This is a genomic window from Pseudoalteromonas sp. OANN1 (genome assembly GCF_024124685.1).
Lineage (GTDB): Bacteria > Pseudomonadota > Gammaproteobacteria > Enterobacterales > Alteromonadaceae > Pseudoalteromonas > Pseudoalteromonas piscicida.
The window spans coordinates 57,672-115,342 of record NZ_JAMXSE010000017.1 but is presented as its reverse complement, the minus strand read 5'-3'; the positions used below and the strand labels follow the sequence as shown (position 1 = coordinate 115,342).

Genomic DNA, 57,671 nt, shown 5'->3' with positions numbered 1-57,671 from the left:
CGCTACCGTTGCCTGCAGCGACGACCTTATTAACGTGATCTAATACCGTTACTCCCGATGTAGTAACCACTTTACCATAACCTTGATATGTAGCATCAAGATGCTGAGTGACAATACCAACATGATTAGTTAACGCCACTTTTATCTGATTAAGTAAATAAGTGACGGCTTGAGCGTCAACATATTCGCTATCATACGTTAGTTGTAAACGACTTTCACTCTCTTGCTGAATATAAGTAAACTGTAACTTACACGCTTCAGTTAAGTGCTTTACCTGCTCGATTTGCAGTGTCGGCAGATCTAAATTAACTACGCTATCAAAGATAAAGCTAAAACCTGCGGACTCATGATCATGACTTTTAGCAAAACACTCAGCGTAATCAACACCGTGCTCACTACATTCAAGTTCGTTCTGTATAGCGTCATTAAAATTGTCAGCAACTTCTGGGAATAAAGGCACAGCCCGACTCAATGGTCCGATAGCATCCGCTAAATCACTGTCAGAACGGCTATCGAACATTCTAGCAAGTTCGGCCTTTGGTGCAAACTTCTTCAACGCCAAACGCAAACTCGCACATACTACTTCAGCGCTCGTCGCTTGGTGTTGTTCAGCAAAACGTGAGATTTCACCTTGAATATCACCAAGGTTGATATAGTCAAATTTGTACTCTGATTTTCCATCATGCTTATATCGTTGCAACGTACATTTATTAACCAACGCGGCAACACTTTTATCCCTCGCCCAAAATTGACGAGCTTCTGTTAATTCCTCATCTAACAAGAAATCTGCTAACCAAGGTGCTAGCTCTTCATACTGGATGACTTCATTTTGCAGCCAAGTCTGTGCATCATTGGAACACTCGCTACCAGCGGCAAGAATCAACTGCATTAGATGAGCCAATGTAAAACTATCTGTGTTTAGAGCGCTCATTTCAAGGCAGCACCAGTAGCTACTGCTTTGCTGCGCAATGACTAATCGTAACCAAGGAGTGGTAAAGTCGCTTGATTGTTTTTCCCCGATTATAGTGTTTTCTAACTTACGCTGTGCTATTTGTGCGTCTGTATAACCACGCCAATCCTCTGTCACCAATTCAATCGGATCAAGATCTCTGATATTTTGCCAGAGCCCACCAAATTCATCGACCTCATAGGCCGTGCGGATAATATCCAAACGCTCTACTAAAGTGGTCAAATATGCACTGATAGCTTCAATATCTAAGCTACCCGTATGTAAAACACTAATTGAGCCAAGCTGAATTGACTTATCCATATTGTTGTTCAGCTGGATCCAATGCGCGTTTTGAATTGGAGACGCCAATACTTTTTTATTCATTGGGTTATTCCTTGTTTTTTCTGCATGAATACATGCAAAAACGGTTTACCATTATTCACTTTTAGTTATTTAAAATGCAGCGAACGACTAATAATGCCCACTTTTATTTGCTTGTTCTTTAAGTTGTAAAGCAAAATAGCCAGAAACTACTTTCATCAATACGATTTCTAAAACGGTATGTACTAATTATTAATACCTACCAAAAAATATTTGTTCTCGTCCCTACAGAAACCCGACCTCCATTTCTTGCTCTGCTTGATGAGCGAGAGAAGGAAAGCTGCCATGCTCTATATAGTGTGCCAACTCTTGTTCTATTTCACTTAATACTACACAGATGTTATTCAATTTATCTTGATTGTTGCGAAGCTCTAGCTGTTCCCCGACGATGCTAAAGTCAATATATTTTTTGAATGAGGTAAAATCTTTAAATTGCGCATAACAGCCGGTAAACAAACCTTCCCATCCCGCAAATGGTGGTGGAAATCTAAATTCATCATGCTCTTTGAAGCCGTATTTCGGGTTGGTAATAATGAACTTCATAGCAACACCAATACGCTCAAACTCCGAGGGGCCTGATGAATGGAACTGATTTGCTCTGAAAATGTAAGCATCACCTAACTGCGGTTTCACAACTGTAGTGCTCTGCATATCACTTTTTGGCAAAATATTAATTTTCCCTTTTGCGTCATGGTACAGGTAGCTATCGCGTAATTTTTCGATTTCTATGCCTGTAAACTCTTGAGCCAAACCGAGATAGTCAGGTGCCTGAGTCGCTCCATCAATGAGAAAGTTAGTCTTTGGTATATTGTTATTCCCATAGAGGCTTGGCACCTGCTCTGACGTCATCACTTCAAATAGTGGTTGTTCACTTAACTTCTCAAGCGCAGATTGACGATATAACGGGATCCATAGGTTATAGCAAGGCCCTAACCATTGGTCAATTGAGTCTACGTGCCACTGATATTTATTAGCTTTGTTTAATTCAGTGACCGGCCTCACTGCTGAGTTCTTCAGATTAACGGGTGCAACAAAATCATTGACGTAAGCAATGTCATCTCGACAAATACCGGGATGAATATCCTGTAACGCTGCAACGACAATATCGAGTAGCGCGTTAGCATGAACTTCAACAAACTTCCGATTAACGTAATGAAGTTGGTTGTAAAAACAATCCTTAGCTTCAATTCCTCGAATGGTAGAGCGCACAAGCCCAAGTAAAAGCTCATCAGAGATAGCTTTATCTAGTTTTAGCATAAACATAGATCCTTTTTATATCGTAAAATTCTTTATTTTTGACTCAATGTCGATCTGTTCCATGGTATGTGTAGCAATAACACGTAATCTCTACGCCCATCCACTTCAACTTTCAAAGAAGTAGTGCCAACCAAGCATGTCCTTGGTCGTTGGATATAGTCGTGGGCAAGCCCACCAAGCAAAACAAATAGCTCTATGAGTTTAGATTTTCACAAACTAACAAAAACAAGGTATTAGTATAAACCAACGCCATTTAGGAATGCGCATCACGCTTCTACCATTCAGGCTATTGCTAGCTCAATATTAAAGTGTTTCGATTATTAAATATATTTAAATTTTTACACCGAGTCAATTAACAAAGGTATAAAAATGACTAATTTACAAACAAAGCTCCTTTGGTCGATATATTATCATCTCATGCGTGAGACGATAATATATCTCGACAAGGCTCACTTAGCCCATGGCCACAAGCACTCTACGAGCACCAGTAAATGGTTTTCGGCCATGTGCAACCAACCAATTATCTATCAGTAATACATCCCCTTCACGCCAGTCAAACTTCACTTCCTCTTTCGTATACGCCAGCCTCAGTGCTTCGACTGTCTTGTCATCAATGTCGCTACCATCACCATAGCGCGTTGAATAGGGAAAATCCTCAAGAGCTAAGTCTTCTTGCATTTTTGCTCTCACATCTGGGCATAGGTTATTTGTATGCCAAAAAGAGATATGGTTAAACCAGACTCTTTCTCCACTAATTGGATGTTGATGCACAGCCTTTCGAACCTGTTCAGTGACTACTTTTTCATCCGAAATTGGTGTCACTTTTAAATCAACCTTTTCTCCATAAGCTTTTATGTCTGCAATATCTGTCATACCGAACGCTTTCGCCACTGTTGGTCCATATCCATTGCCATAATTCCTACGTAATAACCAGCCTTCTCGCTTTTCGAATTCGGATACGATATCACTGTCAATTCGATTCAGCACTTTACGTACATCGACCAGTTGAGTTTGACCACCACTTTCAGGGGCAGTCAAACAGCAAAATGCTAACTTACTTGGTGGCTCTGTGACATACGATAACTCGTTATGCAAAGCAATTTCTTGATCAGAAGGAAACTCTGTGGCCGTATAAACCCCTTTTGATAGCTTTGTCCTCGGCGTTGCCCCTTCCACATACTTAGCGGTCTGTTTGATGCTAGTGGCAACAAACTGCTGGAAATCCTCTTCGCTATGTATGTTAAAACCGCGGAATAACACAGCGCCATATTTAGCAAGCTCTTGCGCTATTTCCGACTCATTCTGATTATACCAAGTCGGTAAATCAACGTTTGCCGTATTGCACTTATACACTACAGGCAATGTAGGTGATTCTTCTAAAAAAACCTTTGAAACTAATGAACTTATCGGCGTTGTAGTTTCACTTTTTTTATTACGCCATTTATTAAAACTCATGCTACGTTTCCTTCAACTGAGAATTGACTCTTATTTCTCACTGATTTAAATTTTCGCTTCGCTGAACGCAACTTGCTGCGGGCATCTTCGTTCAATATTGTTTTCACTTCCGCAAGCGTTTTGCTCTGCAACTCATGGGATGCCAACATCGCTATTATTTTTTCCAATCGACGCAACGTTGATTGATCAAAACAACTATTTTGCAAGCGCCATTGACCCTCTATTTTTTCTGCGCTCAGTCTGTCTGAAACCAATAAGCTCACTGAGCTGTCTGTCACAAGCTCTTGCTGCATCATAGTATCCGACACAAACTTTAACTGATAGGCAAAAATAGTCTTCCAATCGGTGCCGCATTTTTGATTGTATTGTTGCGTTATCCAATTTTTATCAACAAATTCGTATTCTACACCTTGTGATAAATTATCTAGAATGATTTTCAGGTTGTCTTGAACTCGTGCATCTTTACAAAATGAACTAGACAAAACGCCACTACCGACTGTAGATGAAGATACTCCAGACACCGTACTTAAGATACAATCACTTTCAGAGTTAATCACTAGGGCCAAATTAAAAATTGCAGAAAAGGCCTTTGCAATTGTCACATTATACTGACACGCTAAATTTCGCAATGCAAATGATACTTCTTTATCGAGGAAAAAATCAACTGTTTCTGTTGTGGAACCTTGCAGTTGTAAGTCAGCCTCCAATAATTCCGGTTGAGGTAACGCAGCTAAGTTGTCTTGCCAACTTTGTGTATGGTGCCACAGCGCTTCACGATTGACCGTACCTCCATTTCGAATCGGCATATTTGATACTATTACGTATAACTTTGGTAATAGATATGTAGGTACCAATTGTTTTAAATTATGCTGAACTGCTTTCAGTTGCTCTTGCTGTGCAGCACTGCTACCCGACAATCTTAGGTAAACCACTTTTTCTATCACCGCAACTTGAATCGTTTGCGGCTGAGCTGAGATAATATTTTCTAGAAATACATCATCACGGCTCATTTTCAAAGCTCCATAGTGAATAGCTTCGATAGTTCCAGCATTAGTTTCTCGCACCAACATATTAGTATTTTCAAAGTTATTATTTGCATCAACGGTATAGAGATAACCAATAGCACCTGTGGGAGCAAGATTCTTATCGTCAAACATCACTTTCGCTTGATGCTTGTCAAAAGCTCTCCCCAACGAGATAGCCTTACCAGCAATCACTTTCTCTGCACAAATATAACCTTGTAGGCCAAGACTCAAGACAGATGTTACCGAGTATAGCTCACTCCATCGCCACAGTAATGAATCAGCACCAGACTCTGCATGAATGATAAGCTGCTGAATAGCATAATCCTTACATAAAGTCACATCAGCAAGCAGTGCAGCTGTTAGCGTCAAGTGTGTCACTTCTTTAGTGATTAAAGTATCTTCAAGGTCTCGAGCAGCCTCTAACAACACCAGTTTAGCTCCTGACGCGAGTCCTGTAATCCAATCTATACGATTGGTTTTCTCTGTTTCCGGATGAATTAACAAGTTTGCATTCTTATTTAGCTGCATCGTTTGCTGCTGCCTGAGCACCTGTTGTAACAAAAGTGCATGGCTTACTCTACCATTATTCAGTCGACTATCCATTATCGCTCGGTCAAAAGACCTGATAGAGACCTCATCCTGTCGCATATTTGCTGAAGAAAATGCCTTAAGCTCATCATCTGAAGGCACTCGTAATGCGTTACCAGATAGGCGGCTTACCGTGCACTCTGAAAATAGCAAGACGCTACCTTGAGCTACGATGTTGTTGAACCAGTCTGTACTTTCAAAGATGTCATGACATTCATATATCGCCCCAGCTTTTAATACAGCCAACTTGGCAACATAACGGGACACCCCTTGGATTGCACACAGATGTATTTGCTGTCCCTGCATAACCCCATTTTGAATTAAATATCTCGCCAGTTGATTTGCCTTTTCATTTAACTCCTTATAAGTGAGTGAACAATCGCCACTGTCGATAGCCGTCGCATCCCCTTTCGTCTCAACCATATTCTCAATCAACGAGTGGACCGACGTAAATGACTCCAATGGAAGCAACTTCGGAGTTAGTGCTTCAGTCGTGTTTGCCAATGCTAACTTATCTACCGCTATATCCACATTCACAGATAATTGACGCAATATCATATCAAAACTATTGGACATTGATTGAACCGTTTCAAAGTCAAACAGATCTGTTGAGTAGGTCAGATTTAACCAAAGCCCACCCTCACCTTCTTCAGCAACCATTTGCAAATCGTACTTAGTTAGTGAGTTTTCGCCCATCACAGGATAAGTCTCCAACCCGTTCAACTCAAAATCAGACTTTTCTGTGTTTTGTAGCGTAAACATCACCTGAAATAGCGGGCTATGACTCAGCTCTCTCGGTATTTTCAAACGATCAACCAACGAATCAAAAGGTATATCCTGATGATCAAATGCAGATAACGTATTCTCTCTATTGCGACCAAGTAGGGAGCGGAAACTTTCTCCTTCAGTCCATTCGCTACGATATGTCATGCTGTTAATGAAGTAACCGATCATAGGGGACACCTGAGGGTGAGTGCGACCCGCAATAGGACTTCCAATAACTACATCTCTTGTCTGGCTCCAACGCCCAATCAATACTGAAAATGCGGTATATAGCATCATAAAAAATGTTGCTTGATTTTCTTTTGCTCTTGCTTTTAATCCCTGGACCTGTTCATTATCAACAAACCAAGAATGTGTCTTTCCAGCGAACTTTTGCTGTGCACCTCGAGGCCTATCGAACGGTAGTGCATGGGAATAAGGCGCACCTTTGAGCATTTTTTCCCAATACACTAACTGCTCAGATATGCGAGTTTCGGTATAGTAGTTGCGTTGCCAGTGAGCATAGTCGCAATACTGAATATCTAACATAGGCAGTGGATCTGGCTGCTGTTTGCAATAACTTTCGTAAAGTGTCGCAAATTCTTGGATCATGATGGCCTGTGACCAAGCATCAGAGGCTATATGATGCAATGTAAAAAACAATACATGATCGTGTTCTGTTCGTACGACTACTTTTGCTTTCAACATTAAATCAGATTGCAAGTTAAAGACTTGGTTCATCTCTTGGTTCGAGATCTGAAGTATTCTTTCCTGTTGTTCTTGCGGCGAAAAGCCTTTTAAATCAACAATCGGCAGCTCCATGTACTGAAGAGGCTGAACTTCTTGGCAGACTTCTCCTTCTTTCTCAATATATACAGTACGCAATACTTGATGGCGCTCAATTAATTTATTAACAGCCCACTGTACTGCCGCCAAATTTAGCTCTCCTTTGAGGCCAAACGCTGCATGTATATTATATTGATTACTTCCCCCTTCTAGCTGGTCAATAAACCATAGACCTTGCTGCGCAAAGGTAAGTGGCAATATTTTACTCTTATCTACTGGCGTGATCAGTGTTTCATTCTCCGCTTTCTGCTTTAGCAGTTCCTGTTCTCGTAGATAGGCACTTATTTGATCTTTGTTCTCACGGATCAATGTTTTCAGTTCATCAGGAAAGCCGCCTTCCTCGCTGATATAGGCTAGCTGCTCACCTTTTAAATAAAGCACAATATTACAAGCTTCTGCGTGGGCGATAATTTGTTGTGGTGAATTCATTAAAATACTCCTTCTTCTACAGCTTTACCTGCTTCTAATATTTGCGCTTTCTTACTTTCGACTTCAGCATTTTCTAGTTCAGCCGCTATTTTTTCTGATAACTGGCTAATAATTGGCTTCTCAAAGAACTCTTTAATAGATAATGCAGATTCATTTACTGAGAATATTTTTCTTATTTCACTAATGACACGGGTTACTACTAAAGAATCCCCGCCTAAATCAAAGAAATTATCCTCAATCCCGATTTGCTCAATACCTAGCACCTGCTGCCAAATAGCAACGAGCTTCTCTTCAACCTCATTACGAGGTGCGATATAGTCACTCTCCAAGTCAGGGCGCTCATATAAAGCTTGCTGCGACTCAGCAACCTTTTTGTCTATCCACTGGCTTAGTCGCTTCTCCAATGCACCAGTTGAATTCACTAATTGTGGGTAATAAGCGATTGACATCATGGCTGCAAACGCTTCTATTCCCTCTTCAGGTGTCATCGAGAAATCATCTTGGGTGGCCTCTGTAAAACTCCACCCATCCCAGTTAACACTTACCCAGCGCTCGTCACCTTGCTCATGCTTACTTTGCACAAATGCGTCCATAAATTGGTTACCAGCGGCATATGCCGAGAATCCAAGGCCGCCAAGTACTGAAGATAATGAAGACATCAATATACAAAAATCAACTTGTCGCTTTTGTAGCAAGGTTTCTAACACTATGACGCCATTCGCTTTGGCACGATATTGTTTTTCGAAGTCATCTTCAGTGGTCTCAATGAGTGCTGTCATTGAACCGTGTAGCTGGCCCGCTGCGTGGATCACCCCAGAAATCGCGCCAAACTGACTTTCTACAAAATTCATAGCATCTTGCATTTGTTGTAAATTTGCTGAGTCGGCACTTAGAATTATTACTTCTGCACCACTTTTTTCCACTTGAGTAATTTGCTCAATTTGCTTACAAAGGTCTGGGTCAACTTTACCTTCCAGTAAGCTTGGCCATGTCGCGCGCTCGGGAAATTCAGAGCGTCCCACAAGTACCAGCTTAGGAGCTGCCACGGCTTGACTAATATATTTAGCAAGCAAAAGACCAATGTTACCCAAGCCACCAGTAATAAAGTAAACACCTCCATCTACTAAACGATGGGCAGCTGGCGTCTCTGTATCGATTAGCTCAGTTTCATAATCAGGTTCCCAACGTTGATTACCACGCAGTGCAACAAGTGGTGCTCGCTGTTGTGAATGTAACTCCAATGATAAACGCTGGCACAATTTAGCAATTGCATGATCACACGTAGCTTGATTCAAATGTACGTCAATATGATGGCAACTCAGCTCAGGATATTCCTGTGGTGCGACCTTACATACCCCTTTAATCGTTGACTTACCTATGTTAAGAGTTTCATCACCAGTGACTCGCTCAACATCATTGGTTATGAAATCAATACTCAATTTATCATCTAGACCCGCTTTAACAATTGCTTGAACAGTATATAGAGCACTATACGCGCCATACCGTTGTGCTTGATTAAATTGTGTCATACTTAGCATATTCTCAGTTGGTGTAAGCGCAACACCTAACAGGTGTACAACGCGATCCAACTGTACCTCTTTATTGATGACTTCTAGAAGCGTTTCATAATCTTGACTATTGCCAATATCAATATTGAAACTCTGATCATCTAGACGGTTGAAGCCCTCTCCTGAATATGCTCGATATACAGTGTGACCGTTCAACATAAGCTGAGAGGCTAACTCTTCCGCGACACCATGACCGTCCATAATTAACAACCAATGTTGCTTATCTGTGTTAAGTTGCGCCTTGGCTTTTTTCATTGCGGTACTTTGCTTCCATATAGGCACCGACCACCATTTATCAGCAGCTAACTTAGCACCATGAGAGGATACGCTCGTCAACGAGTCTGTTTTGGCATCCACCCAGTAACGAACTCGTTCAAATGGATAGGTCGGCAATGGCACACGACGACCAACCTGCGCTAAGTTGAGCGCGAGCCAATCTATATCCACACCATGACTCCAAAGAGAACCTACCGCACTTAACAATTTTTGTTGATCACAGATAGCTTCGTTCGCATGGCGCGTAACCGATAGCACCACTTGTTGCTGCGCATCACGGTTTTTCTTCACGAGTGTTGTTAAACTTCTACCAGGCCCCACTTCTACAAATATCTTTTGATCAGCAAGAGAATTTGTATCAGATAGGACTGTCTCAATACCATCAGCAAATAACACTGTGCCTCTTAGGTGTGCGAGCCAATACTCTGGGTTTTGTGCTTGCTCATTAGTAATGAACTTCCCTGAAACATTCGATACATAGCGAATTTTCGGCGCATTCAACTCCACTCGTTCAAATACCTTCGAGAATTCATCTAAAATCCCATCCATCATTTTTGAATGGAAAGCATGGGATGTATGCAGCGGACGATAATCGATGCCACGTTCTATTAATAGCGCTTGTAACTGCATAAGCGCTTGTTCAGAGCCAGCTGCAACACAGTTGTTAGCAGAGTTCACCGCTGCTAGGCAAGTATCACTTAGCTGCAACAACGGGCGAAGATGCTCAACTGGCATCGCAATAGATAACATACCGCCGGGTTGAGCCTGCTGCATTAAGGAACCTCTAGCACATACCAGCTTTAAAGCATCTTCTACCGTGAATACCTCAGCCAAGCAGGCAGCAACATACTCACCGATACTGTGTCCAATCATGACGTCAGGCTTGATACCCCAAGACTGCATCAATGTTGCTAAGCTATATTCAATGGCAAATAACGCAGGCTGTGTTACACGAGTTTGCGCCAATAAAGACTGTGCGGCTTCAGGCGTTAACTGCCCGGTAAGTTGAGGATAAAGAACCGCTCTTAAATCTACATTGATCTGCTCACTTATCGTATCGGCACATTGATCAAATACCGATTTAAACTGCGGCTCATTAAGATAGAGCTGCTGCGCCATTTCAATATATTGCGCACCTTGGCCCGGGAACATAAATACCACCGAGCGATCATCTGCTTCATTACGAACCACTTTTGGATGGCTGTCCAGCTGCGTAATTGCATCTTCCAGCGATGAACAAGAAATATGAGTACTGTATTCGTACTGTGTACGACCCACTTGCAGAGTATAAGCAATATCATGCAAGTTCACCTGGTCGTCTGCTTTCGTCGCCAAGTAGGAACGTAAGTTCTCACATGCCGCTTTGACCGCGCTACTGGATTTTGCTGAAATCGGCAACAGCCAAGTCTTACGTGGTGATGAACTGGGTTCGACCTCAGGAGCTTGCTCTAATATCACATGAGCATTAGTTCCTCCGATCCCAAATGAGCTCACACCGGCACGCCTGCTTTGATCAGTGTCACAATCCCAATATTTACTTTCGGTATTTACATAGAATGGAGATTGTTCGAAGTTAATCTGGGTATTACTCTGTGTGTAATTAATTGTCGGTGGTAGCTGTCGATGCTTCATCGCCTCAATGACTTTGATCATACCAGCAGCACCAGCCGCAACATCTAAATGGCCGATATTCGCTTTGACGGAACCCAATGCACAATAACCCTTTTGTTCGGTCGCAAAGGCATTTTTGAGTGCTTTAACTTCTATTGGATCACCAATTTTAGTACCTGTGCCATGTGCCTCGAGGTACTGAATAGAATTCGCTTCGACATTAGCGTTTTTCAACGCTTGTTTAATTACTGCAGCTTGGCCCGAAATACTCGGCGCCATATAACCCACTTTTTCTGCCGCATCATTATTCACTGCAGTGCCTTTAATTACAGCATGGATGGTATCTTTATCTGCAAGCGCTTTATCTAAGCGTTTCAGTAAAAGAACACAGCCACCACTGCCACCACGTGTTCCTGTTGCCTCAATGTCAAAAGGTCGACAATGACCATCTGCAGAGTTCACCCCCCCTTCTTGGTAAAGGTAACCATCAGCCTTCAATGAAGCGATACGAGCACCACCAGCAAGTGCCATCTCACACTCATTTAACAATAAGCTATTACATGCTTGGTGCACATTCACCAATGAAGATGAACAAGCTGTCAGTACGTTTACACTTGGCCCTGTTAGATTTAATTTATAAGACAGTTTGGTCGCCAAAAATGATGCACTGGTGCTTGCCACCAAACTCTGAGATGCACTACTGACAACATCTGGATTGCGCAACAAGTTTTCAATCAAATAAGCACTATCCGTTACACCAACGAAGACACCCACATTTTGTGGTTTTGAGTGATCTCCATACCCTGAGTGTTCTAATGCATCGGAGGACACTTCTAGCATAAGACGGTGTTGTGGGTCTAACAACTCAGCTTCTCTAGGAGTGTAATCAAAGCGCTTTGCATCGAAGTCAGCCACGCCACTTAGGACATCCATTGATTTGATATAACGAGGATCTTTCAGCATTGCAGGCGCGACACCAGCAGCCACCAACTCCTCATCGGTAAAGAAGGTGATAGATTCTTTTCCAGCACTAATATTTTGCCAGAATTGGTCAACATTAGTGGCATCAGGGAACCGACCAGCCATACCGATAACCGCTATATCTGTACACTCTTGTGTGAGGCTTCTAGTCATTAACGTTGCACCATGCTCAACCCCATCATCGTGTTCACCAGATAGAAACTTGGCAAGTGCCCCTATGGTCGGATATTCAAATAGATCTGTTAGCTCAACGTCTACTTCCATGTGTTGTTGAATTGCCTTCTGTAGCTTAATACTAAGCAGTGAATTCCCTCCGATCTCGAAGAAGTTACTATTCACCGATACCTTGTCGAGCTGCAATACATCACACCACACTTTCACTAGCGCTTGTTCAGTATCATTGACAGCTGCAATAAAGTTATCTTTCGACGCCATTTCAGATGGGTTTGGTAGTGCTTTGCGATCCATTTTACCATTGGCAGTTAAAGGCCATTCCGTCATCGGGATGATCATACTTGGGATCATATGCTCTGGTACACGCTTCCCAAGCAGAACTCTGACCTTATTAGTAAAGTGCTCAGGCAGCTCATCTGTCATACCATCGCTCGCTTTCACGTAGCCAACGAGCTGGTTAGCACCGCCAATCTCATAGGTAGTCACCAGTGCTGAGTTAACACAGTCCAACTTCTCCAGTTGCGCTTCAATTTCACCTAGTTCGATCCTAAATCCACGAACTTTTACTTGATCGTCCGCACGGCCAATAAACTCCAAATTCCCGTCTGGCAAATATCGCACGAGATCACCTGTTTTGTACAAGCGCTTAGAACTATTCTGATTGCCAGCTTGATAGAATGGATTAGCAACGAATCGCTGCGCTGTTAAGTCTGAGCGATTTAAATACCCACGCGCAAGCCCTTGGCCTCCAATGTAAAGCTCTCCTACACTGCCATAAGGAACAAGCATATCGTTATGCATGATAAACAGTGACTTTCCCGGTAACGCTTTACCAATGCTAACCGTTTCATCGCATTTCAATAGCGCCACACTGCTCCATACCGAAGCTTCCGTTGGTCCATACTCGTTGAATAACTTGACTCCGGTTAGTGCAAACTTCTGATAGTGCTTTTCAACGACATTTTTCGAACAACTTTCTCCTGCGACAATCGCACCGCGCAAGGCTGGCAGTGCGGTACTGTCGACCTCATTTAGGATCAAGTCATAAAAACTTGGGACCATAAGCAAGTGACTAATTTCATGGCGTTTAAGCTGACTCACAATATAATTAGTGTCAGCTTTCTTATGAGCACTAAGCAAACATAGTTTTGCGCCACTAGTTAGAGAAGAGAATATTCCCGCAATGGAACTATCAAACGACATTGAAGAAATCAGTAAAAAGCTAGAGAACTCTTCATAAATATCAAATCGACATACCGTTGAATACACCAATGATTGATGCTCAATCATCACACCTTTCGGTTGCCCAGTGGATCCTGACGTATAAATTACATAAGCAAGATTATTTGAGGTTAAGCCAGTTTCCGCGGAGGAAAGGTTGTGGCTGTCATACTGTGAGAATAAATGTGTAGTACCCTGGTTGGTTTCCGCCACGTGATCAAGGGACACTATAGTACCTTTAAAATCACTTAATACCGAATCAAGATGCGATTGGCTAAGTACTACCTCTAATGAAGCATCATCAAACATGTAGCTCAAACGTGATTGAGGGTAATCAGGATCTAGAGGGACATACGCAGCTCCCGCCTTTAGGATTCCCACAATACCAATCACCATTTCTAGTGAACGCTCTACACACAAACCGACAAAAGTATCAGGGCGAATATCATGGTTTGCACGCAGGTAACGCGCCACCTGATTCGCTTTTTCATTAAGCTGCTGATATGTCAGAGCTTGCTCATCAATGACCACAGCAATATTATTTGGGTGCAACTCCGCCTGTTGTTCAAATAGCTCATGAATACAATGATCTGTTGAGCGAGTAAGTTCAGAGTCATTGATACTATGTACCAATTGGTGTGTCTCTGAGTCACTTAACATCGCAATTTCCGACAAAGCAACGCCACGGTCACTTTGCAATGTAGAGATCTCGGTTAACAAGCGGCATAAATGTGCATTTAGTTGCTCAATATGATGCGCTGAGAACAGGTTCAGATCGTAAGTCCAGCGAAGTCCAACACCTTGCTCACTTATATTTAGGTCAATATCCAAATCAAATTTCACTTGGATTAAATCAGAGGCATTCGCCTGTAACTCAACACTTGGTAGAGAAAAAGCATCCATTCCACCATCATCAATGCCATAACTCGTACTCGTCGTCATCATAATTTGAAATAAAGGGTTGTAGGCTTTGCTACGCGGCACCTTCAGATTATCAATGAGTTGTTCGAACGGAACATCTTGATTAGTTTGTGCACCTAGATGCACTGTTTTAATATGGCTAAGATAGTCTGCCAATGTTTTATGTGCTGTATTTGTACGCAATACCAATGTATTTACGAAAAAGCCTATAAGTGATTCAAGCTCACTTTGCTTACGGTTCGCAACAGGTGTACCAATAACGATGTCATTACTATTACTATGGCGAGATAGCAACAATGCTAAGGCTCCGTGAAGAAGCATAAATGGAGTCAATTCATAAGCCTTGGCAACCGCTAACAATTTCTGTGCGATATCCTCAGGTAGCGAGCCCCGCACAACATCCGCCTGTTGCTGCTTAGTAACTGGCCGTGTTTTGTCTAGCGGTAACGAGTGTACCGCAGGCGCTTCATCTAACTGGGTTTGCCAATAACTCAGCTGCTTTTCAAGTACGTCACCTTCCAGATAGTCTTTTTGCCACTGAGCATAGTCTGCATACTGCACATCAAGTGGCGGCAACGGATTAGGTAGCTGCGCATGGTATGCATGGTAGAGCGTAACAAATTCTTTAGTCAGCACTTCCACGGACCAGCCATCAGATGCTATATGATGCATGTTAAATAGCAGCACACCGGTATCCACCGTTTTCTTCAAGAAACTAACTCGCAACATTAAGTCAGACTCAAGATTGAAAGACGTGGTTATATCCGCATCCATTCTTTGTGTCACAGCATCAGTTAACGCATTACCACTCAGATGACTCAAATCTTCGACTTGAATTGTAAAGTTAACTTCGTCCATAGTTCGGATCTGCTGAACGATACGACCTTCATGTTCAACATATACTGAGCGGAGTACTTCATGGCGCTCTAGGATTGTAGCAAATACTTGATGGAGCACTTGTAGATTCAGCTCACCTTTAGTATCAAATGCCATGGGCATATTGTATTCTGGCGAACCACTCTGGAGATTATCAATAAACCACAAGCGTTGCTGGGCAAAAGAAATATCAGCTTTCCCATCTACCCGCTTTGCAGCCTCAATTTTCTTATTATTATCACGCTTAGTATAAATCGCATCTAATTGTTCAAGATAAGCAACCAAACTCGCTTTGTGCTCTTTGATTAGCGTTCGAAATTCTTCTGTGATCGCACCTTTTGGCGCTTTTGCTTTAAGCTGATTGCTTTCGTCTAGATAAAGATCGATATCTGATTTAGCTAATGTATTTAGTATTGTTTTCGCATTCATATTAAAACTCGACCTCTTCAATTTCACAGTCAACACGTTGAGTTAATCGTTGTTGTAATTCTTTTTTCGTTATAATTACGTCGCAAAGTTGCGCCAGTTCACGGATATAAGGGCTCTCATATAGTGCTTGCAGCTCCAAAGTAATATCAAACTCCCTTTGGATATGGCTAAATAAACGCACCATCAGCAATGAATGGCCACCAATTTCAAAGAAGTTGGCAGTCGTACTGATCGAGCCCACTTCCTGATTCAATAGTTCAGCCCAAATAGCAACAAGGGCATGCTCAGTTTCAGACTCAGGCGCGGTGTACTCGCCAATGACAGCATTATTTTCTAGTTCTGGTAATGCGCGCTTATCTATTTTTCCATTAGGTGTCAGTGGCCAACTAGGTACCACAACCAAAGCACTTGGTACCATGTAGTCAGGTAAATATGCTCCCAACAGAGATCTAAGCTGAATAATAAAGTCGCTGTGGTTATCGGAATCAATAGCCTCACTTGGCTTCACATATCCAATAAGCACTTGTTGAGAATCAACTTCTCTCACCAGCACTGCAGCCGAGTCGACACCGTTCTGTTTCGTCAAATGCGCTTCAACTTCACCTGTTTCAATCCTAAATCCGCGGATTTTCACTTGGTCATCAACGCGACCGATATACTCTAAGTTGCCATCGTTTAAATAGCGCACTAAGTCACCGCTGCGATAAATACGTTCAACTTTGCCGAACGGCGAGGTAAATGTAGTGAATTTTTGCTCATTAAGTTCCGGTCTGTTCAGATAACCTCGGGTGACACCAACCCCAGCAATACATAGCTCCCCAACAGCCCCCATCGGCGCAGGCATATCGCCGTTCAGCACAAAGTGTTTAGTATTACTAATTGGTCGTCCAATAAGCACACTGCTACCACAAGTCTGTAGCGAAGCCTCATTACTAATAGTGAAGGTCGTACATCCCACCACCGTTTCTGTTGGTCCATACTCATTAATATATGACGCGTTGGGCAGGCAATGCCGCTGCCACTTTGCCACAACATTTGTCGTTAATTGTTCACCACCAATCACTAGGCTATGAGCTTGCTGACAAGGTGAGCTATCTTCAAATAAAGGGAATAAACCATCTAGATGAGTCGGTGTTAGCTTAAATAACCAGCTATCTCCTTGTTCAAACAAATACCACGCTAATTGCTCGAACATGCTAAGCAAATCTTCAGCGAGTACGACTAATTGTTTACCTGATATAAGCGGAACAAATAAGCTGGTGACTGTTGCATCAAAGTTCAGCGGCGTACTCATTACAGCACCTTTATGATGAGGCTGTAAGTAATGCAGTCCATATGTGAGATAATTCACTACTCCATGGTGTTCTACTAATACGCCTTTAGGCTTGCCTGTAGAGCCCGATGTATAGATGACGTAGGCCAGATGCTGAGGAGTTAGCTCAATCATTTTCTTATCTAGATTATGATCCGATAGGTGTCTAATCAGACTATAGCTCTCATGCTTTTCATCTAATAATGTATCAAGCGTAAGTAGCGTACATGCGTCATTTTCGAATACAGATTGGAATCGACTTTGCGTCAAGATCAAAGTTAACTCCGCGTCATTAACCATAAACTCTAAGCGATCCCTAGGGTAACTTGGATCAAGTGGTACATAAGCGCCACCCGCTTTCAAAATCGCTAAGATAGCAATTATCATCTCTGGCGATCTTTCAACACTGAGTCCGACCAAGGTATCTGGTACCACTTTACAGCTTTCGACTAAATAGCGAGCAAGTTTGTTGGCTTTGTCATTTAGCTGCTTGTATGTCAACTGTGACTGTTGATACTGAATTGCTATCCGCTCTGGATATTGCTCTGCCTGTATTTCGAATAACTCGTGAATACAGCAGGTGTCATCGTACTCGACTTTCGTATGATTAAAATCATCTAATAAAGTGTTAAGCTCAGCCTTTGGAATAACCGATACTTGCTTTAACTCTACACTCTTTTCAATACTGGTGAGAATGTTAGTCAACGCCTCGATAAAGTAGCTGTGCAATCTCTTTGCGCAAACGCCATTGGCTGTTTGCACCGTCACATTAAAAGCGCCCGAAAGGTCGTAATCATCAACATTTACAAAGATTGAGTAGTTGTTTCTTTCGTGAGCGCCTAATACCTCCCAACCGTCAATAAATTCACCTTCGCCTTCCATTTCCAATGAATGGCGATAGTTCAGAACCGAGTTAAATAGGTCACCACCAAATGGCGTTAAATTAAGTACTGAAGAGAGTGGTGTTTGCTCAACATCAATTAGCGCTTGTAACCCACTGGCGACATCTCCAATCATAGAACGTACATTGGTCTTTGCGATCTGTACTTTGAGTGGTAGGGTGTTTATTGCCATGCCCATTGTTCTTTGCGTACTCGCAAAATTATTCAATCGACCCGATAACACTGTACCGAATACCACTTCCGGCTCTCCCGTACATTGTGCTGCAACTTGTGCCCAAACCGTATGGAAAATAGCAGAGATACTATGACCAAGATGTTTTGAGGTTTTACGAAGTTGCTCCCCGAGTGCCATATCAATACGGCCGCTGTAGGTATCCTCAGGTGCCGCTGTGGAGCCTGAAAATAATGTAGTTTTATTTTCCAAGTCACCTAGTAGTTCCTGGAAATACCCGATTCCTTGATCATCACTATTTTTCATCTTCGCATAGGCAACCATATTTCTATATGGTGTCGGTGTCAGTAAATGCTCATCATTGCCCGACATTACTGCGCTGAGCTCTTCAACAAGAATATCTAAACCAATATGATCAATGATGAGATGATGATGCTCTACCAGCACAAGGTATTCATCTGACCCGTTGCTCTTGCCTACTTTCAACTGTAGCAGCGGCCCTTGGTGTAACGAAATTCGAGTAGATTTATGCTGCTCTAGTAGCGCACGACCTTCCGCTGTCGTGTCGTAGTTTTCTAACACGACATGTTCGACACAAAGCTCGCCCTGATTCAGTACAACCTGTACAGGCTCAGGTAACCCCTCCCAGAAAAATACGGTTCTTAACGTGTCATGACGCGCAACTAAACTCTGTAGCGCCGTAATTAATTGCTCTACCAACTCTGCATTAGCAAGCTTTAAAGTAAAGGAGGTTAAGTATAAGTCTTCCGTTTTGTCCATTATATGGTGAAAAAGCATCCCCTCTTGTAACGGGCTTAAAGGGTATATATCCGCGATGTTTTCCTTGCCACCAGGGACTTTGCCAATAAGGCTAGACAGCTCGACATTATTTAAAGACACCATGTTTAGTTTTTCAACCGTGACATCTTTCGGAGCTATTATCGGGTTTATTGGTGCCACAAACTCGCTATTCTCGCTATCAAGCTGTGTTACCTTTTTCGCTAACTGCTGGATTGAAATTGGCTGCAGAATATCCGTGATAGTTACAAACAACCCTTGTAACTTAAGCTGTGCTTGCACATTAAGAGCCAATAGCGAATGGCCACCTAATTCATAAAAGCTACTCGTAGTACTAATAACGTCATATTCTTGTTGAAGCACCTCAGCGTAAACATCAACTATCGCCTTTTCATACATAGTACATGGCGCGACATAGTTACCATAGCTAGATGCAATGTCAGGTTTTGGCAATGCTTTCTTATCAATTTTACCGTTTACGGTAAGTGGCCACTCGTTGACCACTGTAATTACACTGGGCACCATGTAATCTGGAAGCATTGCAGCTAACTGATTTCTTATCTCAGAGCCTGTAGCCACTAAGTCTCTATTATCTAAAGATCTCGAAGACTTAACATAGCCCACCAATTGTTGGCTACCAGCTATGTCTAAAGCCATTACTAGCGCGGAATCGACAGCTTTGAGGTCACTGAGTCTAGACTCGATTTCCCCTAATTCAATTCTAAAACCACGGATTTTAACTTGATCATCAGCTCGTCCAACAAATTCGATGTTGCCATCTGCCAAGTAACGAACAAGGTCTCCTGTACGATATAGGTGTACTGAACTGTTTGAACTAGATTGATCATAAAAAGGGTTCTTTATGAAGCGCTCAGCCGTTAGTTCCTCCCGCTTGAAATAACCTCTAGCTAAACTAGCACCACCAACATACAACTCCCCGATGCAACCAAAAGGAACTAAGTTTTGCTCCTCATCAAGAATATATGCAGTATTGTTATTGATAGGACGACCTATTGGCGCACCATGCTCAACCGCCGATAGTTCGCAAGCAGTTGCGTATACAACAGCTTCTGTTGGCCCATATACATGCATCAGGCTAACATTTGGATAGGCTTCTTTGAAACGCTCTACGTTTTTAACATCACAACGCTCCCCGCCAAATAATACTTGCTCTATCTTTGTATTAGCAAAAGCATTATTTTCCACTAATACATTAAACAATGCCGTGGTTGTAAATAGGTTGGTGATCCCATCACGCGAGATTTGAGTATGAAATTGCTGTGCATCAAGCGCAATATCTTGCGGATAGATATACAAAGAAGAACCATTAGTCAGACTAAAAAACAAGTCATACACAAACGCATCAAAAGCATGTGAGGATAAACTCGCCACTTTTGTTGATAAACCTACTTCGGCATACGTAGGTGAGGAAACAAATGCGACTACCCCGTGATGTTCAACCATCACTCCTTTTGGCTGACCTGTAGAGCCAGAGGTATATATCAAGTACGCTAAGCTATCTGTAGCAATATCTACATTCGGATTCTTTCGGCTGTATTTGTTACTAAGCACAGCTTCCGTATTTGCCACAATTTCATCAAGGGCAAGTATCGCTCCATTAAAGTGTGTCAAAGCAGAGCAAAGATGCGCCTGGCTTAAAATCAGACTAATGCCAGTATCCTCGCACATATACGTTAGACGCTCTTTTGGATAGCTTGGATCTAATGGTACATAGGCGCCACCAGCTTTCAGAATAGCCAAAATGCCTACAACCATTTCTAAAGAACGACCAACACATAGTCCAACAGGCATCTCGGCACAAACACCGTGTTCCTCAATCAAATAGTGAGCCAGCTCATTCGCTTTTTCATTTAATGCTTGGTAGGTCAGCTGCTCACGACCAAATACCACCGCTACCTTCTCTGGATGTAACTCAGCTTGATGCTCAATTAGTTCGTGAATACAAGCAGATTTTGAAAATTCAGTCGCAGTTTTATTCAACTCCTCAACCAAAAAGTGGGTTTCATTGTCACTCAGCAGATCAATTTGTGAAAGCGCACAATCATCATGATCAGCTGCAACAAGTTGCTCTAACACGGCAATAAAATGAGTTGCCATTGAGCTAATAAACGATTGTTCAAATAACTTAGTTGCAAAATGCCACTGACAAGAAATCTCACCTTTGCTTTCAACACAATTTAAATGTAGCTGAAGGTCTGTAAGCTTTTGCTCAGGATCTAGTATTTCAATATCCATACCGCCAAGTTGCTGCACGCTGGACTCAAATGCTGAGTAAGTAAACATCACTTGAGTTAGCAATTCATTATCCAGAGAAGATACTTTAAGGATCTCATTCAAAGGCAAAGCTTTGTGAGTCATGACCTGATTTAACATGTCCTGATATCTAGGTAATGCAAGCGCTAGCGTTTCTGATTGCGCACATTCAAAGCGGATTGGAAGCGTGTTAACAAAATACCCAACTAATGGTTGCAGTTCCGCTTCGTCTCTATTAGCAACAGGTGTACCTATAACTACATCTTTTTGCTGGCTGTATTTGGTTAGTAGCAACGTAAATGCAAACTGGAATAGGGTATACATAGTTGTGTTGTATTTGTTACACAGCTGTTTGAGTGTCTTACCCAGGTGAGAAGCAACAGGTACTGTCACAGTCTCGGCTACCAACGGTGAATTATTGGTGTGACTAAACTGCGCAAGATTTAGTGACTCACACTCCCCACTGAGATAAGTTGACCAAAACTCTCTGTCAATTTCCGCATTTTCGTGGCTGAGATAAAAATCCTGCCATAGGCTAAAATGTCCATATTCATGGGTAAGTGTTGGTAACTCGAATTCTTTACCATTCACCAGTGCAGTGTAAACAGAATTCAACTCTCTGTTGATAAGTTCAAGAGACCACCCATCCGTCGCTATGTGATGGCATTTAATAAGAAGATAATGTACCTCTTCAGACTGGCTCACTACAGAAGCTTTTAGCAAAACATCTTTATCCAACGCGAATTCATGTTGTTGGAACTCACTGATAATCGTATCAAGCAATTGCCCTTGATCTCCTTCACCTGCCGAATACACAGGCAGCGAAAATGCCGGCTGAGATTGGCAAGTTGTGGTTGGTACACCATTGTTATCGTGATACGTCATACGTAACTGTTTATGCCTCATAACCAGTACACGCAACGCTTGCTCCAGTACATCGGTATTTAATGTTCCGTGTAAGCGCAGGATACGAAAGAAATTATAAGGCTGTCCGGAAGTCAGTTGCTCCAGTAACCACATCTGGCGCTGTCCTGTCGAGATAACACCCGTATCATCAAGCGCTTTATCAAAAATTGCTGATTTTTCTTTTTTCAGATCTAGCGTCTTAATGATGTCTATAAGCTGCTGTTTATTCTCTTTAATAAAGCTAATCTGCGCTTGTTGTAGCACGCCTTGCGGGGCATTAACTTTCAGTTGCTCATTGTCCACACTCAAAGCAACATGATTGGTGACACAATAGTCTAAAAAGGTACTAATATTCATAACGCGATTCTTCTTATTTTATGCTTGAGCCATACTTGGCATCGCAGGTTTTGCCAAACTAATTGCTGCGGTGTTCATCATGCTTTTTACCGCGCCAGATTCCATTTTGATAACTGAGTCTGCACAGTTGAAATATCTATCATCGTGTGTGATCGCGACCACTAACTTACCCTGAGCTTTTAGCTCTGGCAGCACCTGGGTATAAAAGAAGTCTTTAAACTCTGGATCTTGATCTGCAGCCCACTCATCAAAGATGTAGATATCTTTATCTTCCATTAAAGCAACTAGTAATGCTAAGCGTCTTCGTTGACCATCAGAAAGTTTAGTTGTAGTGAAAATATTGCCGACAAGCTCAGTCTTCCCCGTCAATTTGAACGTTTCCATATATTGCTGAACTTTTTCCCTGTCGATTTTTTCCGTTGGAATATAGAGCTTCTTAAACAAATGATAGTTTGAGAAAATAACACCTACTTTTTCTCGCATTTGCATTAAATTGTTTTCTGTAACAACCGTATCATCAAACTGAACGCAGCCTTTGGTTGGACGGTAGTGGAAGGAAATCAGCTTACTTAATGTTGACTTACCAGAACCATTACCACCCACGATGAAGTATATTTTTCCCTTTTCGAAATTGAGGCTCACCGGCTTGAGCGCAAACGCTTCATCTACTTCATCAGATGTGTATTGATATTGAACCTCTGACAACGACAGTTTAGTCCACTCGGTGTTTTCAACCGTATTTTTGCTAGTACTGTAAACCTCAGGCTCTAGCAATTGTAGTTGGTGCACTCGCTCTAATGACACCTGAGCAATCTTAAGAGTTTGCATCATTGATAAAATACTCGCGATTGGTCCTGTGATGTAGAGCAATGCCATCACCACACCAAAAGCACTTGTACCTGAGCTTAAATACCCAGTTGGTAACAAAAAGACCACTGCGCCAATTACGAAGAAGCAAATCATCTCACTGGCGTTACCCGCCAAGTGAATGATCGCATCACCACGCTTTTCTTGCGATGTTGAGCTCGCTAGCGGCATGGCAATTTCTTCAGCTAAAAATTGCTTTCCTTTCTCATGACTCAGCTTCATTTCATAAGCACCGAAGATCAGCCCTCGGATCCCTTCTTGTAATGCATCTTTATCGTTTCGAGAGCGGGTATACAGCCCTTTAGCAAACAATACGGGAAGTTGAAAAAGTAAAACTCCGATGACAATTGCAACACAAATAAAGGCAAACACTTGTAAGTCTAAATAAGCCAGGTAAGTCAACATTCCCAATACGGTCACTAAAGATACGATCATCATTGGTATAGCAACGGCAGCATTCGTTATTTTATTCACATCATCAACGACGATATTCAGAATCTTAGAAAAGCCTATGCGTTCAACCGTATCAACACCTAAAGCTTGGATGCGTTTTGCAACACTTAACTTTAAATCAGCAGAGGCTGATTTCGCGATATTGTTGACAAAAATTACAGAAGCAACTTTAGTCAATAAAATAGCAGTGACAAAGATGAAAAAACCAGCACCACCGTCTTCTAACAATACATAATCCGATACAGTAAGAGAATCATCCTCCAGCCCACTCAAAATAAATGGAATAATTAAGCTATATAGGGCACCTGACAGCATCCCAAGCACGACAGCAAAAACAAGTTGTTTCGGCGAGTAATTAAAAAGGAGCCTACTCAGTGAGGTTAGCTTTCTATTTTTATTCATTGTTTTAAGCCTTTTAAAATACTAATTCTTCATTATTTGTTTGATCAACCACAGCGGCGTTGAGTTGCTGCATCTTTTGCTTATCCAGCTCAAGGTCGATTTGCTTCGCACACAAACGTATCGTCGGTGACGTCATAAACGATGCTATTGAGAGGTCGATAGAAAATAGAGCATTTGACTTTGCGACTAACTTACTAGCTAGTAGAGAGTGACCTCCGAGCTCAAAAAAGTTACCTTCCACAGAAATCTCTGGCATCTCAAATAGTTCACTCCATAAACCTTGAAGCGCGACTTCCGTTGCAGTTTCAGGTTCCACATAATCACTTTGTAATTGTGGTATGGGTAGTGACTTACGATCTACTTTTCCGTTGGCGTTTAACGGTAAAGCATCCAAACAACTAAATAGTGTTGGTCTCATTGAAGCTGGAAGTTGCTCATCCATCAGCTCTTTAATTTGCGCTAGTACTTGCTTTTCATCCGCTTCATCTCGGAGACAGAAATAGAGCACAAGAACCGTTTCTGTATCATTTATTGTTTGCGGGTGAACCACACAGCTTTTTACTGCGTGGACTAAATTAACACAGCTTTCAATGTCCCCTAACTCAATACGCACACCTCGTAAACTGATTTGATTGTCTAAGCGGCCATAAAACTCGTAATAACCATCCGAATTTCGCTTGGCTCTATCACCGGTCTTGTAGATACGTTGTGCTAATTTCTGCTCAAAAACAAAATGCTTATTGCTCTGTTCTACATTGTTAACATAGCCAGCAGCAAGCGATAGACCGGCAACACATAACTCACCACTGACGCCATCAGGCTGTCGAGCTCCGTATGGGTTCATCACATAGTAATTGACGTTTGGATGTGGTTGGCCGATACAATAGCCCAATGACTCTACTCTTCTGGCATCATAGCTACTGCTGACCACTGACGATTCGGTCATTCCATACAGCACTCGAATCTCGACGTCGGGTCTCCAATCTCTCAGCTTCTTAAGCAATGCTTCTGGCACCGGCTCTCCACCAACCAACAGCAATCTTAGTGCTGGATAACAACTGTCACCTCGATGCAGTACTTCATCAATCCAAGGAGACATCAAACTTGGTACAGCATGGAGTACAGAGACATTTTGAGTGCGATCTACGAGATTTGGTATTAGCGACACATCTTCTCTGGAAACAATTTCTACTCCTCCTCCGCTAAGCAGCGGCACAAGGATTTCTAGCAGTGATACACCAAAAGCCTGAGAACCTATCGTAGGCATGCTGTCGCTTGCCGAAAAGCCGAAAACATTGCGATTTGCTTCGATAGAGTAAAAGATACTTCCATGCGGAACAGCCACTCCTTTCGGCACCCCAGTTGAACCAGATGTATATAACACGTAGGCAATATCATCCGCTGCTAGTACCGGTAGCTTTGTAGGCTTGCTCCCTTGTAATAGCTGAGAAATGGCTACGATCTCTGGTTGCCAATCCTCCAATACAACATCAAATTCTCCATGTGCAGTAACAATACAACTCAGTTCAGCGTTACTACAAATCTGAGCAATACGCGCTTGCGGATAACTCGGATCGATAGGTACATAAGTCAACCCTGCACGCATAATTGCGAGCATAGAAATCACCATCTCAATCGACTTGTCCATACATACACCTACACGACAACCTGGTGCATAGCCTCGTTGCAATAACGCGCCTGCAGAACGGCTAACACAGTCTTCGAGACTCTCGTAGGTTAATACGTCATCATGGTGACGAACAGCTATACATTCTCTGCTTGTTTGCGCTTGTTCAGCAATCAATTCAGGAAGACTCTTAAAACAAGGAAAATCTTGCACTGTCGCGAGTGTCATATCGTCAGTCGCGACAAAGTCAACTTTTGCAAAAGCCCGTTCCGGTGCTGAAATTAACGTCGCAATAAACTGCTCAAAATACTTTCCTAGTTGGACGATCCACTTTCGACTAAACAGCTCGGTGTTATACTCCCAAACAAAAGCTAATTGCTTGCCTTTCGTAAATACATGGATAGAAAAGTCAAACTTTGAGACCTCCTGTTCATTCTTAATAAACTCAACCTGACAATCCTCTAGCTCGAACTGTTCAAGCGCATTGTCTTGTGCAACCAGCATAATTTGCACCAGAGGCAAATGATTTGATTGATATTCAACCTCTGCGCACTTAACTATTTCATCAAACGGAATGTATTGATGTTGCTTTGCTTGCTGAACTAGTCCTTTACATTGCTGTAACGCATCCGCTAGGCCGTCTTCTGCTGAAAATTGAAAACGAAACGGCAAGGTATTTGCGAACATACCGACAGTGTGCCCTACATTATCACAACCGCGATTAGCGTAGACGGAGCCAAACACAACATCTTGACTATCACTCATTCGTGATAGAAAACAAGCAAATAACGATTGCAACATAGAAAATCTAGACACTCCATGTTGTTTAGCAGCCACTTTTATAGCGCTAGATAATTCAGGACTAAGCAGTTGTTCGGTTCGCTTACCTTTTACCGTCATCCCTGCTGGTCTTTGATTTTGCAGTGGGAAATTATGGCAACTTGGCGCTCCTTGTAATAGTGTCCGCCAATACGCAACACCTTCCTTACCGGCTTCTGAGTTCAGATATTGCTGCTGCCACTCACTAAAATCAGCATATTGGGCTTGGACAGGGTAATGCTGCACATCTCCTTTTGCATAAGCATCGGAAAGTGTTTGAAGTATTATTTTGGCCGAAAAACCATCCGCAGCAATATGGTGGACATTGATACTCAGCACACTGTAGTCCGACAACTCAAAAACATGCGCTCTAATAGGCCACTCGGCCGTTAAATCGAAACGATAATTCGCTTCAACCTGCAGAGCATGCTGCAGCTCAGATTCACAGTCTAATTTAGTATGTGATAATACAAAATCACTCATATGCTGAACTTGCTGTGTGTTATTCGCTTCAACGTATACGGTTCTCAATACATGATGCTGTTCAACTAGTGTCGAAAATGCATGCTGTAATTGATGAATATTCAACTTGCCCACAATTTTGTATGCCACAGGCAAGTTGTAATAAGACTGCTGAGCTAATGACTCCAACAAGTACATGCTTTTTTGGTGACTCGACATCGAAGCCGTATAAGTCTCTCCTCGCGCAATGGTGTTAATATCAAAAACACTATTTTTCGCACCACTTAAGGCAATGATTTCTTGTTTTCGCGCTCTCAACAATGCGATTTCAGATTCTGATAACGCGCTTACGTTACCTTCTAATAACAGCTGACCATTTTGACAGCTCAGTACGACACCTTTACTTGCAAGTAAATCAAATAGCTCAGCTAACCTCATAGCACAAGCACTCCTTCATCCGTAGTTTTAGCTGTTGGCGCAACAAAGTTACGCATTAATGTTACGTAATCAGCCATCGCTCTCACGCTATCTTTTTCAAGTAAATCCCGTTCTTCTAGCTCTAGTTCAACAAATGCTTTTTTCACCTCTGCGGCAATTTCAATTGCAGAGATAGAATCACCACCTACTTGATAAAACTTGGCTTCAACTGAAACCTGTTCAGCTTCTAGGTGATTGCACCAAATTGCGTGGATTTGTTCTTCGATTTCATTTTCAGGCGCGATGTGGAGATCTTCGAAAGCATTTAGCTGAGCACTGAAAAGCGGTGACAATACACCCTGTTGCCAATTTGCCTTTGCTTGCTTTCTTTGGATCTTACCGCTAGAGGTCATTGGGATAGAATATGGTTTTAGCAATACAACCTCTGTTACCTTCGCTTCGCATTCACGATAAACATGCGCACGAATACTATCACTCACTTCTTGATAATCCGCTTTGCGAAAAGCCTCTCGAGTGAGCTCTGTTACTAATACCAGCGCCTCTTCACCATTCTCTTCCACAGAAAAGGCTGCATTGTACCCGCTACGAACGGCAGGATGTGCTTGACTTGCTGCTAGCTCAATATCTTGTGGATAATGATTTTTCCCTTGGAAGATCACTAAATCTTTATGACGGCCAGTAATGTAAATTTGGTCGTCTTTTAGTAAGCCTAAATCGCCCGTCCTTAGATAAAGAGGCTCACTTTGCTCTCCATTTAATTTTTGATAACTTTGTGCAAAAACCTCTGAAGAAATCTCATCTAATCCCCAGTAGCCACTGGCAACACTGGGCCCTGCAAACCAAACTTCCCCAACAAAGCCATCTTCAAGTTCTCGCTTTGTGTTTGGATCAACGATACATACATGGTGATCTCGTTCAGCAAAACCACAACTGACTAATTTGCTGGTTAGGCCGTCTTTTTCAGCATCAGTTTGCTGTAGTTTAAACTCCCCTAGTGCAACTTTGTCACAGATAATAATATTCGGCGCTTCATCCCGGGTAACGCCAGTAATAAATACGGTTGCTTCCGCCATACCATAGCCGGGATAAAAGCTATTATGCTCAAAGCCACACGCTGCAAACCTCTTAGAGAAAGCATAAAGCGTATCAGCATTTACTGGCTCAGCAGCATTATATGCAACCTTCCATGAAGACAGATCTAACTTACTAATTGCCTCATCAGACACTTTTTTCGTGCAAAGGTTATAAGCGAAGTTAGGAGCACCACACATCGTACCTTTATAATCATGTATCGCTTGCAGCCAATTAATAGGCTCCCTAACGAATGTTGCAGGCGACATCAAAGTCGAGCTCGTGCCAAGATAAACAGGCCATAAGATGGCTGTAATAAGCCCTAAGTCATGAAACAGAGGTAACCAATTTACAAATACATCGTTATCCGTTGCAACGGATGTCTCCGTTAAGTGAGTCACATTACCGATAATATTTTTATGTGAAATCATCACACCTTTTGGTGCACCCGTTGAACCGGATGTGTATTGCAAAAAAGCAACCTGTTCAAACTCTAGTTCACGATTTACGTATAACCCAGTCTCAGGCAGAGCATCCACAGCGACAGCCTTAACCTGCGCTTGCAATGTGACATCATGAGCAAAGCATTCATTGATCTTATCAATTTCAGAGGCAATAGTAAGCGCAACTTTTGCGTTGCAACTCTGAGCAACTTTTGTAATTCGATCTACTTTGCTGCTTTTGCTTGGCTGGTATAGCGGTACCGCAATCACCCCAGCTGCCAAACAAGCGTAAAATGTCACAACATAGTCTAAACCTGATGGGAAAAGTAGCAGTACACACTCACCAGGTGTTGCCTGTTGACGCACTTGTTCCGCTCTCACCTGCACAGCATGCCAAAGCTGAGAGTGTGTCAAACTAACCGGAGATAGATCTTTATCATTCAAAAAACGAAATGCAACTTCGTTTGGTTTGGTTTGGCTATTTTTTTCTAAAAAATCAATAATCGTATACTTCATGACAACCTCTTAATACGCCCCGGCGCGCTCTAACTGTTCAAATAAGTTCTGAATACTGGTTTTTTCAAATTGTGACGTTTGCTGTTTCTTCTCGATAAATTCAAACATAGTTCCAGAGTTCTTATCTCTTAGTGTAAAGATCTGTTTTAGTTGGTCGCCAAAGATAACATCGGTAGAAAATGCCAGCCCGGCATCAAGCAGGCGATATCGAGTTTCTTCCAGATTTTCCACTTCGATAGCAACATGTTGCACACCTGGGCCGTATTCATTCACAAAGCGTGATACCTGTGAGGCCTCACTAGTTCCTTGCACTAAGACTATATTGAAACCGTTGCCACACAGCTCAGCAGCTAACATGCCAGAAAACTTACCTTCTACTTCGCGACGTTTTAGCAATTCGAAACCGAGTATCCCACAATAGAAGTCAACGGCTTGATCTAGGTCTCGGACTGCGATAGCAAGATGATCAATACGAGTCGTATGGTCTAATATGTATTTCATTGTTATTTTCCTTTTTCACACATACCGGCGTATAACTAGCTGCCAGTTAAACTAACGTGAGTTTTGATTTTCTTTGTTGAGTATCTTGCTGAAGTGGTAGATCACTTTAACAAGGGTTAATGTTATTTGTTGCCTAGTGGTGGTTATCCCCTAAGCGCTTCCAGCGGTATACCCAGTTAAAATGCACTGGTTCCTCACCCGTTGTGAAAGGTTCTCCCCAAGCAGTTGCGTTATAGGTTGAAACAAGCTCACTGTTGTCGCTGTGTAAGAAGGTAAACTTTCGGATATGGCCAAATTTTAGTTCGTTCTCGCTCGTGCCAATTCGTGACATATGATCCAAACAGCTATCTAGCTCAGTCACTACAGCGCCATCTTTCTTATCACATTCAAAGCTAACCACATCACCTTCATTGGTAATAACCCAGAATCCACTAAAGCTAATTGGTCCGGCTTTAATATCAATTTCACCGTTATCTTTAAAATCAACATCAACGAGTGACAAGCCGTCTGTATTTTCTAGCTTAAAGCGTCCCGGCACCAATGAACTCGGCTCGACATAGCTGCTTGTCAAAAAATCATGACCATATGCTTCATTTTTCTCATTGTAAAAAATTACACTCGACCCACCGAGTACAGAACCAGTAAAGCCCATACTCCACACTGCTCCAGAGTCTAACTTAACCTCCATTTCTTCATCATTCTTATGATTCCAAGTAAAAGGTTGCTCATTATTCAGCGTCATACCACTTGGATCCGTAAAAGCAATTACTCCTGTGTTATCGCTATTAAAGATCACCTCACTTCCCGCACCATCCGCTGAGTGCGCAAAACCAGCAGGTAGCTTCGAGTAATAAGTTTGACCAAAGTTAATGTCAATATCATCTCGAAGTGAAACCGCTTCTGTAAACAACATAGTGTGGCGTTGCCCTGTAATAAATTCGGATAAATCGACCTGAGCTTCTGTTAAATCAGTAGGTAGGTTCAACTCGCGCTGCACAAGGTAATCAATAATATAACCAGCGTTAACCCCTTTTCTCAATTTCACATCACTAATGGTGGTTTTCACATCTAACAATCTGTCCGACTCTCCGGGAATTTTGAACCACTGAGCTTGAGTGATAGTATCTTGATCCATTACTTGTAAAGAAAGTACGTGCCCTTCGGTTGAGAGGTCGCCAATAAACTTACCGTAGCGATGGCTCGATTGCGCACTAATTGGTAAGGTCACGATAATTTGATTTTCACTCAATGTTGTAATTAAAGGGTTATCAAAATTTCCTGATTGTTTAAAAAAGAGTTTGTTCCCTAATGCAGCCAAATCACCGAAGACTGTTCTAATCAGGGAAGTTTTAACCACTTCATCAACAACACCATCCAAATCATTATCTGACTTTATTTCCCATTGCGCAGCGCCAAGCAGCTCTCCCGTTAGCGCAATTGATTTGCGCGCCGTTGTAGTACAGTACTCCAAAGGTACAATGGTACAACTACCATCTATAATGTTAATAGTAATGATACCACTGTCGTCTAAGCTCCAATGAAACTTTTGACTATAGCCTTCAGACACATACATACCAGTTTTTAGCTGTGATTGTTGAACCAGTTGATTTGGAAATACACGGTTATAGTGACTCCCATGAAACTCTATTTTGAGATTCTCACTCTCCCATGCCCCAACAAGATCTAGTTCATTTTGCAAGCTGATTTCTTTTTTCTGTTGCGCGACTTGCTGCTCATCATAGTGCTCATCTGAGCAACCTAATAATGTTGCCAGCGCACACGTTAGCCAGATGTATTTCATTGTAGCGATTCTCCTAGTTATTTACTGCAAAGTTGCAGCTTATTTATTCCGTGATTACTTGATATTGCTTTTATGTGCGATCTCACCGCCGAATAAATTGCTAAAGTAACTAACTTCCTCAATAGTTAATTCACCAACAAGCTCCTTCAAAGCGACAAATCGTGCCATATAGTCATATTTATCTTGAATTAAACTTAAGTTTTCTGATAACAGCTTTGCTCGGTTATCTAACACTCGCGAGAACGGCCCAACTCCAGTAAAGTACTCATCTTCAGCACTTTTCAAAGCAAGTTCAGCAGCTTTAACAGCTTCACCATTTGCCATAATTGAACTATGCATAGCATTTAACGTACTAAAGCTTGCAATTATTTGCTGCTTCACTTCATGACCCTTAAGCTGCTTTAAGTAACGTCTTTGCTCAACTGACAATTTCGCAGCCTCACTCGCAGAACTTGTTGCACCTCCACTATAAAGTGGCATTTCTAGATAAACACCTGCGTTCCAGCCACGTCTCTCAAGTGAATCTGTAGCTTTATAGTTATACGTATTGTCATCATCATTGTCAGTGTAGCTCAGACGCCCCGTTACCGTCGGTAAATGCTTTGACTGTTGCGCTTTCAACTTTCGAGCTGCGACACTTTGATCCAACACAGCTAACTTATAATCAAGGTTTTTCTCGTACTTATTTTGTAAAGAAGCTAATTTTTGTTGAGGCTGATGTAAAACGGGCACTTCAGCTGTTAGCACTTGTATGGCACTTACTTCAGTTTGGGTTAATAGTGACAATTTCTCAAAGGCAATACTTAAGTCATTCTGTGCCAGTGCTTCCTGCGCTTTAACTTTTAACTGTTGAGATTCAGACTCTTTCACTTCGCTGATCTTAACCAGTCCAAAAGCATATCGACTGTTTATAATGTTATTCTGATCCGCGTAAGCACCTAACGTTTCCTGAATAAACAATAGCTTTTCTCGTGCTTTTACAACTTCAAAATAAGCAACCAAATAATCATTTGTGTAGTTAGATACGGCTTTTTGGAACCGAACTTTTGCTTGTATCGTATTGAGCTTACTTGCTTCGAAGTTATGATACGTAGATAGATCGAATAATAACTGGTCGACACTTAGCTCTACTTGTCGACTATCCGTTGTCGATTTTTGCTCTGCTTGATAACGTAGCAAATTATCACTTGAAGACCAACTCTCTTGATCTGTGTATCTTACATTAGCTGTTAGTTTTAAATTAGGTAGAAACTGCGCAAAAGATTGCTTTTCCCCCTCGATCCCCGCAAGGTAAGCTGATTGTTCAGCATTCACAGCTAAATTTTTTTCAGCTCCTTTTTGATAGAGATCGAGCAACAAATCTGCATGTGCCTCACTACACAAAGAAAAAGCAGTACATAGACATATTATTTTAAGTTTCAACGAAACCTCCAAAAACACCTTACATCTCACGAGTGAGACATTATTTTGAATTCAAAATGATGGTTAACTACTCAGTAATAGCCTGATTGGCTACATTGGAATTAACACACAGCCTCAACTTTTCGAGAGATAAAGGTTTCCTCGAAAAATGTATTTAGCTTATCGATAACTTGCGTTGAGTGAGTATCGATAAAAAAGTGCCCCCCTTCAAAAGCATGACAATCAAACTCAAGGAATAAATCGGCCCACATTTCAATTTCTTTCGTTGATACCGCATCCTTTTTCCCATAAAACACTGTAACCGCAGAGGGAACCGTGGTTTTGCCTTGATATGAGTACTGCCCAGCTACTTTAAAATCGGCACGAAGCATGGGTAAATATAGTTCCATAAGTTCACGATGCTCCAATATTTCCTTGGGTGTACCATTCATTTTCTCTAGCTCCAACATAAACTCTGGATCTGCATATTCATAAACTCTATCTTTGAAACACTGTCGCTGAGGACCTGCACTACCTGATGCAAAAAAATGTTGTGGCGCTCTCAACCCAAGCGCTAATGCTCTTCGTGCAACTTCGAAACCGATACGACTCCCCAAACTATGACCAAAAATCACATAATCATTAGATAACAGATGGCTAATGTTTGGAACAAGCCCATCAATCAACTCATCCATATTGTCTATTGGAGCCTTATCAAAGTGCGCTCCTCTTCCTGGTAGTTGAATAATATGCACTTCAACATGATCCGGCAATAATTTGGGCCAGGAACTAAACGAACCAGCGCTTCCTCCTGCGTAAGGAAAACATATTAGTTTAACAGTAGCCTTGGGTCTTGGACTTGGTGTTACATACCACTTATTCATCTATATACTCCCTAGAAACACCTTAAGCATTTAATTAAGTTGCTGACTCAATTGCTCTAAATCCATCTCCAGTTGAAGGCTCACAGCTTGAGATTGTAAAAAGACGCCATCTAAACCATCAACTTTGCCGCGAGAATAACCTTGCTCATATGCCCATTTAATAAGTTGTAATTCTTTGCTTGATAACGATTTCGCAATTGGCATGCTGCGCCCCTTAGTTTTGTTGTAGAGTTTTACGTATTGTTTTTCTTCTGCTTTATCGAACATTTCAGCTACACCTCTGCTTCATTACACAAATATAGTGAAGCTGTTAATTGAAATGCCTCACCGTTTCGACAACACAAACATTACAGCTAATTCAGCACTTTTGGTAATTATGAAATGTTATTAAATCTCGTCGAAGAAAAAACATAAGATTTTGAATATTATAGATATTTTTTGTTTTCTAAGAATCTAATGAAATAATAATTGCTGTAAAAGTGCTAGCTTTTGTACTAAAAACCTGTCCAAAGCCACGAATAGCGCGACTTTACGCTGAACTATGATAATTTATTCAATATTAGGCGTATTTATAAGCACCAAAAAATAGTGAGTAGTCATAGTTCAAAAAACCAAAAGAAATAAAAACATATCAATAAAATTCAAACACTTAGACTTAATACTTATTGGGAAAGCAATTCTTATCACAAGCACCCAAGCAAAATATCTAGCCAATTTTTGCTTTCAATTTTCAAAAAAAAATAATAATGGAAACTAAAAAAAGATGCTTTACACCAGTGAATAAATTTAGGTAGTAGCCTAACTAAATCGGCTTTGCTACAATGAATCAAAATATTGGAGTCCTCATTCTTAGGTCCAAAGCAGATACGTAATACGCAATGCATACCAAGCTTGGTCTTGCAGTTGTCTTTTATGCGCTCAGTCTATCGCTACCAGGCCTGTTGTATTCCACTTTTAATTACTTAATTGAGCATAATTTCAATGTCTGAAAAACTAGAACAACTTATTTTATCCAACGTGAACAATAAAGAGCTGTTTCACTCAGAGACATACGAATATCAATCGTTATTTCTCAGTTCAATCACCCCTGATGCGTCAAATGCTAGATTTCTGCCATGTATTTTTTTGGAGGATGAACACGCCAAACAGTTTGTGACACGTAATATATCTAAAAATCAACTAAGTAAGATATATCAAGCTGAAGATCATGTCTTGATAGGAAAATCCTGCATCATTAACTGCCTAAAATATGGTAGTCCAGAATGGAAGAAAGCGAACTCAACTATAGAATCAATTGTAGAGTTAGGTGAAAACATCGCAGTATCAGAAATGATCCAGGCGCCCACTGTATATCCAGTAGCAGACGGCAGATACCAAATTCTAACAGGCCACCGGCGATTCTTTGCTCTTGTTTTCGCATATGGTTTTGGCCATGTTGCACAATTTAAAGTCTACGAGAGGAAACCCCTACTAGCCAAGGTAAAACAGTTTCAAGAAAATGCCAGCCGAGAAGATCTGCCTCAATATGGGAAGCTTCAGGCATTTCTATCTGCGATGATGGAAATAGATACACTTGATCAAGCACGGCTGAAAGTAGGTGAAAAGAAGCTAACAGTAAGAGACAAAGCTAAAAACTTGGGTATCTCGATGGGTGCTTTTGATAATTACAATGTTCTTACAAGATACCCTGAAGTTATCAATGCTTACGAAAAAGGCTTATCTCACTCTTTCGTCAGTACAAAGAAAACCGTACTAAGCATCGAAAATGATTACAAAGAAAAACACCAAAAAACCCAATTAAATCTCACAGATAGAAAGAATATCGGTGAAGTAATAAAACAAAAGCTCACGGGGCAGAAACCGAGTTCAACCAAACCAAAAGCGTTCAACATTAAAGGAATTTCTTCTCCAGATGTGCTTAAAGCCCTATTGTTCACTGATGTTTCGACACTAGATACCCAGATAGATTGGGAACAATTGAACTGGCAAGACAGCCAAAGTGTCAATGATGCCATCACGCAATTAATTAAGTGTATAAATTCACGAGAGATAAAAGAGTAAGTAATACGCCCAGTGAAGTAAGGCTTGATAAGGATTGTACGAGCCTTCAAAACTCTCGCTTTTGGTAGTAACCATAGCAACAAAAGGCAACAATACAGAGCCAAGCTAATGCAATGAAGCTTAGTATTGCAAAAATACTAAAGAGTAACCAGCGACCATAATGTAGATCCAGCCCGAATAGTAATGTTATCAGTAACCAGCATATAATTAGGAAGTATATTCCCCAACGGGGATGGCAAGTTTTAAAAAAGTTTCTTACTGTCAAGTTTACAATTTTTTGGCACGAAGCCCCAGCCAACTTATGTGCAGCTACCTCAACCTTTTTATGAGCGATTAAGCTTAGTAACATATTCAAAATAGAAGCATAAGCTATCACCATTAACAATAATATACTCTGCTTTATTAAGTGCTCAAAAGTCTTTAGTTGGACATCTTTAGCTATATATTCCCAACCGTAGACCATTATTACCGCTATGCAACTCACGGTCACACTTTGTATTAGAAATACAATGTTAGCTATGCGGTTTTGCAGCACGGGATATGAATACTTGGTAGCAAGTACACGAGAGTAATCAACAGACGCAGCAAGGATAGCTGGATAAGTGTTAGATATAAAAACAACTGAAAACATGATAAATAGTAAACAACATATCGTTGAAACGGAGTAAGTTTGAATGGTCAGACCTAATGTAAAGACGCTAAAGTACAAAGCAAAGCATTCAATGAACACCAAAGAAACTAAACCAGCAAGAAATGTGAAAGGCACGCTCTCAAGTAAAAGCAAGCTAATGAAATCTACTTGACTCGCTCCCAAGATTTTTCGGATGGTCATTTCTCTAGCTCTTGACTTAACGTACACCAAATTTGTACAGAGAGAGTTTAACAATATAACTATCAATACTACACCACTGAAGCCTACGCCTAATAGTTGAAATATAAAAACTTCTGTAGACTGAGTAATCAAAATTGAAAGTGTAATTACTGTAAAGCCCATAACGAGACATACGAAGTTAAATATAAAATAGCCAATCGTAAACGGCTTGAAGATACGTGAGGTGATCGATGCACTTTCCAACTTACTGCTTCCTATTGCCATGCTTAAGTTAAGGCATAATTCTTTGCTTTCCTGAGCATTGACAACGGTTCCTTGTGCCATGAAAAATGTGTTTATCGAAGAACGAAACACAAACTACGTGTTATGCGACTCCTGGTAATGTATTTACATTATTGATATCTAACATAACTTGGCCATCGAGCAATCGTATTTTCCGACTAGCAAAATCACTTTCACTTTCAGAATGAGTGACCATGATAATAGTTGCACCTGCACGATTGCATGCTTGCAACATCTGCAAAATTTCTGTGCTATTGTTAGAATCTAAATTCCCTGTGGGCTCATCGGCTAAGATCACTTTAGGTTCAGTAACTAGTGCCCTTGCAATCGCAACCCTTTGTTGTTGTCCACCGGATAACTGGGTAGGTAAATGCCCAGCTCGATGGTTCATACCAACACGCTTTAGTACTGCTTCAACTTTTTCTTTTCTTAGTGCAACAGGAGTGTTTTGATAAAGTAGCGGCAGTTCTACATTTTCATATACGCTTAACTCGTCAATCAAATTGAAACTCTGGAAAATAAAACCAACAGAACCTCTTCTTAATTCAGCTAACTGCCTTTCATTGTATTCAATGATATTATGGCCAAAGAAGCGTATCTTCCCAGAAGTTGGTTTATCAAGCATCCCCAAAATAGACAATAGGGTTGATTTGCCGCATCCAGATGGCCCCATTATGGCTAGAAACTCTCCTTGATTGATGTGTAAGCTCACCTCGTGTAGCGCCGTTGTTTCAAGCAATCCAGATTGAAACTTCCGACCTAAATTCTCAAGTTCAATCGTCACTTTTTTGCCTCCATTTTGTCGTTTCAAATTGTAAGCGATGTGCTCATAACAATGTAAAAACATGGTTGACACCTACTGCACCTAACAAGTAACTTTATAGATTACTGTAAATTCACTTACGTTCCGCAATATTGATTCCACGAGATTTTATGCAATCCGCTTTATCAAAATAAAAATTAACTTCTTGCTGAGGATCGAGCCCAAGCAACTGGCTATTATAAGAGGGCAGTTCAAATGTCGTGAGCAAATGCTCTCCTGTAAACTTAGTCACAGTGAGTTCAACTTCTTCATTATTCAAGCAAAGCCAAAATGATCCATCAATCTGTGTTTGATCATACTGTGCCATATGAAGATCGACGACTGCCAATACTTTAGAACTAGAGATAATTGAAACCAAAGATCCTACTTTTACCTCTTTATTCAATTCATCATTCCCCATGATAAATTTTACAAACCCATCTTCTTGCGCTCTCACATCCTTAGTTTGCGCTCCATGACCTGATTGATATTTTAATAATGTTTGCCCCTCTTCCACACGCTCTCCTGGCTTCACAGGAAACTCAACAACTAAAGCGTCTTCTTGAAAGTAATAAAATACCTCCGCTGGTTTTGTGACTTGAATATTCCCTATCAAATGTGATGCTGTAAGCATCAATAGCGGTGCCAAACTAATGGAACTCAATACGTTCTCCTTGATGTTAAGATAAAATAGTGACTTACTTTTCCTACCTGTTCAGGTTCCAGTTCCTTTGTGTTGCTGAATAACTGATGGTTAACCTGTTGTGTAGCTTGTAAAATCATGTGTAATTGCTTCATTCGTGCCTTCTTCAGCACCGTTATTTTCCTGAGGTGGATAAAGTTCAGCCCCACCTGCAATCTTACGGGTGTGAAGAAGTTCAATACCTTTGGCATTTGAAAGCTTTTTTAGTTGTTTCTTTTTTAGTGTTAGCAACATGATGTTATTCCTGCGTTTTATTTCGTTATTATGTTTTTATACTTTTTATTCTGTTGCTCGATTATCAGCCTGTTGTGTAGCTTGTATAATCATGGGTAATTGCTTCATTCGTGCCTTCTTCAGCACCGTTATTTTCCTGAGGTGGATAAAGTTCAGCCCCACCTGCAATCTTACGGGTGTGAAGAAGTTCAATACCTTTGGCATTTGAAAGCTTTTTTAGTTGTTTCTTTTTTAGTGTTAGCAACATGATGTTATTCCTGCGTTTTATTTCGTTATTATGTTTTTATACTTTTTATTCTGTTGCTCGATTATCAGCCTGTTGTGTAGCTTGTATAATCATGGGTAATTGCTTCATTCGTGCCTTCTTCAGCACCGTTATTTTCCTGGGGTGGATAAAGTTCAGCCCCGCCTGCAATCTTACGAGTGTGAAGAAGTTCAATACCTTTGGTATTTGAAAGCTTTTTTAGTTGTTTCTTTTTTAGTGTTAGCAACATGATGTTATTCCTGCGTTTTATTTTGTTATTATGTTTTTATACTTTTTATTCTGTTGCTCGATTATCAGCCTGTTGTGTAGCTTGTATAATCATGGGTAATAGCTTCATTCGTGCCTTCTTCAGCACCGTTATTTTCCTGGGGTGGATAAAGTTCAGCCCCGCCTGCAATCTTACGAGTGTGAAGAAGTTCAATACCTTTGGTATTTGAAAGCTTTTTAAGTTGTTTCTTTTTTAGTGTTAACAGCATCGTCATTTTCCTTAGCTTCTTGTTGTATTTATTTTTTAGTTTTTATGTTTACACCTGTAATGACTGAATCATCTGGGTGCCTAATTACAATAGCTAAGAGGCATGAAAATTAGTAATTATCAAAGCTTATTTTTGACATAAGATTCCTCTGTAATACTTTGAATTTAAAGGTTTTAAAAAACATTCGGAACAGATATCATACTGGTAATGTTTAAAACCGCGGTTAATTGATAAAATGACCTAAAAGTGGAGCCAAAACCTATAAAAATTGCTGCCTATTTAGCTATTTGATCTGAAGTCCAGCAGATTAGTTAGCTCCGCTCATTGTAAATGTGGAAGTAGACTGAGCTTTGGTGACGGATTCCTCACATGCTAACGATGTTAAAGCCGTTTCTAATCGCTCGTCATTAAGTACAAAAATTCGCCATTCCGACAAGAAGTAAATACTTCCTTTCAGAGAAAGTAGAAGAGAGCGTGAAGTTATTTACAACTGATGGGCTTAACGGAGAAAAGTATAGGTTTAACTGAAGCTATATATATTATGCTTATGGTATTAGGTAACCTGAGCTTCAGATATTAATACCTTTCAAGCGACCAGTTTCAGTGCTAATTGCGTTGAATTCACTCCCAATAATAGCCAGAGATTGGTGCGTAGATTCGCCTTATCTATGAGAGAGTAGGTAGTAGAATGGTGACAGAGCTCGAGCGTGGATATATCCCCAACACTCTCTGGCTATCCAAAGAAGTTTTTAAAACAATGGGTTAGTTAACCCCTTATCCAAACTTCAGCTTTATTAGGCTACAACCGATAAAAGTTCTAGAGGGCTAAATTTTATTAATGGCAACATCCCGCATACTATGCACATAAAGGTATTTTACTGAATTGCCAATACCCGCTTAATTAATCAAGATTATTGCCACTAGTGCTCTGCAGGCTCTTCATATTTAAGTTGAAATAAGTGGTTATTGATCGGTTTAATTACGTCAACGAGCAGCTTCCCTTCATGAAACTCTATTCCTTTAATCGTGCCTTGGCTTGGCAAGGTAAATATCAATTTGGTACTTTGTTTGGACTGGTAATCGATTTGGTAAATATTGTATCCATCTGTGTGATATATCATATTCCCCGCAACGGTTAATTTGTGTTTACTAAATGCCTTTGATAGCGGGATTTTAGCAATTGACTCACCAAGATTACGATCAAAAACTTCCACTTTGTCTTTAGTTGATAAAGAAACATATAGATCTTTGCTAATAGATGATAACCATAAAGCATCTTGAACGGGCAATGTCGAAACGAGGTCGCTTGCCTTTGAGTAAATAAACGCTTTATTTTTTGACTTATTCTCCGTTACATACGCAATATCACCATTATGTAAAAATTCCGCCGATATAACTCTCCCTGAAGTTTGAATACTTTCTTCTAACTTCCAACTTTGAGTATTATAGACTTCTAGGCGATCTTGAAACTTCAACAATATTTCATCAAAGCCTTTTCGAGTTTCCACATCAAATGGCTCTTCGACAGAAAGGCGGCTCGCAACAACTGCGCCTTCAAGATCCAACTCAAACAATGTTGACTTACCATTCTCCACAGCAACAGCGAAATATCCATTTTCTTTCGGTGAAGAAGATCTGTGGTAGGCTATTTCTTTTTTCAGCTCCGTAAAAGTTAAGCTTTCAATATCAAGTTCGTTTAATTGGTGTAAATATGGATAACCCACCACAAGCATATTTTTCCAGTCAATAGATTGATAGCTGGAGTAGCGACTTTCCCCTAAAACTTGGATCGTATTAACCAGCTGTTTCGAGGTCAAAGAGTATTCATAAATCTTCTTTTCAAAAGGCTGCATCCAAATTAATGTATTTCTGGAACTATCATAATTTGCAGACCAAATTCGGCTCTTTGATTCATACAGCTTTACAAGGTTTCCACCTTCGGCGCCTGTCATATACAATTCAGAGTACCCTAATTGACGACGTTCAAAAAATACGCTATCGAGTGCCTCAGAGTAATGTAAAAAATGGTCACCATGTGAATTGATATTTGGAGAAGTTATTTGAAATTCTTCGCCGGTGAGTAAATTTCGGTTTACCAATGCCGATAGCTCGTCCCTATTTCGATAGTTGCTTTTTGTGTAAATAAATGAGTTTTCTCCAACACCTGTACCGAATGTAATACGCAATTCGCAATCAAATAACGGACTATTACTTGAACTAAAATCTCGACTTATTCTCCATACTTTACAACTTTTATTGGCAACATCGATTACTCGATAAAACAAGGAAGAGCTATCTGATGCCCATCCCATTGGAAAGTAATGAAACTTCGCTTCTCCAACGCGCTGCTCTTTACCATCTCTTAAATCTTTAACAACCAAGTAACTTTTATCTTGTCCTTCAGGAATAAAAGAAAACGCTGCATAATTTTTATCTGGAGATAAAAGTAAAATATTGTACTGACCATCCATCCAGGATAAAGCCTGTTCTTCATAGTGCTTATTGTTAAACTCAGGTATGGCCTGTTGCTTATTCTCTTCTGATGCTGAATAAAAATATCCGAACCCCACAAGGCAGATCAAGACAAAACTAAAAATCGATGCGAAAGCAAACTTTGAGTTTTTAGGCTTAAGCGGATCAGTTTCTATAACTAATGGAACTTCGGTCTTAGTAGCTGATGCCTCATAAACATCACTTTCTTCATGATAAATAACAATGGGCTCAACAAAGAAGCTGTAACCCTTACGATAGTGAGTTTTAACTATAGTTCCTTTTTGCCTATCTGACTTGAGTACTTTACGAAGCTCAGACATTGCTCTGTTAATAGCATTATCGTCAACGTAATTCTGTCTCCAAACATCATCAATTAAATCCTGCCGAGTGATGATCTGATCGCAGTTAATTGCCAAGTAACAAAGGATGTTGAATAAAAGAGGTTCTAATTCACGCTCGACTTCCCCATCGGATATGCATTGACGTCGCGGATCTAGTGTCCACTCGCCAAACTTCACTTCTTTTACCTTTCTGGGAAAATTTACTTCATTCATGATGAGCGCAATGTAATTATTATTAATTCCTTAATTTTATATAATGACACATTGAAAACAACTACTTATTACAAACAGATAAAAAAAGAACAAAAAAAACATCAACTTTACAAATTGGACAAATAACAACCAAGTACTTTAATACCAAAATACAAAATAAAACCAATAAAAAAGAACTAGAAATAGAACCATTAGTAAACAAAACAAACGATAATTTAAATTTAAGTTAATTTCATAGGTTTACAGTGAAGTATAAAAAAACCCACGCGATGCGTGGGTTTTTGATAACCAGATAGGTGGTTGCTTATTTGCGCAGCTGGCGAATAACGCGTAGTTGAGCAAGGGCTTCTTCTAGTTGTACTGCAGCTTGTTGGTAATCCAACTCACCAGTAGTACCAGAAGCCATTTGCGCTTGCGCTTCACGTTTAGCTTCTTCAGCAGCTTGCTCATCAAGCTCTTCCGCACGAATAGCAACGTCCGCTAGAACAGTTACTGTTTGTGGTTGAACTTCAAGCGTACCGCCTGCAACGTAGATAACTTCTTCTGAGCTATCTGCTTTAACCAAACGTACCATACCAGGTTTTAGGCCAGTCAGTAGTGGCGCGTGACCTGGATGAATACCAAGCTCACCTTCACTACCTGTCACTTGGATAGTAGTCACAGCGCCAGAGAACAAGCTCTGCTCTGCACTTACTACATCAAGGTGTACTGTCATTGCCATAACAACCTCCTAATTACATGTTTTTAGCTTTATCGATCGCTTCGTCGATTGAGCCAACCATGTAGAATGCCTGCTCAGGCATATCATCGTAATCACCGTTTAGGATGCCCTTAAAGCCAGAGATTGTGTCTTTAAGAGATACGTATTTACCAGGTGCACCTGTAAATACCTCAGCAACGAAGAATGGCTGAGATAGGAAACGCTGGATCTTACGTGCACGAGATACAACTTGCTTATCTTCGTCAGATAGCTCGTCCATACCTAGAATTGCGATGATGTCTTTCAGCTCTTTATAACGCTGAAGAACTGTCTGAACGCCACGTGCTGTGTCGTAGTGCTCTTGACCGATAACTTGTGGGTCAAGCTGACGTGAAGTTGAATCTAGAGGGTCTACCGCAGGGTAGATACCTAGAGACGCGATATCACGAGAAAGTACTACTGTCGCATCTAAGTGAGCAAACGTTGTTGCTGGAGATGGGTCAGTCAAGTCATCCGCAGGTACGTATACCGCTTGGATTGAAGTGATTGAACCTGTCTTAGTTGATGCGATACGCTCCTGTAGAACACCCATTTCTTCAGCTAGTGTAGGCTGGTAACCTACTGCTGAAGGCATACGACCTAGAAGTGCTGATACTTCAGTACCTGCTAGTGTATAACGGTAGATGTTATCTACGAAGAATAGTACGTCACGACCTTCGTCACGGAACTTCTCAGCCATTGTTAGACCAGTTAGTGCAACACGTAGACGGTTACCCGGTGGCTCGTTCATCTGACCATATACTAGAGATACTTTGTCTAGTACGTTTGAGTCGTTCATCTCATGGTAGAAGTCATTACCCTCACGAGTACGCTCACCAACACCTGCGAATACTGAGTAACCACTGTGCTCGATTGCGATGTTACGGATAAGTTCCATCATGTTTACGGTTTTACCTACACCCGCACCACCGAATAGACCAACTTTACCACCTTTAGCGAATGGACATACAAGGTCGATAACCTTGATACCAGTCTCTAGAAGTTCAACAGAGTTGCTCTGATCTTCGTATGATGGTGCTGCACGGTGAATAGACCAACGCTCTTCTTCACCGATAGGACCCGCTTCGTCAATCGCGTCACCAAGTACGTTCATGATACGACCTAGTGTTGCTGTACCAACTGGAACCTTGATTGGCTCAGCTGTACCTTGTACTGGAGTACCACGACGTAGACCGTCAGTACTACCTAGTGCGATACCACGTACCACACCGCCACCTAGCTGCTGTTGCACTTCTAGTGTCAAACCAGCTAAGTCGCCTTCTGTAACTTTTAGTGCGTCATATACGGCTGGCACGTTGTCTTGTGGAAACTCGATGTCCACAACGGCGCCGATAATTTGGACGACCTTACCTAAACTCATGTCTATTCCTCTTATTAAACTTTGCCGAAGCGTTACACGGCAGCCGAACCGCTCACAATCTCACTGATTTCTTGTGTGATTGCGGCTTGACGTGCCTTGTTGTATACCAGCTGTAGCTCATCAATCAGGCCACCTGCGTTATCAGTTGCGGCTTTCATCGCAACCATACGGGCAGCTTGCTCAGAGGCAGCATTCTCAACTACGCCTTGGTAAACCTGAGACTCAATAAAGCGCACAATTAGTGTCTCTAAAATCGCCTCTGGGCTTGGCTCATATAAGTAATCCCAAGCGTGAGCTGATACTTCTTCTTCAGCTTTTGGCAAAGGTAATAACTGATCGATAACAGGCTCTTGTTTCATTGTGTTGACAAACTTGTTGTACACAACGAATAAGCGGTCAATTTTGCCTTCTTCGTATGCATCTAGCATTACTTTTACAGGACCAATTACGTCCTGTATTGAAGGTGTATCTCCCAGCCCTGCCTTTTTGGCTTCAAGCGAACCACCAAAACGTTTAAAGAAACCAGCAGCTTTGCTACCTAGTGTTGCGAACGACGCCTCAACACCCTTTTCTTTCCACGCTTTCACGTCTTTCGCTACACGCTTAAACTCGTTTGAGTTTAAGCCACCACAAAGACCACGGTCTGTAGAGATAACGATATAACCAACTCGTTTCACATCACGTTCTTCTAGGAACGGGTGATGGAAATCAAGATTAGCCTGAGCAACACGACCGATCACTTTGCGTAAGTTTTCAGCGTATGGACGACTAGACGCTACGCGTTCTTGTGCCTTCTTCATTTTAGAAGCGGCAACCATCTCCATTGCGCTGGTGATCTTTTGAGTATTCTTGATACTCCCGATCTTGCTTTTTATCTCTTTTCCGCTGGCCATGACTCTCTCTCCGAATCTCGGTGAGTAGTTACCTACTCACCTTAATAACACATTACCAAGTTTGCGTAGACTTGAACTTCTCAAGAAGCTCTTTAAGCTGCGCTTCGATCTCGGCGTTGTAGTTACCAGTTTCATTGATTTGAGCCATTAGCTCTGCGTACTCGCTCTTAGCAAATGCGATTAGGCTTGCTTCGAAATCAAGGATTTTGTTGATTTCGATATCTTTTAGGAAGCCTTTCTCTACTGCAAATAGCGATAATGACATATCAGCAACAGACATCGGTGCGTACTGTTTCTGCTTCATTAGCTCTGTTACACGCTCACCGTGTTCAAGCTGTGCACGTGTTGCATCATCAAGGTCAGAAGCGAACTGAGAGAACGCCGCTAGTTCACGGTACTGAGCTAGCGCTAGACGGATACCACCACCTAGTTTCTTAACAATCTTAGTTTGAGCTGCACCACCTACACGAGATACCGAGATACCAGCGTTAACCGCTGGACGGATACCTGCGTTGAACAAGTCAGTTTCTAAGAAGATCTGACCGTCAGTGATTGAGATAACGTTGGTAGGTACGAATGCAGAAACGTCACCACCTTGAGTTTCAATGATTGGCAATGCCGTCAATGAACCTGTTTTACCTTTCACTTCACCATTTGTGAACTTCTCAACGTAGTCAGCGTTTACACGAGACGCACGCTCTAGAAGACGTGAGTGAAGATAGAAAACGTCACCAGGGTATGCTTCACGGCCTGGTGGACGCTTAAGTAGTAGTGAGATTTGACGGTAAGCAACAGCTTGCTTAGACAAATCATCATATACGATTAGTGCATCTTCACCGCGGTCACGGAAGTATTCACCCATAGTACAACCAGAGAACGGCGCTAGGAATTGTAGCGCTGCAGATTCTGATGCAGAAGCAACTACTACGATAGTGTTTGCAAGCGCACCGTGCTCTTCTAGTTTACGTACTACGTTAGCAATTGTTGACGCTTTTTGACCAACCGCTACGTACACACACTTAACGCCTGTGTCTTTTTGGTTGATGATAGCATCGATTGCTAGTGCTGTTTTACCAGTCTGACGGTCACCGATCACAAGCTCACGCTGACCACGACCAACTGGGATCATCGCATCGATAGACTTATAACCAGTTTGTACTGGCTCATCTACTGATTGACGCTCGATTACGCCAGGTGCGATTTTTTCAACTGGTTCAAAACCATCGTTATCAACAGCGCCTTTACCGTCGATTGGCTCACCTAGCGTGTTAACAACACGACCTAGTAGACCACGGCCTACTGGTACTTCAAGGATACGACCAGTTGATTTAACTTTTACGCCTTCTTTAAGGTCAGCGTATGGACCCATTACTACAGCACCTACTGAGTCACGCTCAAGGTTTAGTGCGATAGCATAACGGTTGCCAGGAAGCTCGATCATCTCACCCTGCATACAGTCAGCAAGACCGTGGATACGGATGATACCGTCGGTAACAGATACGATAGTACCTTCGTTACGCGCTTCACTTACAACTTCAAACTGCTCAATGCGTTGCTTGATCAGTGCAGAAATTTCTGTGGAATTAAGTTGCATGCTCTTTTTCCCAATTACGATTGTAGCGACGTCGCAAGACGATCTAACTTGCCGCGAACAGAACCGTCGATTACGGTGTCACCGGCTTTAATCACTAGGCCACTTACAATGGCTTCGTCGATGCTACAATTCAGCTTAACTTTGCGTGCGAAACGTTTCTCAAGTGCCGCGACCAATTTTGCTTGCGTATCATCTGCAAGCACTGTTGCTGAAACCACATCTACTTCGATTTCTTTGTCATAGTCTGCTTTTAATTCTGCAAACAATTCTGCAACAGCTGGGATGGCGGCTAAACGCTCATTTTCGGCCATCAGCTTGATAAGATTTTGACCTTGTTCGTTGAGTTGCTCAGCACATAACTTGATAATGATTTCAGACTGCTGTGATTCAGTAGCGATGCTACCAAGTAGCGCCTGAACCTGTTCGTCGCTGGTAACTTGACCAGCGAAGAACAGCATTTCATTCCAAGCTTCAACTGTGCCTTTTTCAACGGCAAGTTCAAAAGCTGCTTTAGCGTATGGGCGAGCGATAGTAGTCAATTCAGACATGCTCATACCCTCCTACTTAAAGCTCAGCGACAAGTTTTTCAACGATGTCACTGTGTGTGGCTTGATTGATTTCACGCTCTAAAATCTTCTCAGCACCTGCGATAGAAAGAGCAGCGACTTGTGAACGCAGCTCTTCTTTCACACGGTTGCGCTCAGACTCAATTTCAGAGTGTCCCTGAGCAATGATTTTTTCACGCTCTTGCTGACCACGAGTAGTCTCTTCGTCAACAATTAGCGCAGCACGCTTCTTAGCTTGTTCGATGATTTCAGCCGCTTGTGCTTTCGCTTCTTTCAACTGTTCAGCACCTTGTGCACGTACGCGCCCAAGTTCTTTCTCAGCTTCATCAGATGCCGCTAAACCATCTTCAATTTTCTTCTGGCGAGCTTCAATTGCATCATTTAGCGGTGGCCATACATATTTCATACAGAAAAGTACGAATACCGTAAACGCAATTAATTCACCGATTAGAGTGAGGTTAATATCCACAACCACTCCTCCTTAAAATAGTAAACTGTTCAAAAATTAGAATTAAAGTACGAACAGGATTACCATTGCGATACCAACACCGATCATTGCTACAGCATCGATTAGACCAGCAAGGATGAACATTTTAACCTGTAGTGAAGGCGCAAGCTCAGGTTGACGAGCACAAGCTTCAAGGAATTTACCACCCATGTTACCGAAACCGATAGCTGTACCGATTGCACCAAAGCCGATTAGTAGAGCAACAGCGATAAACTTAAGGCCTAATACTAGTTCCATTTTTTTCTCCAAAGTTTCAATTGTAAATTAAAGTTAAAGTTAATTTTTTAAAAAATCTGTTAGTGGTTGTCTGAGCTTGCCATGCTTAGGTATACGATTGTCAGCATCATAAATACGAACGCTTGCAATACGATGACCAAAATATGGAATACCGCCCAAATAAAGTGCAGTGGTAACTGCATTAAACCAATCGTACCGATCAAGATGAAAATCAATTCACCCGCGTATAAGTTACCGAACAAACGCAGTGCCAATGAGAATGGCTTTGCAACAAGAGCAATGGTTTCAAGTAACAAGTTACACGGAATCAAGAACAACATACCAATCTTGTTCTTAGTACTAAACGGATGAAGTGTTAGCTCAGCAATAAAGCCACCGATACCTTTGATTTTGATTGAATAACCGATCATCAAAATAAACACACCGATAGCTAGCGCTGCGGTCATGTTCACGTCAGTGGTTGGTACAATTTTCATGTACACATCGTGTGAATCCATACCAAACGCTTGCTCACCAACAAAGCCGGCAAAAGCAGGTAAGAAATCAACAGGAATTAAGTCCATTAAGTTCATTAAGAACACCCAAACAAAGATAGTTAGGGCTAAAGGAGCGATCAGTGCGCTTTTGCCATGATACGTATCACGTACGTTGTTACCAACGAATTCAACGATCATCTCAATAAAGCACTGGAACTTACCAGGAACGCCTATAGTGGATTTTTTAGCGGCACTTCGGAAGATCCATAAGAAAATAAGACCTAAACCGATTGACCATGCGAGGGTATCTATATTCCATGCCCAGAAACCACTGTCCGCACATGCTTTATTGAAGGCAAGACCGGCATCGGTCGAGCACATCTTGGCATTGGTCAAGTGGTGCTGAATATGGCTCGATATAGTAACTTCTTCTGCAGCCATGTTTTATCCCAAAAGTTAATGATTAAAAAAAATCAGGACCAACCATTGTGTCAGCATCACGAGCATATACGCGCCAAAGAAAGGCAGCATCATTACTGAAAAATGCTTAAAAATCAGTGCAAAGAGCACAACAGTTAGCAAAAATTTTAATCCATTTCCTCGTTTTATCGAGGAATATACTTGATTTGCTTTGCTTGCACCCATAAATCGAAAGGCGTAAGCAGCAAATACAAAATTAGGGAGTACCAACACAGCGCCGCCAGCTAATGCTGAAACTCCGGCTTGTACTCCCCAACCTATAAAAACGATTACTGCAGCGACTAATGCTACGATACCCTGAATCAAAACACCTTGTAATGCGGCTCGCCTGTATGGGCGGGCTAACGAATGAGTCACTTTATATTAACCTTAATGACGTTAAATTTTATCAGGGTATGAAAACTGGCGAAATTATACTTGTTTCTGCTTAATTTGCAACTTGACGAGGCGAAATGTGACGTTTTTTGGACGCCAAATAGGTCAAAATTTGTTAGGGAGGAAGGCTTAAATTAAAGCCTGTACACGAGTGGCTATTTTTCCATCAAAGTTCTTAGTATTCTCGCAATATTGCAGCATATCGGTGAGGAAATAGCGGCGCAAAATAAAGCACCGCATTCACGGATTAGTCAATTGGTTAAGTTTACCGTTAGTCAGCTTCATTCATTTCAGGGTTAATACGCCCCAAAATACCATCAAGCTCATCCAAACTAGCATAGGAAATAACCAGTTTACCTTTACCTTTTTGGTTGTAGTTGATCTCAACTTTTGCGCCTAAGTTTTCCTGTAATTGCTGTTCAAGCAGCTTCACATCAGGATCTTTTTGCTTCGCTTCTTTTTTCTCAACAGGCTCTAAAATGGTGCGAACCAGTTTTTCGGTTTCTCTTACGGTTAATCCTTTGGCCACAGCAGTTCTTGCTGCTTCAGATTGCGCTTCACCAGTTAGGGCAAGTAAACAACGAGCATGGCCCATTTCTATATCGCCATGTTCCAACAAGATTTTTACATCATCGTTGAGATTGTTGAGACGAAGTAAATTGGTGACCGTCGTACGCGATTTACCGACCGCATCGGCAACTTGCTGATGCGTGAGTTCAAATTCATTAAGCAATCGATCTAAAGCAATTGCTTCTTCCATCGCATTGAGGTCTTCACGCTGAATGTTTTCAATAAGCGCAATCGCAACAGCCGCTTCATCCGGCACATCTTTGATTAAACAAGGAACGGTATCTTGCTTTGCTAGCTGTGCCGCACGCCAACGTCTTTCACCGGCAATAATTTCAAAGCTTTGCGTGGTAACTTTACGCACCACAATAGGCTGTAAAATCCCCTGTGAACGGATCGAACTCGCCAGTTCCTCTAGTGCCTGTTCAGACATATCTTTACGCGGTTGATATTTACCCGGCTTTAGCCACTCAATAGGTAATCGTTGTAACTCTTGTTCAACCGCCGATTCGGCAGGTGCTTCACTGACTGTCGCAACCGCTTCTTGTTGATTAGGCACAGGTGCCGCAGCACTTGGATTAGGTTTAGCTGAGCTGAGTAGGGCATCCAACCCTCGGCCTAAACCACGTTTTTTAACCGACATGTTCTTTTTATCCTCTTAGGCAACCGCAGCCGCTTGCTTTTCTTTGCGTCTTAGCATTTCACCCGCTAGCGCTAGATAAGCTTTCGCACCGCTTGATGCTCTATCATAATACATCGCAGGCGCTCCAAAACTTGGCGCCTCCGCTAATCGCACATTACGAGGGATCACAGTCCGGTACACTTTATCACCAAAGTGTTGTTTTAACTGCTCAGATACGTCGTTAGCTAGACGATTACGCGGGTCGTACATAGTGCGCAAAATGCCTTCAATTTGCAATCCTGGATTCACCAACTTGCCGAGTTGGGTAATGGTGTCCATTAAAGCTGTTAATCCCTCCAGTGCATAATATTCACACTGCATCGGAACTAAAACCGCATCGGCGGCAGCCATGGCATTTACCGTTAGCATATTTAATGAAGGTGGACAGTCGATGAATATATACTCATATTTATCTTTTATTGTCTCAAGGGCGTTGCGTAGTCTCACTTCGCGCGCAAACAACTCCATCAGTTTGACTTCTGCCGCGGTTACATCCCCGTTGGCTGCGATCAAATGATACTCACCACTGGTTTCTGTGGTGATCACTTGATCCATTGGCGCTTCTTCGATCAACAGATCATAAACCGTAGCGACATCGGCGTATTTATCAACGCCACTGCCCATGGTTGCATTGCCTTGGGGATCGAGATCGATCAACAGAACTTTACGTTTAGTCGCCGCCATGGACGCGGCTAAATTCACCGCAGTGGTTGTTTTACCAACACCACCTTTTTGGTTTGCTATTGCAATGACTCTTGCCACATTGTCCTCGACAATTAATCTTTAGAAAGAATGATTAAATGGCGCTCACCTTCAAGCTTGGGCACCACTAAACTAATATCTTGCGATAAACTCACGCCGTTTGGTAATTGTTCTAGCTCATCCGCAGGGTATTGACCCTTTAGTGCTAAGAATACACCTTGGTTATCGATTAAATGTGAACACCACTGGATCATATCTTGTAGTGATGCAAAAGCACGGCTGAGTACACCGTCTAATTTAACACTTGGCTGATATTCTTCAACTCGAGACTGCACTGGGGTAACATTCTCGATGCCAAGCCCATGTTTTACCTGCATTAAAAATCGAACTCTTTTACCAAGGCTATCAAGAAGAACAAAATTGATGTCCGGTCTAGCTATCGCTAAAACCATACCCGGTAAACCCGGTCCGGTGCCAACATCAATATAGTTACTGCCCGTTAAGTGTGGCGCAACAACCAAAGAATCCATGATGTGTTTTACCATCATTTCTTTTGGGTCACGAACGGAAGTGAGGTTGTAGGCTTTGTTCCATTTATCCAGCAGCTGGACATATTCGACCAACTGCCGCTTTTGTTGTTCGCTGAGCTCGATTGAGGTATCAGCGAGTAATTCATTCAATTGTTCTAGTAACACAGTGTTCCACTGCTATTACGCCGACTTACGTAATAGCCCTTGCTTTTTCAGATACACTAATAATAGCGAAATAGCAGCAGGGGTGATACCAGAAATACGTGAAGCTTGGCCAATCGTTTGTGGACGAGCATCACTCAGCTTTGCCACAACCTCATTTGACAGGCCGCTTACCTGGCCATAATCAAACTCAGCAGGCAGTAATGTCTCTTCATGACGAAGCTGTTTATTAATCTCATCTTGTTGACGCGCAATGTAACCGGCGTACTTAGTTTGGATCTCAACCTGTTCAAGGGCTGGAATATTATCAAACTCAGATCCTAATCCTTCGATTGCCATCAGGTCGTGATAATTAACCTCTGGACGGCGGATCAGATCTTCAAGACTGGCTTCGCGTACCAGTGGTTTTTTCAATAATCCATTTACCGCTTCAAGTGCAGGGTGATCTTTATGGATCCAAGTATTGCGTAGACGCTGTGCTTCTTGTTCCATAACTTCAAGCTTGTCGTTGTATGCAGCCCAGCGTTCATCGTCAACTAAACCTAATTCGCGACCTTTTTCCGTTAGACGTAAATCCGCATTGTCCTCACGCAGTAACAAACGGTATTCAGCACGCGAGGTAAACATACGATAAGGTTCTTTTGTACCAAGCGTTGCTAAGTCGTCAATCAACACACCGGCATAAGCTTCATCACGGCGCGGTGTCCATGCTTCACGGCCTTGAACTTGAAGGGCTGCGTTCATACCCGCAATCAACCCTTGGGCACCAGCTTCTTCATAACCGGTTGTACCGTTTATTTGACCTGCAAAGAATAAGCCATTGATAAACTTAGTCTCTAATGATTGTTTAAGGTCACGGGGATCGAAGAAGTCGTACTCAATTGCATAACCTGGACGACAAATATGCGCATTCTCAAAGCCTTTAATAGAACGCACGATCTCCAGTTGGATATCAAATGGTAAGCTGGTGGAGATACCATTTGGATACAGCTCGTATGACGTTAAGCCTTCAGGCTCTACGAAGATCTGATGTTTTTCTTTATCAGCAAAACGCACAATCTTATCTTCGATGGAAGGGCAGTAACGCGGACCAATCCCCTCAATCACGCCAGCATACATCGGCGAACGATGTAAGTTATTGCGGATCACATCGTGGGTTTTTTCATTGGTATAGGTGATATAACAAGGGATCTGTTTTGGATGATCAGACACTTTGCCCATAAACGAGAAAACCGGAGTAGGGGTATCGCCTGGTTGCTCTTGCATCACTGAAAAATCAACCGTTCTTGCATCGATACGTGGTGGAGTACCTGTTTTTAGACGATCAACTCTAAAAGGCATTTCACGTAAACGCTCAGCCAAAGCGATAGAAGGAGGATCGCCAGCACGACCGCCTTTGAAGTTTTCTAAACCAATATGGATTTGGCCACCCAAGAAAGTACCAACCGTTAGCACCACTGAAGAAGCACTAAAGCGTAAACCCATTTGAGTTACGACACCTTTGACCTGATCGCCTTCAACAATCAGATCATCACAAGATTGTTGGAAGATCTTTAAGTTTTCTTGGTGTTGCAAAATGTCTTGGATCGCCGCTTTATACAATGCGCGATCTGCCTGAGCACGAGTCGCTCGTACCGCTGGGCCTTTCGATGAATTAAGGGTTCTAAATTGGATCCCACCTTTGTCGATTGCTTTGGCCATTGCACCACCAAGCGCATCGATCTCTTTAACCAAATGACCTTTACCAATCCCACCAATAGCTGGGTTACACGACATTTGGCCTAAGGTATCCATATTGTGTGTTAACAATAAGGTATTCATACCCATACGTGCAGCTGCAAGTGCAGCTTCAGTGCCTGCGTGTCCACCACCAACAACGATGACATCAAAATGTTCATGATAAATCATTTACGGGATCCTACTTAAAACAACCGAGCAAATTTAGAAAGGATGCGTATTCTACCTAGAATTAACCAGAAGTGAAATGGTTAAATTTTGCACAACGCAAAAAAGAGATCACTTAAAATATATAAGGATCTTTTTAAAGATCTTTATTGATCTTACTACTACTGATCCTTTGATCTGTGAATAGTTTTGTATTCCTGTTTAGATCCAACTGCTTAACTAAGATCAATTGGTGTGAATTAGATCGGATCAATGGGCTTAAAACCTTTGATCAACTTGGCACTTTATTCACAGGGCTAGATCTGAATTATTTTATCCAATGGATAAGTAAGCGTAGATCAGCAGTTAGATCATAGGTTATCCACAATACGATCTAAAATAGACTGAATTTGTGAATAACTTCTGTGTATTTCAATGTTGCAGCGTTAAGCGACACATTCAACAAACTTAGGTAACCAAGCAATAGCGGTATCTTCTGGTAGATCTGGGTGTAAAACATCGATCTTTTCAATGTCTAACAACTGCGTCGCACCTTTTTCTTTAAGTAGATCAGCAAGATTAATAGCTGCATGATTAAAGGTGTCGTAACTTGAATCACCAATTCCCACTACCGCAAAGCGTAACTGGCTTAGATCCGAGCTCGCTTTTAGTGCTGATATAAAAGGTAATAAGTTTTCTGGATAGTCACCGGCCCCATAGGTTGATGTCACCACCAGCCAAAGTGCTTGCTGACAAGCTTCAAGCTCGGGTTTTTCATGCAAATTCACGATATAACCTTGAGATTCAAGCGATTCCATTAGCTGTTCAGCAACGTATTCTGCTGATCCCATTTGGCTGCCTACAATAAGATCTAAAGTTTGCATTGTTACCCTTACCTAAGTCGTATTGCGCGCCATCTTAGCGTTTAACGTGAATATGTAAAGAGGGCTTTGAAGTAATTGGATAAAAATATTTGCACAAATAGTGTGTGATTTTTAATTTTTTTATTTATCCACATGAAATAAAAGGGAAAAATAAAATATTCCTAAGCTTAACTCAGTGATTTATTTGTGGATAATCTATGGGATAGCTGAGCCTAAAAATACTTTTTTAAGCCAAGGCGCATGCTTGAAACGGTAAGAACTTCGCTGTTTTTGAACAGATTTTGAGGTTGTGGATGAGGTGTTGTGGATAACGATCTAAAAGCTGGAAGTCGATCCAGTCTTTTAGATCTATATAGTTAGTTCCATATAATAAAAGAATCTAAAAAAACGGTCAGATCTTGTGAATTATTTAGTTTGACAGCCAAGTTGTGCGGACTGATTGCTCAAATAAGAAGTCTACAGTATGTTCTTCGAGCAGCCTTCTGGTGGCTGATTCTTGTAGTGCTATCACATGATCGCTGAGAGCGTTACCCGATGAGATACGTTTGACTCCTAACTCTGCTAACGCCTGTTTATCACTAAATCCGGGCAACAGCATTACATTGACTGGAATTGAAAGCAGGGCTGTTAGGCGTTTTATCATGGTGGTGTCGGTTAAAGCAGGAATAAAAAAGCCATCGCAACCAGCTGCTTGATAGGCGAGTGCACGCTCATGCAGCGCCGCTTCCGTCCATTGTGGTTGTAAGCAAAGATCACAACGGGCATTAATAAAGAAATGATCGAAACCGCCATGACGTAAAGCTTGTTTGATTGCCTGCAATAATGCTTGGTGTGCCTTTATATCGCGTAAGCTGCTCTGGTGACTGGGTTTGTCTTCAATATTGATACCTGCAACGCCAAGGTCGGCCAATTGGATAATATGTTTGATGATCTGATTTTGATCCGCGCTGTAGCCTGCCTCAATATCAACACTTAATGGAATAGTGATCACCTTAAGGATGGCACTTACTGTTTGTAGTACACGGTCAAATGTGAGTTGTTCTCCATCTTTGTAGCCCTGATGATTAGACATACCCCAGCTTGTTGTCGCAACGGCCTGACCACCAGCCTGTTCGATGATAAGCGCTGATGATGGATCCCAGCAGTTAGCTAGAAAAAGCGGGGCTGATTGTTGGTGTAGTGCATTGAAAGTTGTAGATAGAGCCATTTTATTTCTCCTAAGTTGAAGTGCTTAGGATACGCAGTGTAGGGATGTTGGACTGGCCAGATTTAGCACTTAACGTGAATGGGTAGATTTGTGGTTATCGCTCAGATCCTGCTTGTAGGCTTGCTAATATTTACTTTTTATTAATATTTATCAAAAGCTTAACGATGAGTTTGATATTGACCTAGTTACATGGATTCGAAATAATAGTGTCGATATTAAGGAACTACAAAAGGTAAAACATGGATAAGGATCTGCACATTAGTGCTGCTGAAAATTGGTACTCATTTCGTATTAATGCATCTGGAGAGTTGGAATTTAAACGCGTTGCACTGTGGGCTGCTGATAAACAGGGTTCAGTAAGAGGGCTAGTCTCTGGTACTGCCAACAAAAAATTCGCCAACTATTTATACAATGCGCCATACGCACACGGTGGTTATATTCATTGGGATGATATGACACCCGATCAACAGAAAAAAGCAAAGCAGGACTCTCAAATAGATATCGACAGGTTAAAGGAGCTGCAAGCTGAGGATGCTAACGCGTAGCTGCCACTCGCTGTGTTTAGCATTTACTTGAAATTGCCGCAGTTCTCAAAGCTGCGCTTCATTATCTTTTTCTACTCTATAGCCCGATTGGTGCGGCTATACGTCAAATTCAATTAGAAATAACGACATGAACCAATTCGATAAAAACCAGATAATCACGCTGGATATCCAAAACCCGCAACAAATAGAATTAGCATTAGCTCAGTATAAGGCTTTGTTGGACAGCGATAAGGCCTGTTTTAATAGCCAGTTTGATGTTGAGTTTAAGCAACTTGACGAAGAGGGGATACGCCGTTTGCAACCGCAAGATAGTGGCAACAACCTAAAGTTGCTTCAATCTGCATTAGATTTAGGCCAAGAAGGCGGTGCTCACCACTATGACCACATCATACTTGATGACAC

General features: G+C 41.6%; 40 protein-coding genes (2 of these 40 cut by a window edge). 3 read left to right on the top strand and 37 right to left on the bottom strand.

What is annotated here, in order from left to right; translation table 11 throughout:
• The 14 genes from NH462_RS14835 to NH462_RS14770 all read right to left on the bottom strand — a co-directional run.
• Positions 1-1,333, bottom strand: the 5' end (the start) of a protein-coding gene (locus NH462_RS14835) for an amino acid adenylation domain-containing protein (RefSeq protein WP_253106361.1). Its footprint begins 1,706 nt before the window's first position; the window shows 1,333 of its 3,039 coding nt (coding positions 1-1,333); it begins with the start codon at positions 1,331-1,333; its stop codon lies off the left edge, out of view.
• Positions 1,334-1,555: 222 nt separating this feature from the next.
• Positions 1,556-2,587, bottom strand: a complete 1,032-nt coding sequence (locus NH462_RS14830) for a hypothetical protein (protein ID WP_045988449.1) — start codon at positions 2,585-2,587, stop codon at positions 1,556-1,558.
• Positions 2,588-3,040: 453 nt separating this feature from the next.
• Positions 3,041-4,042 (bottom strand): TauD/TfdA family dioxygenase, encoded by a 1,002-nt coding sequence (locus NH462_RS14825; protein ID WP_253106359.1) that lies wholly within the window; start codon positions 4,040-4,042, stop codon positions 3,041-3,043.
• Positions 4,039-7,692: a condensation domain-containing protein gene (locus NH462_RS14820; protein ID WP_253106357.1), complete on the bottom strand. Its 3,654-nt coding sequence runs from the start codon at positions 7,690-7,692 to the stop codon at positions 4,039-4,041. The genes NH462_RS14825 and NH462_RS14820 overlap by 4 nt, the downstream gene beginning before the upstream one ends.
• On the bottom strand, positions 7,692-15,749 hold the full coding sequence (locus NH462_RS14815; protein WP_253106355.1) for a non-ribosomal peptide synthetase/type I polyketide synthase: 8,058 nt from the start codon (positions 15,747-15,749) through the stop codon (positions 7,692-7,694). Before NH462_RS14815 ends, NH462_RS14820 begins: the two co-directional genes overlap by 1 nt.
• A gap of 1 nt (position 15,750) precedes the next feature.
• Positions 15,751-22,470 carry a non-ribosomal peptide synthetase gene (locus NH462_RS14810; protein WP_253106353.1) on the bottom strand — a complete coding sequence of 2,240 codons (6,720 nt, stop codon included), beginning with the start codon at positions 22,468-22,470 and terminating at the stop codon, positions 15,751-15,753.
• Between the two features lie 18 nt (positions 22,471-22,488).
• Positions 22,489-24,192, bottom strand: coding sequence for a cyclic peptide export ABC transporter (locus NH462_RS14805; RefSeq protein WP_253106350.1), 1,704 nt, complete (start codon positions 24,190-24,192; stop codon positions 22,489-22,491).
• A 13-nt stretch (positions 24,193-24,205) separates the two neighbouring features.
• Positions 24,206-27,538, bottom strand: a complete 3,333-nt coding sequence (locus NH462_RS14800) for an amino acid adenylation domain-containing protein (RefSeq protein WP_253106348.1) — start codon at positions 27,536-27,538, stop codon at positions 24,206-24,208.
• Positions 27,535-29,568, bottom strand: a complete 2,034-nt coding sequence (locus tag NH462_RS14795) for an AMP-binding protein (RefSeq protein WP_253106347.1) — start codon at positions 29,566-29,568, stop codon at positions 27,535-27,537. Before NH462_RS14795 ends, NH462_RS14800 begins: the two co-directional genes overlap by 4 nt.
• Positions 29,569-29,577: 9 nt before the next feature.
• Positions 29,578-30,069, bottom strand: a complete 492-nt coding sequence (locus NH462_RS14790) for a VOC family protein (RefSeq protein WP_010376909.1) — start codon at positions 30,067-30,069, stop codon at positions 29,578-29,580.
• A gap of 133 nt (positions 30,070-30,202) precedes the next feature.
• Positions 30,203-31,870: a hypothetical protein gene (locus NH462_RS14785; protein ID WP_010376908.1), complete on the bottom strand. Its 1,668-nt coding sequence runs from the start codon at positions 31,868-31,870 to the stop codon at positions 30,203-30,205.
• 54 nt (positions 31,871-31,924) lie between these two features.
• Complete coding sequence (locus NH462_RS14780) at positions 31,925-33,292, bottom strand: TolC family protein (RefSeq protein ID WP_248694205.1); 1,368 nt, start codon at positions 33,290-33,292, stop codon at positions 31,925-31,927.
• A gap of 101 nt (positions 33,293-33,393) precedes the next feature.
• Positions 33,394-34,155 carry an alpha/beta fold hydrolase gene (locus NH462_RS14775; protein ID WP_010376904.1) on the bottom strand — a complete coding sequence of 254 codons (762 nt, stop codon included), beginning with the start codon at positions 34,153-34,155 and terminating at the stop codon, positions 33,394-33,396.
• A gap of 30 nt (positions 34,156-34,185) precedes the next feature.
• Positions 34,186-34,422, bottom strand: a complete 237-nt coding sequence (locus NH462_RS14770; RefSeq protein ID WP_010376902.1) for a hypothetical protein — start codon at positions 34,420-34,422, stop codon at positions 34,186-34,188.
• Between the two features lie 714 nt (positions 34,423-35,136).
• Here NH462_RS14770 and NH462_RS14765 point away from each other — a divergent pair.
• Positions 35,137-36,216 carry a hypothetical protein gene (locus tag NH462_RS14765; RefSeq protein WP_253106345.1) on the top strand — a complete coding sequence of 360 codons (1,080 nt, stop codon included), beginning with the start codon at positions 35,137-35,139 and terminating at the stop codon, positions 36,214-36,216.
• A 46-nt stretch (positions 36,217-36,262) separates the two neighbouring features.
• On the opposite strand, the gene NH462_RS14760 is transcribed toward NH462_RS14765, so the two are convergent.
• The 23 genes from NH462_RS14760 to NH462_RS14650 form a co-directional block, all read right to left on the bottom strand.
• Entirely contained in the window at positions 36,263-37,372 is a 1,110-nt protein-coding gene (locus tag NH462_RS14760) for an FtsX-like permease family protein (protein ID WP_253106342.1), read from the bottom strand.
• Positions 37,373-37,412: 40 nt separating this feature from the next.
• On the bottom strand, positions 37,413-38,177 hold the full coding sequence (locus tag NH462_RS14755; protein WP_010376898.1) for an ABC transporter ATP-binding protein: 765 nt from the start codon (positions 38,175-38,177) through the stop codon (positions 37,413-37,415).
• Positions 38,178-38,226: 49 nt separating this feature from the next.
• Positions 38,227-38,796, bottom strand: a complete 570-nt coding sequence (locus NH462_RS14750) for a hypothetical protein (RefSeq protein ID WP_253106340.1) — start codon at positions 38,794-38,796, stop codon at positions 38,227-38,229.
• A gap of 90 nt (positions 38,797-38,886) precedes the next feature.
• A complete protein-coding gene (locus tag NH462_RS14745) occupies positions 38,887-39,069 on the bottom strand; it encodes a hypothetical protein (RefSeq protein ID WP_010376894.1) in 183 nt (60 codons plus the stop codon).
• A gap of 64 nt (positions 39,070-39,133) precedes the next feature.
• Positions 39,134-39,316, bottom strand: coding sequence for a hypothetical protein (locus NH462_RS14740; protein ID WP_253106338.1), 183 nt, complete (start codon positions 39,314-39,316; stop codon positions 39,134-39,136).
• 64 nt (positions 39,317-39,380) lie between these two features.
• Entirely contained in the window at positions 39,381-39,563 is a 183-nt protein-coding gene (locus tag NH462_RS14735) for a hypothetical protein (RefSeq protein WP_010376892.1), read from the bottom strand.
• A gap of 64 nt (positions 39,564-39,627) precedes the next feature.
• Positions 39,628-39,810: a hypothetical protein gene (locus tag NH462_RS14730; protein ID WP_010376892.1), complete on the bottom strand. Its 183-nt coding sequence runs from the start codon at positions 39,808-39,810 to the stop codon at positions 39,628-39,630.
• Between the two features lie 920 nt (positions 39,811-40,730).
• A complete protein-coding gene (locus tag NH462_RS14725; protein WP_253106336.1) occupies positions 40,731-42,857 on the bottom strand; it encodes a winged helix-turn-helix domain-containing protein in 2,127 nt (708 codons plus the stop codon).
• A 304-nt stretch (positions 42,858-43,161) separates the two neighbouring features.
• Positions 43,162-43,578, bottom strand: coding sequence for a F0F1 ATP synthase subunit epsilon (locus tag NH462_RS14720; RefSeq protein WP_010376888.1), 417 nt, complete (start codon positions 43,576-43,578; stop codon positions 43,162-43,164).
• A 13-nt stretch (positions 43,579-43,591) separates the two neighbouring features.
• Positions 43,592-44,977: a F0F1 ATP synthase subunit beta gene (gene atpD, locus NH462_RS14715; protein WP_017218546.1), complete on the bottom strand. Its 1,386-nt coding sequence runs from the start codon at positions 44,975-44,977 to the stop codon at positions 43,592-43,594.
• Between the two features lie 32 nt (positions 44,978-45,009).
• Positions 45,010-45,870 (bottom strand): F0F1 ATP synthase subunit gamma, encoded by an 861-nt coding sequence (gene atpG / locus NH462_RS14710; protein ID WP_017218545.1) that lies wholly within the window; start codon positions 45,868-45,870, stop codon positions 45,010-45,012.
• Positions 45,871-45,922: 52 nt separating this feature from the next.
• Entirely contained in the window at positions 45,923-47,464 is a 1,542-nt protein-coding gene (atpA, locus tag NH462_RS14705; RefSeq protein WP_010376884.1) for a F0F1 ATP synthase subunit alpha, read from the bottom strand.
• Between the two features lie 14 nt (positions 47,465-47,478).
• Positions 47,479-48,012, bottom strand: coding sequence for a F0F1 ATP synthase subunit delta (atpH, locus tag NH462_RS14700; protein ID WP_010604141.1), 534 nt, complete (start codon positions 48,010-48,012; stop codon positions 47,479-47,481).
• Between the two features lie 16 nt (positions 48,013-48,028).
• Positions 48,029-48,499 (bottom strand): F0F1 ATP synthase subunit B, encoded by a 471-nt coding sequence (gene atpF, locus NH462_RS14695; protein WP_010604142.1) that lies wholly within the window; start codon positions 48,497-48,499, stop codon positions 48,029-48,031.
• 42 nt (positions 48,500-48,541) lie between these two features.
• Positions 48,542-48,775 (bottom strand): F0F1 ATP synthase subunit C, encoded by a 234-nt coding sequence (atpE, locus tag NH462_RS14690; RefSeq protein ID WP_010604143.1) that lies wholly within the window; start codon positions 48,773-48,775, stop codon positions 48,542-48,544.
• A gap of 59 nt (positions 48,776-48,834) precedes the next feature.
• Positions 48,835-49,692, bottom strand: a complete 858-nt coding sequence (gene atpB / locus NH462_RS14685; protein ID WP_010604144.1) for a F0F1 ATP synthase subunit A — start codon at positions 49,690-49,692, stop codon at positions 48,835-48,837.
• A gap of 15 nt (positions 49,693-49,707) precedes the next feature.
• Positions 49,708-50,088: an ATP synthase subunit I gene (locus tag NH462_RS14680; protein ID WP_010604145.1), complete on the bottom strand. Its 381-nt coding sequence runs from the start codon at positions 50,086-50,088 to the stop codon at positions 49,708-49,710.
• Between the two features lie 289 nt (positions 50,089-50,377).
• Entirely contained in the window at positions 50,378-51,316 is a 939-nt protein-coding gene (locus NH462_RS14675) for a ParB/RepB/Spo0J family partition protein (RefSeq protein ID WP_017218543.1), read from the bottom strand.
• A 15-nt stretch (positions 51,317-51,331) separates the two neighbouring features.
• Positions 51,332-52,117 (bottom strand): ParA family protein, encoded by a 786-nt coding sequence (locus NH462_RS14670; RefSeq protein ID WP_010376876.1) that lies wholly within the window; start codon positions 52,115-52,117, stop codon positions 51,332-51,334.
• A gap of 14 nt (positions 52,118-52,131) precedes the next feature.
• Positions 52,132-52,752: a 16S rRNA (guanine(527)-N(7))-methyltransferase RsmG gene (rsmG, locus tag NH462_RS14665; RefSeq protein WP_253106334.1), complete on the bottom strand. Its 621-nt coding sequence runs from the start codon at positions 52,750-52,752 to the stop codon at positions 52,132-52,134.
• Between the two features lie 15 nt (positions 52,753-52,767).
• Positions 52,768-54,657 (bottom strand): tRNA uridine-5-carboxymethylaminomethyl(34) synthesis enzyme MnmG, encoded by a 1,890-nt coding sequence (gene mnmG / locus NH462_RS14660; protein ID WP_211858924.1) that lies wholly within the window; start codon positions 54,655-54,657, stop codon positions 52,768-52,770.
• 422 nt (positions 54,658-55,079) lie between these two features.
• Complete coding sequence (gene mioC, locus NH462_RS14655) at positions 55,080-55,517, bottom strand: FMN-binding protein MioC (RefSeq protein WP_253106331.1); 438 nt, start codon at positions 55,515-55,517, stop codon at positions 55,080-55,082.
• Positions 55,518-55,926: 409 nt separating this feature from the next.
• Positions 55,927-56,724 carry an isocitrate lyase/phosphoenolpyruvate mutase family protein gene (locus tag NH462_RS14650; RefSeq protein ID WP_253106329.1) on the bottom strand — a complete coding sequence of 266 codons (798 nt, stop codon included), beginning with the start codon at positions 56,722-56,724 and terminating at the stop codon, positions 55,927-55,929.
• Between the two features lie 239 nt (positions 56,725-56,963).
• Here NH462_RS14650 and NH462_RS14645 point away from each other — a divergent pair, with 239 nt between their 5' ends.
• Positions 56,964-57,269, top strand: a complete 306-nt coding sequence (locus NH462_RS14645; protein ID WP_010376865.1) for a hypothetical protein — start codon at positions 56,964-56,966, stop codon at positions 57,267-57,269.
• 127 nt (positions 57,270-57,396) lie between these two features.
• A protein-coding gene (locus tag NH462_RS14640; RefSeq protein WP_253106326.1) for a hypothetical protein crosses the window boundary here: on the top strand, positions 57,397-57,671 show its 5' end (the start). Its footprint extends 3,313 nt past the window's final position; 275 of the gene's 3,588 nt are visible here — the first part of the coding sequence; its start codon is at positions 57,397-57,399; its stop codon lies beyond the right edge, outside the window.

What these genes read in the sequence shown, in the direction of transcription:
- NH462_RS14830 (WP_045988449.1), bottom strand. Translation starts at nt 2,587, where the DNA reads ATGCTAAAACTAGATAAAGCTATCTCTGATGAGCTTTTACTTGGGCTT.
- NH462_RS14825 (WP_253106359.1), bottom strand. Translation starts at nt 4,042, where the DNA reads ATGAGTTTTAATAAATGGCGTAATAAAAAAAGTGAAACTACAACGCCG.
- NH462_RS14820 (WP_253106357.1), bottom strand. Translation starts at nt 7,692, where the DNA reads ATGAATTCACCACAACAAATTATCGCCCACGCAGAAGCTTGTAATATT.
- NH462_RS14815 (WP_253106355.1), bottom strand. Translation starts at nt 15,749, where the DNA reads ATGAATGCGAAAACAATACTAAATACATTAGCTAAATCAGATATCGAT.
- NH462_RS14810 (WP_253106353.1), bottom strand. Translation starts at nt 22,470, where the DNA reads ATGAATATTAGTACCTTTTTAGACTATTGTGTCACCAATCATGTTGCT.
- NH462_RS14805 (WP_253106350.1), bottom strand. Translation starts at nt 24,192, where the DNA reads ATGAATAAAAATAGAAAGCTAACCTCACTGAGTAGGCTCCTTTTTAAT.
- NH462_RS14800 (WP_253106348.1), bottom strand. Translation starts at nt 27,538, where the DNA reads ATGAGGTTAGCTGAGCTATTTGATTTACTTGCAAGTAAAGGTGTCGTA.
- NH462_RS14795 (WP_253106347.1), bottom strand. Translation starts at nt 29,568, where the DNA reads ATGAAGTATACGATTATTGATTTTTTAGAAAAAAATAGCCAAACCAAA.
- NH462_RS14790 (WP_010376909.1), bottom strand. Translation starts at nt 30,069, where the DNA reads ATGAAATACATATTAGACCATACGACTCGTATTGATCATCTTGCTATC.
- NH462_RS14785 (WP_010376908.1), bottom strand. Translation starts at nt 31,870, where the DNA reads ATGAAATACATCTGGCTAACGTGTGCGCTGGCAACATTATTAGGTTGC.
- NH462_RS14775 (WP_010376904.1), bottom strand. Translation starts at nt 34,155, where the DNA reads ATGAATAAGTGGTATGTAACACCAAGTCCAAGACCCAAGGCTACTGTT.
- NH462_RS14770 (WP_010376902.1), bottom strand. Translation starts at nt 34,422, where the DNA reads ATGTTCGATAAAGCAGAAGAAAAACAATACGTAAAACTCTACAACAAA.
- NH462_RS14765 (WP_253106345.1), top strand. Translation starts at nt 35,137, where the DNA reads ATGTCTGAAAAACTAGAACAACTTATTTTATCCAACGTGAACAATAAA.
- NH462_RS14760 (WP_253106342.1), bottom strand. Translation starts at nt 37,372, where the DNA reads ATGGCACAAGGAACCGTTGTCAATGCTCAGGAAAGCAAAGAATTATGC.
- NH462_RS14755 (WP_010376898.1), bottom strand. Translation starts at nt 38,177, where the DNA reads ATGTTTTTACATTGTTATGAGCACATCGCTTACAATTTGAAACGACAA.
- NH462_RS14745 (WP_010376894.1), bottom strand. Translation starts at nt 39,069, where the DNA reads ATGTTGCTAACACTAAAAAAGAAACAACTAAAAAAGCTTTCAAATGCC.
- NH462_RS14740 (WP_253106338.1), bottom strand. Translation starts at nt 39,316, where the DNA reads ATGTTGCTAACACTAAAAAAGAAACAACTAAAAAAGCTTTCAAATGCC.
- NH462_RS14735 (WP_010376892.1), bottom strand. Translation starts at nt 39,563, where the DNA reads ATGTTGCTAACACTAAAAAAGAAACAACTAAAAAAGCTTTCAAATACC.
- NH462_RS14730 (WP_010376892.1), bottom strand. Translation starts at nt 39,810, where the DNA reads ATGCTGTTAACACTAAAAAAGAAACAACTTAAAAAGCTTTCAAATACC.
- NH462_RS14725 (WP_253106336.1), bottom strand. Translation starts at nt 42,857, where the DNA reads ATGAATGAAGTAAATTTTCCCAGAAAGGTAAAAGAAGTGAAGTTTGGC.
- NH462_RS14720 (WP_010376888.1), bottom strand. Translation starts at nt 43,578, where the DNA reads ATGGCAATGACAGTACACCTTGATGTAGTAAGTGCAGAGCAGAGCTTG.
- atpD (WP_017218546.1), bottom strand. Translation starts at nt 44,977, where the DNA reads ATGAGTTTAGGTAAGGTCGTCCAAATTATCGGCGCCGTTGTGGACATC.
- atpG (WP_017218545.1), bottom strand. Translation starts at nt 45,870, where the DNA reads ATGGCCAGCGGAAAAGAGATAAAAAGCAAGATCGGGAGTATCAAGAAT.
- atpA (WP_010376884.1), bottom strand. Translation starts at nt 47,464, where the DNA reads ATGCAACTTAATTCCACAGAAATTTCTGCACTGATCAAGCAACGCATT.
- atpH (WP_010604141.1), bottom strand. Translation starts at nt 48,012, where the DNA reads ATGTCTGAATTGACTACTATCGCTCGCCCATACGCTAAAGCAGCTTTT.
- atpE (WP_010604143.1), bottom strand. Translation starts at nt 48,775, where the DNA reads ATGGAACTAGTATTAGGCCTTAAGTTTATCGCTGTTGCTCTACTAATC.
- atpB (WP_010604144.1), bottom strand. Translation starts at nt 49,692, where the DNA reads ATGGCTGCAGAAGAAGTTACTATATCGAGCCATATTCAGCACCACTTG.
- NH462_RS14675 (WP_017218543.1), bottom strand. Translation starts at nt 51,316, where the DNA reads ATGTCGGTTAAAAAACGTGGTTTAGGCCGAGGGTTGGATGCCCTACTC.
- mnmG (WP_211858924.1), bottom strand. Translation starts at nt 54,657, where the DNA reads ATGATTTATCATGAACATTTTGATGTCATCGTTGTTGGTGGTGGACAC.
- mioC (WP_253106331.1), bottom strand. Translation starts at nt 55,517, where the DNA reads ATGCAAACTTTAGATCTTATTGTAGGCAGCCAAATGGGATCAGCAGAA.
- NH462_RS14650 (WP_253106329.1), bottom strand. Translation starts at nt 56,724, where the DNA reads ATGGCTCTATCTACAACTTTCAATGCACTACACCAACAATCAGCCCCG.
- NH462_RS14645 (WP_010376865.1), top strand. Translation starts at nt 56,964, where the DNA reads ATGGATAAGGATCTGCACATTAGTGCTGCTGAAAATTGGTACTCATTT.